Source organism: Actinocrinis sp. (genome assembly GCF_035653575.1).
In the GTDB taxonomy this organism is placed as follows: domain Bacteria; phylum Actinomycetota; class Actinomycetes; order Streptomycetales; family Catenulisporaceae; genus Actinocrinis.
The window spans coordinates 1-54,695 of the sequence record NZ_DASRBQ010000008.1 but is presented as its reverse complement, the minus strand read 5'-3'; the positions used below and the strand labels follow the sequence as shown (position 1 = coordinate 54,695).

The 54,695-nt window shown below is 69.1% G+C and carries 43 protein-coding genes and 1 pseudogene; 19 read left to right on the top strand and 25 right to left on the bottom strand.

Annotation, left to right across the window (positions count from 1 at the left end):
* Positions 1–21 precede the first annotated feature (21 nt).
* The gene (gene fxsT / locus VFA06_RS01410; protein ID WP_324838491.1) at positions 22–4,041 is read left to right on the top strand and encodes an FxSxx-COOH system tetratricopeptide repeat protein; all 4,020 of its coding nucleotides are present in this window, start codon (positions 22–24) and stop codon (positions 4,039–4,041) included.
* 6 nt (positions 4,042–4,047) lie between these two features.
* Here fxsT and VFA06_RS01405 read toward each other — a convergent pair whose 3' ends face one another.
* The 7 genes from VFA06_RS01405 to VFA06_RS01375 all read right to left on the bottom strand — a co-directional run bounded on the left by VFA06_RS01405 (position 4,048) and on the right by VFA06_RS01375 (position 11,814).
* Positions 4,048–5,013 (bottom strand): alpha/beta hydrolase, encoded by a 966-nt coding sequence (locus tag VFA06_RS01405; RefSeq protein ID WP_324838490.1) that lies wholly within the window; start codon positions 5,011–5,013, stop codon positions 4,048–4,050.
* Positions 5,014–5,192: 179 nt separating this feature from the next.
* Entirely contained in the window at positions 5,193–5,678 is a 486-nt protein-coding gene (locus VFA06_RS01400; RefSeq protein ID WP_324838489.1) for a RipA family octameric membrane protein, read from the bottom strand.
* A 119-nt stretch (positions 5,679–5,797) separates the two neighbouring features.
* Entirely contained in the window at positions 5,798–7,249 is a 1,452-nt protein-coding gene (locus tag VFA06_RS01395; protein WP_324838488.1) for a HAMP domain-containing sensor histidine kinase, read from the bottom strand.
* Positions 7,246–8,013, bottom strand: a complete 768-nt coding sequence (locus VFA06_RS01390; RefSeq protein ID WP_324838487.1) for a response regulator transcription factor — start codon at positions 8,011–8,013, stop codon at positions 7,246–7,248. The genes VFA06_RS01395 and VFA06_RS01390 overlap by 4 nt, the downstream gene beginning before the upstream one ends.
* Positions 8,014–8,266: 253 nt before the next feature.
* Entirely contained in the window at positions 8,267–8,962 is a 696-nt protein-coding gene (locus VFA06_RS01385) for an ABC transporter ATP-binding protein (protein WP_324838486.1), read from the bottom strand.
* Between the two features lie 26 nt (positions 8,963–8,988).
* A complete protein-coding gene (locus tag VFA06_RS01380) occupies positions 8,989–10,467 on the bottom strand; it encodes an ABC transporter permease (RefSeq protein ID WP_324838485.1) in 1,479 nt (492 codons plus the stop codon).
* Positions 10,468–10,644: 177 nt separating this feature from the next.
* Positions 10,645–11,814, bottom strand: coding sequence for a hypothetical protein (locus VFA06_RS01375; RefSeq protein WP_324838484.1), 1,170 nt, complete (start codon positions 11,812–11,814; stop codon positions 10,645–10,647).
* A gap of 331 nt (positions 11,815–12,145) precedes the next feature.
* Here VFA06_RS01375 and VFA06_RS01370 point away from each other — a divergent pair, with 331 nt between their 5' ends.
* The 4 genes from VFA06_RS01370 (at position 12,146) to VFA06_RS01355 (ending at position 15,993) form a co-directional block, all read left to right on the top strand.
* On the top strand, positions 12,146–12,502 hold the full coding sequence (locus VFA06_RS01370) for a YciI family protein (protein WP_324838483.1): 357 nt from the start codon (positions 12,146–12,148) through the stop codon (positions 12,500–12,502).
* A 112-nt stretch (positions 12,503–12,614) separates the two neighbouring features.
* Complete coding sequence (locus VFA06_RS01365; protein WP_324838482.1) at positions 12,615–13,868, top strand: RNA polymerase sigma factor; 1,254 nt, start codon at positions 12,615–12,617, stop codon at positions 13,866–13,868.
* A gap of 129 nt (positions 13,869–13,997) precedes the next feature.
* Positions 13,998–15,260 (top strand): molybdopterin-dependent oxidoreductase, encoded by a 1,263-nt coding sequence (locus tag VFA06_RS01360; RefSeq protein ID WP_324838481.1) that lies wholly within the window; start codon positions 13,998–14,000, stop codon positions 15,258–15,260.
* Between the two features lies 1 nt (position 15,261).
* The gene (locus tag VFA06_RS01355) at positions 15,262–15,993 is read left to right on the top strand and encodes a hypothetical protein (protein ID WP_324838479.1); all 732 of its coding nucleotides are present in this window, start codon (positions 15,262–15,264) and stop codon (positions 15,991–15,993) included.
* Here the strand turns inward: VFA06_RS01355 and VFA06_RS01350 are convergent.
* Complete coding sequence (locus tag VFA06_RS01350; protein ID WP_324838478.1) at positions 15,956–16,747, bottom strand: SGNH/GDSL hydrolase family protein; 792 nt, start codon at positions 16,745–16,747, stop codon at positions 15,956–15,958. The genes VFA06_RS01355 and VFA06_RS01350 overlap by 38 nt on opposite strands.
* A gap of 188 nt (positions 16,748–16,935) precedes the next feature.
* Between VFA06_RS01350 and mgrA the strand changes: the two genes are divergently transcribed.
* From mgrA to VFA06_RS01310, 8 genes are all read left to right on the top strand, one after another.
* Positions 16,936–17,964, top strand: a complete 1,029-nt coding sequence (mgrA, locus tag VFA06_RS01345; protein WP_324838477.1) for an L-glyceraldehyde 3-phosphate reductase — start codon at positions 16,936–16,938, stop codon at positions 17,962–17,964.
* Positions 17,965–17,983: 19 nt separating this feature from the next.
* Positions 17,984–18,583: a sulfite oxidase-like oxidoreductase gene (locus tag VFA06_RS01340; RefSeq protein ID WP_324838476.1), complete on the top strand. Its 600-nt coding sequence runs from the start codon at positions 17,984–17,986 to the stop codon at positions 18,581–18,583.
* A complete protein-coding gene (locus VFA06_RS01335) occupies positions 18,553–19,314 on the top strand; it encodes a ferredoxin reductase (protein WP_324838475.1) in 762 nt (253 codons plus the stop codon). The genes VFA06_RS01340 and VFA06_RS01335 overlap by 31 nt, the downstream gene beginning before the upstream one ends.
* Positions 19,315–19,435: 121 nt before the next feature.
* On the top strand, positions 19,436–19,672 hold the full coding sequence (locus tag VFA06_RS01330) for a DUF6510 family protein (RefSeq protein WP_414639797.1): 237 nt from the start codon (positions 19,436–19,438) through the stop codon (positions 19,670–19,672).
* Positions 19,673–19,938: 266 nt separating this feature from the next.
* Positions 19,939–21,108, top strand: a complete 1,170-nt coding sequence (locus tag VFA06_RS01325; RefSeq protein WP_324838472.1) for an alanine--tRNA ligase-related protein — start codon at positions 19,939–19,941, stop codon at positions 21,106–21,108.
* 156 nt (positions 21,109–21,264) lie between these two features.
* A complete protein-coding gene (gene glgA / locus VFA06_RS01320; RefSeq protein ID WP_324838471.1) occupies positions 21,265–22,437 on the top strand; it encodes a glycogen synthase in 1,173 nt (390 codons plus the stop codon).
* A 45-nt stretch (positions 22,438–22,482) separates the two neighbouring features.
* A complete protein-coding gene (gene glgC / locus VFA06_RS01315) occupies positions 22,483–23,700 on the top strand; it encodes a glucose-1-phosphate adenylyltransferase (protein WP_324838470.1) in 1,218 nt (405 codons plus the stop codon).
* Between the two features lie 35 nt (positions 23,701–23,735).
* The gene (locus VFA06_RS01310; RefSeq protein ID WP_349260005.1) at positions 23,736–24,080 is read left to right on the top strand and encodes a class I SAM-dependent methyltransferase; all 345 of its coding nucleotides are present in this window, start codon (positions 23,736–23,738) and stop codon (positions 24,078–24,080) included.
* 93 nt (positions 24,081–24,173) lie between these two features.
* Here VFA06_RS01310 and VFA06_RS01305 read toward each other — a convergent pair whose 3' ends face one another.
* From VFA06_RS01305 to VFA06_RS01290, 4 genes are all read right to left on the bottom strand, one after another.
* The gene (locus tag VFA06_RS01305; RefSeq protein WP_324838469.1) at positions 24,174–24,683 is read right to left on the bottom strand and encodes a hypothetical protein; all 510 of its coding nucleotides are present in this window, start codon (positions 24,681–24,683) and stop codon (positions 24,174–24,176) included.
* A gap of 73 nt (positions 24,684–24,756) precedes the next feature.
* Entirely contained in the window at positions 24,757–25,608 is an 852-nt protein-coding gene (locus VFA06_RS01300; RefSeq protein WP_324838468.1) for an SPFH domain-containing protein, read from the bottom strand.
* Positions 25,609–25,782: 174 nt separating this feature from the next.
* A complete protein-coding gene (locus VFA06_RS01295) occupies positions 25,783–27,024 on the bottom strand; it encodes a chitinase (RefSeq protein ID WP_324838467.1) in 1,242 nt (413 codons plus the stop codon).
* A 385-nt stretch (positions 27,025–27,409) separates the two neighbouring features.
* Positions 27,410–28,648, bottom strand: coding sequence for a S53 family peptidase (locus tag VFA06_RS01290; protein WP_324838466.1), 1,239 nt, complete (start codon positions 28,646–28,648; stop codon positions 27,410–27,412).
* Positions 28,649–29,244: 596 nt separating this feature from the next.
* Here VFA06_RS01290 and VFA06_RS01285 point away from each other — a divergent pair.
* Positions 29,245–31,926, top strand: coding sequence for a glycosyl hydrolase (locus VFA06_RS01285; RefSeq protein ID WP_324838465.1), 2,682 nt, complete (start codon positions 29,245–29,247; stop codon positions 31,924–31,926).
* 90 nt (positions 31,927–32,016) lie between these two features.
* Here VFA06_RS01285 and VFA06_RS01280 read toward each other — a convergent pair whose 3' ends face one another.
* The 5 genes from VFA06_RS01280 to VFA06_RS01260 form a co-directional block, all read right to left on the bottom strand.
* The gene (locus VFA06_RS01280) at positions 32,017–34,086 is read right to left on the bottom strand and encodes a bifunctional polysaccharide deacetylase/glycosyltransferase family 2 protein (RefSeq protein ID WP_324838464.1); all 2,070 of its coding nucleotides are present in this window, start codon (positions 34,084–34,086) and stop codon (positions 32,017–32,019) included.
* Between the two features lie 79 nt (positions 34,087–34,165).
* Positions 34,166–34,636: a hypothetical protein gene (locus tag VFA06_RS01275; RefSeq protein WP_324838463.1), complete on the bottom strand. Its 471-nt coding sequence runs from the start codon at positions 34,634–34,636 to the stop codon at positions 34,166–34,168.
* Positions 34,637–34,873: 237 nt separating this feature from the next.
* Entirely contained in the window at positions 34,874–35,713 is an 840-nt protein-coding gene (locus VFA06_RS01270) for a hypothetical protein (RefSeq protein WP_324838462.1), read from the bottom strand.
* Positions 35,710–36,369, bottom strand: coding sequence for an RNA polymerase sigma factor (locus tag VFA06_RS01265; RefSeq protein WP_324838461.1), 660 nt, complete (start codon positions 36,367–36,369; stop codon positions 35,710–35,712). Before VFA06_RS01265 ends, VFA06_RS01270 begins: the two co-directional genes overlap by 4 nt.
* Positions 36,370–36,693: 324 nt before the next feature.
* Positions 36,694–38,172 carry a phospholipase D-like domain-containing protein gene (locus VFA06_RS01260; RefSeq protein ID WP_324838460.1) on the bottom strand — a complete coding sequence of 493 codons (1,479 nt, stop codon included), beginning with the start codon at positions 38,170–38,172 and terminating at the stop codon, positions 36,694–36,696.
* A gap of 298 nt (positions 38,173–38,470) precedes the next feature.
* Between VFA06_RS01260 and VFA06_RS01255 the strand changes: the two genes are divergently transcribed.
* Positions 38,471–41,845, top strand: coding sequence for a lectin (locus tag VFA06_RS01255; RefSeq protein ID WP_324838459.1), 3,375 nt, complete (start codon positions 38,471–38,473; stop codon positions 41,843–41,845).
* A gap of 99 nt (positions 41,846–41,944) precedes the next feature.
* Here the strand turns inward: VFA06_RS01255 and VFA06_RS01250 are convergent, their stop codons facing one another.
* The 4 genes from VFA06_RS01250 to VFA06_RS01235 form a co-directional block, all read right to left on the bottom strand.
* Positions 41,945–43,357: a HAMP domain-containing sensor histidine kinase gene (locus VFA06_RS01250; RefSeq protein WP_324838458.1), complete on the bottom strand. Its 1,413-nt coding sequence runs from the start codon at positions 43,355–43,357 to the stop codon at positions 41,945–41,947.
* A gap of 7 nt (positions 43,358–43,364) precedes the next feature.
* Positions 43,365–44,036, bottom strand: coding sequence for a response regulator transcription factor (locus VFA06_RS01245; RefSeq protein ID WP_324838457.1), 672 nt, complete (start codon positions 44,034–44,036; stop codon positions 43,365–43,367).
* A 113-nt stretch (positions 44,037–44,149) separates the two neighbouring features.
* Positions 44,150–44,824 carry a hypothetical protein gene (locus tag VFA06_RS01240; RefSeq protein WP_324838456.1) on the bottom strand — a complete coding sequence of 225 codons (675 nt, stop codon included), beginning with the start codon at positions 44,822–44,824 and terminating at the stop codon, positions 44,150–44,152.
* A 174-nt stretch (positions 44,825–44,998) separates the two neighbouring features.
* Positions 44,999–46,876 carry a glycosyl hydrolase family protein gene (locus VFA06_RS01235; RefSeq protein ID WP_324838455.1) on the bottom strand — a complete coding sequence of 626 codons (1,878 nt, stop codon included), beginning with the start codon at positions 46,874–46,876 and terminating at the stop codon, positions 44,999–45,001.
* A gap of 190 nt (positions 46,877–47,066) precedes the next feature.
* Here VFA06_RS01235 and VFA06_RS01230 point away from each other — a divergent pair, with 190 nt between their 5' ends.
* Complete coding sequence (locus VFA06_RS01230; RefSeq protein WP_324838454.1) at positions 47,067–47,747, top strand: class I SAM-dependent methyltransferase; 681 nt, start codon at positions 47,067–47,069, stop codon at positions 47,745–47,747.
* On the opposite strand, the gene VFA06_RS01225 is transcribed toward VFA06_RS01230, so the two are convergent.
* The 3 genes from VFA06_RS01225 to VFA06_RS01215 form a co-directional block, all read right to left on the bottom strand.
* A complete protein-coding gene (locus VFA06_RS01225; RefSeq protein WP_324838453.1) occupies positions 47,724–48,146 on the bottom strand; it encodes a hypothetical protein in 423 nt (140 codons plus the stop codon). The genes VFA06_RS01230 and VFA06_RS01225 overlap by 24 nt on opposite strands.
* A gap of 50 nt (positions 48,147–48,196) precedes the next feature.
* Positions 48,197–49,117, bottom strand: coding sequence for a metallophosphoesterase family protein (locus tag VFA06_RS01220; protein ID WP_349260006.1), 921 nt, complete (start codon positions 49,115–49,117; stop codon positions 48,197–48,199).
* 92 nt (positions 49,118–49,209) lie between these two features.
* Entirely contained in the window at positions 49,210–49,746 is a 537-nt protein-coding gene (locus VFA06_RS01215) for a cupredoxin family copper-binding protein (protein ID WP_324838451.1), read from the bottom strand.
* Positions 49,747–49,894: 148 nt separating this feature from the next.
* On the opposite strand from VFA06_RS01215, the gene VFA06_RS01210 reads away from it, so the two are divergent.
* The 3 genes from VFA06_RS01210 (at position 49,895) to VFA06_RS01200 (ending at position 52,603) form a co-directional block, all read left to right on the top strand.
* Positions 49,895–50,515 carry an RNA polymerase sigma factor gene (locus tag VFA06_RS01210; protein ID WP_324838450.1) on the top strand — a complete coding sequence of 207 codons (621 nt, stop codon included), beginning with the start codon at positions 49,895–49,897 and terminating at the stop codon, positions 50,513–50,515.
* Between the two features lie 8 nt (positions 50,516–50,523).
* Positions 50,524–51,258, top strand: a complete 735-nt coding sequence (locus VFA06_RS01205; RefSeq protein ID WP_324838449.1) for a Rieske (2Fe-2S) protein — start codon at positions 50,524–50,526, stop codon at positions 51,256–51,258.
* A gap of 94 nt (positions 51,259–51,352) precedes the next feature.
* Complete coding sequence (locus VFA06_RS01200; protein ID WP_324838448.1) at positions 51,353–52,603, top strand: ROK family transcriptional regulator; 1,251 nt, start codon at positions 51,353–51,355, stop codon at positions 52,601–52,603.
* A 170-nt stretch (positions 52,604–52,773) separates the two neighbouring features.
* Here the strand turns inward: VFA06_RS01200 and VFA06_RS01195 are convergent.
* Positions 52,774–54,695: pseudogene (locus VFA06_RS01195) on the bottom strand (beta-mannosidase); the annotation flags it as partial.

Below are 54,695 nucleotides of genomic sequence, written 5' to 3'. Positions count from 1 at the left end.
CGTGGGAAACGGAGACGAGCGGTGACGGTTCAGGAGCGAGACCGCCGCGAAGGCAGGATCGTGACCTTCTATTCGTACAAAGGAGGCACGGGGCGCACCATGGCGCTCGCGAACGTTGCGTGGATCCTCGCATCCAACGGACACCGGGTGCTCATGATCGACTGGGATCTCGAGGCGCCTGGCCTGCACCGCTTCTTTCACCCGCTCCTCGACCCGGCCAGGCTTGCCGACCGGGACGGCGTTATCAACATGATTGACGAGTACTGCTTCCATGCCGGGCGCGCATTGGCGAACCCTGAGGAGGCGAAGCCGGAGAGTTGGTGGGCGCGGTACGCCTCCGTCTCGCGCAATGCGATTCCGGTGAACTTCTACTTCGACGGGGGCGGCAGCCTGGACTTCGTCTCCGCTGCCCGCCAGTACCCGGTCTTCTCCGCCAACCTGACCCCGCTGGACTGGGAGAAGTTCTACGACGAACTCTCGGGCAGTCAGTTCCTCGACGAGATGCGCAAGCAGTTGAAGCAGGAATACGACTATGTGCTGCTGGACAGTCGCACCGGGCTGAGCGACTTCGAGACGATTTGCACCAAGGACCTGCCCGACGACCTGGTGATCTGCTTCACGCTCAGTAACCAGAACATCGAAGGCGCCGCAGGACTGGCCGAGCACGTCGAGGAGATGCGCCGAAGCAACTCGCTGCGCACGAACATCCGGATCCTTCCGGTGGTTACGCGGATCGAGGATGCCGAGATAGAGCGCCGGGATGTTGGCCTGGCCGTTGCACGCGCACGTTTCGCGCGATATGTGCGAGAGATCGAGCCGCGCGATCCTGATAGGTACTGGAGCGAGGCGCGCATCCCCTACAAGGCGCTTTATGCGTATGAGGAGCTGCTTGCCGTCTTCGAGGACGACCCCGGTGATCCCGGCTCCGTGCTTGCGGCGTGCAAACGCCTCACGGGTCTGATCACAAACGGCACAGTCACCGGCATGCAGCCGATCAGTGAAGCCGTCAGGGCGCGCCACCGAGAAGCGTATCGGCGGTCGCGGCCTGTACAACCGTCGGACGTCTATATTAGCGGTCTGCCGTCGGACGCGAACTGGGTCGCCTGGCTCGGCTGGTTGCTGCGCGGGCTCGGCTACGAGGTGGCTGCCGAAGAACCGGAGGCGAATGCGGGCAGGCCACTTGAGGCAGAGGTCGCCGATCGGATGCAGGCCGCGGCATTTACGGTTGCCGTGGTGTCAGGCGCCTACCAGGCTTCTTCGGTAGCCCGCGCGGTGTGGAATTACGACTACGGCCGCAGCTCGACCCAATCCGGCCGGCTGATCCCTGTCCGCGTCGACGAGGCTGAGCTGGGCGATCTATTCCGCCAGCGCCATGTCGTGAGCGTGGCGGCCCTGGACGAGACGGCCGCTGTGGCCGCCATACTGCGCGCCTTCAGCTCGCAGCTGACCGTGGAGCAGGCTCTGGCCAAAGCCGCGGATGCCGGCGAGCGCGTCCGGTATCCGCTTTCGAAGCCGGCCGTCTGGCGCGTCCCGAACCGGCTGGCCGCTTTCACCGGCAGGGACGAGGAGCTGGTCAAGCTCCGCCGGCAGCTCGGCACCGGCACGGCCACCGCGGTGTTGCCCCAGGCCCTGTTCGGTTTAGGCGGAGTCGGCAAGACCGCACTCGTGCTCGAGTACGCGCACCGGGCCCAGTACGACTACGACGTGGTCTGGTGGATCCGCGCCGAGCAGCGGAACATCGCGAACGAGGACCTCGCCCACCTCGGCGAGGCGTTAGGGCTACGCTCCGCCGACAACATCAACGCGGCCGCCGAGGCGGCGCGCGAGGCGCTCGCCGCCGGAGTCCCTTCGACGCGCTGGCTGCTGATCTTCGACAACGCCGAAGACCCGAGCACGGTGAAGCCGCTGATTCCACGGCGTGGCACCGGCCACGTCCTGATCACCTCGCGCAACTCCGCGTGGAAGCGCGAGGGTTCGTTCGGCTCGCTCGAAGTTGACGTCTTCTCGCGTGAGGAGAGCGTCGAGCATCTGATGCGGCGCGTCTCCGGTCTGACGGAAGAAGACGCGCGCGCCGTGGCGGAGACGCTCGGCGACCTGCCTCTCGCCATCGAGCTCGCGGCGGCCTGGCTCGACGAGACAGGCATGAGCGTGGAGAGCTATATCGAACGGTTGCGTACCGAGCTGAGCCGCACCCTTGAGGCGGGCCGGGCACCCAACTACGAGGGTTCAGTCGTGGCCACCTGGCGGGTCGCCATCGCCGAGATCCGGCGCAACCTGCCCGCCGCGGCGCGCCTGCTGCAGCTGCTGGCGTACTTCGGACCGGAACCGATCGCCCTTGATCTCGTCTACAGCGACGCGATGATCGAGGCGCTGCTGCCGGTCGAGAGCCGCCTGCGTGATAACAAGATGATGATCGGCCGATATATCCAGGAACTGGGACGCTACGCGCTCGCCAAGGTCTATCGCGGTGATTTGAACGCTCTGCAGGTCCACCGACTCATCCAACAGGTCGTGCGCGAGGAGATCGCAGAAGACGAGGAGATGACCCTGCGCCGCCAGGTCCACGCGATCCTCGCATGGGCACGACCGACGCAAGGCGACGTCGACAATCCTGCGAACTGGGACTGGTACGGGCAGATCTGGCCGCACGTCTTCCCGTCGAACGCGATCGCCGGCAATGGCGAAGTGCGCCAGCTCTACGTCGACCGTGTGCGTTATCTGCGCTTCCGCGGTGAACTAAAGCAGGCGATCGCACTCGCCCGGGAAACGATCGCGACGTGGAATGGGAATCCGTCGATCGGACCAGACGACCCGCGCAATCTGAGCATGGGCTTCGAGCTGGCGGTAGCGCTGCGCTTCAACGGCGAGACCCGCGAGGCGCTCGAGATCGACGAAGACGTCTACCGCCGCCAGTTGGCTCATCCCGATATCGGCGAGGACCACATCGCCACGCTCATGACCGCGGGCGGACTCGCCGGCGACTACCGTGCGCTCGGGCGGTTCCAGGAGGCGCTCGAACTGGACCGGCGGACGTATGACTCCTTCGTGGGGCTGTTCGGCAACGACCATCCGCGCACCCTGGTGGCCGCCAACAACTACGCGGTGTCGCTGCGCGCAGTCGGCCGGTGTTTCGAAGCTCTCGAAGTCGACGAGCGAACGCTCGCCGAGCGATTGCGGGTACTCGGCGAGTCGCACCCGTTCTCGTTCTTCTCCGCCATCAACCTGGCGCGGGACTTGCGTGACTGCGGGGATCGGACCGCGTCGCTGGAGTTGCTCAGACGGACGTACGCTGATTGCCGCAAGGTGCTGGGAGTGGAGAACCCGCTGACTCAGGATGCGGCGAAGGCGCTTGCCATCGGCCTGCGCAAGGCGGGTTCGCGGGAGGAGTCTTCTGCGTTGATCGCGGAGCTCACGACCATGCTGGGCCGGCCGGAGGAAGTGACCGCTGTGCCCAGGCTCAGCTTCGCCCTGAATGTGGCGAGCGACCTGGCAGCGCGTGACCGCACGGTGGAGGCGCTCGCGCTGGCCGAGTCGGTCCGAGACAAGTACGAGGCGGCCCTGTCGGCCGATCACCCGGACACATTGGTCAGCGCGAACAATGTGATGGTCTACTTGCGCAGGCTCGGCCGGTTCGGCGAGGCGAGGGAGCTCGGCGAGGACACGCTACGGCGGTTCAAGGCGGTGCTCGGCGCAGTGCACCTGTTCTCGGCAGCGTGCGCGATCAACGTCGCGAACGTGTTAGCGGACTGCGGGGAACACGCGGCGGCGCAAGCCCTGCTCCAGGAAACCCGACACAACCTCGTAGAACTTCTCGAGGCTGTTCCGAGCGCGTCGGAGCGAGAGCAACATCCCGATCTACTCGCGTGCGACGCGAACCTAGCCGTCACCCTGCATGACCTTGGCCGTCTGGAAGAGGCGCAAGAAAGGCGCGGAAAGTTGCTGGGCACGCTCGCCGCGCTACGCGGTGAGACGCACCCGAACACTGTGGCACTGAGCGAGTGGCGGCGTATCGACAGAGAGCTGGATCCGATGCCGGGCTGAGCGCCGTCAAGATCGCGTTGGCGCTGCCTCGCGTGTCTCGTCTACGAGCCAGCGCAACACGCGGGGCAGCGCTTGGACCGCCCCGAAATGAGCGCTGCCCGGAGCCATCATGGGCGTACAGTTGCGCAGATGCTCCGCCAGCCAGTGGAAGTGGCCCACCGGCGAGAATCGATCCAATTCCCCGTGCCAGAGCAGCACCGGGGTCTCGATGTCCTCCACGTCGAAGCCCCACGGCCGAGTGAACGAGACCACGTCGTCGAACCAGCCCTCTGAGCCGTACGCCGCACTCTCCTCGTCGTCGGCGTCGACGGGAGTCGTCCATTCGTCCCGGGCGCGATGATGGTCATCGGCCGAAGTGAAGGCTCCACGGAAGTTGTCCACCAACATCCGGCTGACGCCTATCTCCATGACGATCCGGCGGTCTGGCACAGACAACTCCGGAGAGAGCGAAGCGATCATCTGGCCGGGATCGCCGCTGATGGCCTTGCCTCGGTCCCAGAACCGGTCACGCAGGCCCCTGAGGTCGCCTCCGCGGGCCTTCGCCTGCTGATACGCCTCGATATTGGACGCGGTCATGCCGTCGAACCAATTCAGGCCTTTGGCGTCGAACGGGGCCAGACTCACCAGCACCGCGGCGCTGGCCACCTTATCCGGCAGCCGCGCGGCGCACGCCAGCGCGTGAGGCCCGCCGCCGGAGCGGCCCACCACGGAGAATTGCCCGATACCGAGCTCTCGCGCGATCGCGTCTACGTCGGCGGCGGCGTGTATCACCTGCCGGTCCGGGTATCGGGTCGAGCCGCCGTATCCAGGGCGATCATAAGCGATCAATCGCAAGCCGAGCAGGTGCAGATCTCTGGTCCGCGGCCGTGGACCCTGCCGGCTTCCTGGCGTGCCGTGCAGCAAGAACACGGGGTAGCCGTCGACCGGTCCCCACCAGTCGACTGCCAGACGCCTTCCGTCAGGCGTCTCCACCAACCGTCCCACCGATTGTGCCTCCAGCCCGGTGGTTCCTTCTAACGTCAGTCCCCTTCGCAGCATGCTGCGTCACGCGGATTCTGTCATCCGCGTGCGGCAGCTTAGTCGAAGAGGTCTGTCGCCGGAGTGGAACGCCACAATGCGCAGGGTTACCCGGAAAAAGACAGATAATCGGCTTACGTAATCACACGGCCGATAAGCACCAATATGTGCAGTACGGCGAAGATCCACGGGATCCGCCGCTCGACTGCGCCGAGTTCGTTGGCGCCCCACCGGTTTGGCCGGCTTGATTCCAGCGCGATCTGCTCATCCCGATAGGGGCTGAGCGGAAGCAGTGACTCCATCCTGATGATCACATCGAACTTTGCCTGACTGACCGCCCGATAGCGGCGCAGCTGCACCCACCAGGCCAACGAGAGCGAAATTCCGGCCAGCGCGATCACCCCGCTCGTCCACCACGGGATGTGCCGCAGATTCGGCGTACCTAGTCCAACCACCGTGACCAGCGCTGTCTGAGTGCTGAGGAAGAACGCGTTCGCCGTGCCACGGCGTGCGGAGATCCGGTCAACCATCTCCACTGCGAGTTTGTAGATCTCAAGCACCGGGATCGAGGTGTGAACATCGTCGGCCGCTTGTGATCCCGTGGCTGGCGACTCCCCCATTTTGTCCTCCCCAGGCCATCGTCGGCGGCCCCTTCAGGAGATACCTTCCGTCGAGGGCTGCGAAACCGGCGGTACCGACGTGGGGGCGGGAGTCCGACATCCGCCGAGTCGGGATTGGCCTATGCTGCGCCCGGATCGCCGGGGAGCCAGAGCCGGGCCACGGTGCCGCCGCCGGGCGCGGGCTGGAGGCTGACCTTGCCGCCAGACTCCTCAGCCACCTGCGAGACGATCGCGAGGCCGAGGCCGGAGCCGGGCAGCGAGCGGGCGCTGTCTGAGCGCCAGAACCGCTCGAAGACGTGGGGCAGGTCGGCGGGGTCGATGCCGGGGCCCTGGTCGACGACGGCGTACTCGCCGCCCTTGAGCCGGACCATGACCGTGCCGCCGGCCGGGGAGAACTTGACCGCGTTGTCCAGCAGGTTGACCACAGCACGGTCCAGGGCCGTCGGGTCGCCTTGGACGTACCAGGGTTCGACCTCGATGTCGAAGTACAGGCCGGGGCCGCGCAGCTTCGCCCGCTCGATTGCCCGCCCGACGCTTTCGTGCAGCGCGACGCGCATCGTGCGGCGCGCGCCGCCCTCTTGGCCGCGGGAAAGCTCGAGCAGGTCCGTCACCAGGCCGGACAGCTCATGGAGCTGCTGGTCGACGCTTGCCAGCATCGTCTCGCGGCGTCCGGGGGGCAGTTCGCGGCCGGTGCGCTCGCTGCGGAGTAAGAGGTCGACGTTGGTGCGCAGCGAGGTGAGCGGCGTGCGCAGTTCGTGGCCCGCGTCGGCGATCAGCTGGTGCTGTCGCACGCGCGAGGTGGCCAGCGCCTTGGTCATCTTGTTGAACGCCGCGCTGAGCCGGTTGATCTCGTCCCTTCCCTCGACCGGCAGTTTGATCGACAGGTCCTCGGTCTTGGCCACGTGCTCGACTGCGCGGGTGAGCCTGCGCACCGGTTTGACCGCGGATCGCGCGACGAGGAGCCCTGCCATGGTCGCCAGCGCGACTCCGCTGACCGCGGCGACCGCGAGCCAGAGGGTGAGCTTGCTGAGGGAGGAGTCGACATCGCTCAGCGTGGCGATGTTGGAGATGGCCACGCCATCACCGTAGGTGTATGTGTAAACTCGTACATGCTCGCCTTTGAGGGAGTAGGTGTCGTAGAACACTCCCTGCAGCTGTGGCGCCTCGAGTGTTCCCGCCGCGATGGCCTTCTGGGTCTCCGAGACGCTCACTGCGAGGTCCCCGGTCGCGCAGGTCTTGCCGCTGGCCAAGACGTATTGCTGGTTGAACGGATTGGCGGGGCCACCGGGTCCGGGGTCCGGATTGCCGCCCGGTGGTAGGCCGGTCGAGTACTGAGATTGCTGGAGGCACTGGTCGTAGGCGGCGACACCAGTGGCCGAGAAGCGTCCCCCGAGCGGGTGTATCTTGCTCACGTTCTGGTTGACCTGGTTGTTCAGCTGCTCGGAGACAAGGAAATAGGAGGCCAGGGCGGCGACGATGATGGCCACCGAAACCGCGACGGCGGAGAGCAGAGCGAAGCGGCCGCGCAGCGAGAGACCGCGCAAGAAGCCGCGCGCGTGCCGGTGGGTCATGGGGTGCCGCCCGGCGCGCCGGAACTGTTGACGGCGGCGGCGGTGCTGTCGGCGCGCAGGACGTAGCCGACACCGCGCACGGTGTGCAGCAGCCGCGATTCGCCGCCGGACTCGGTCTTTCGGCGCAGGTACATCACGTACACGTCGAGCGAGTTAGACGTCGGACCGAAGTCGAAGCCCCAGATCGACGAGAGCAGCTGGTCGCGGGCCAGCACCTGGCGGGGATGCCGCAGGAACATCTCCAGCAGGTTGAACTCGGTGCGAGTCAGCTCGATACTGCGCTCGCCGCGCGTGACCTCTCGCGTCAGCACGTCCATACGCAGGTCCGCGTACGAGAGCACCTCCTCGTCAGCGATCGCCGGCTGCGACGCCTCGGCCAACAGCGCGCCGCGGCGAAGTAACGCACGCAGCCGTGCGTACAGCTCGTCGAGGTCGAAGGGCTTGGCGAGGTAGTCGTCCGCGCCGACATCCAGTCCGGTAACGCGGTCGCCGACGGTGTCACGCGCGGTCAACAGCAGCACAGGCAGCGCGGCATTGAATGAGCGGAGCCGGCGCAGGACGGTGAGCCCGTCCATCCGCGGCATCATCACGTCCAGCACGATCGCGTCCGGGACCTGTTTGGCGATCGCCTCGAGCGCGCCGAGCCCGTCAGCGGCCACGGTGACCTCGTACCCCTCGAACTCCAGGCCCGCGCGTAGTGCCTCGCGCACCGCGGGTTCGTCGTCCACAACCAGGATCCGGCTGTTCGGCTCGTTCGTGGACATGTCTGCTCCAGGGGCTTGTTCCGGTGGGTAGGTTAGGCGCTTTCCGTGGAACTGCGTCTTTGGCGCAGCGCCCGCGTCGTTGTCCCCACCCTCGCAATCTCTCATGAGAAAGCTGTGAGAGAAGGATGTGACGTGGACAAATACCTGGGCGGGGAGGGGACGGGGGAGTGGGCGAGGGGGACGGGGGCGAACGCGAAACGGCCGGGACAGGCTGTGAGAGCCCGTCCCGGCCGAGGCCGCGATCGCCGCCGGGTCAGGAGGTGACGGAAGACGGCGCCTCGCGCTTGATGGTCAGCTTGCCGTTCTTGATCTGGGCCAACCGGGGGACCCGGTTCGCGATCGCCGAGTCGTGGGTGACCATGATCACGGTCAGGTTGCGCTCCCGCCAGAGCTTCTCCAACAGCGCGAAGATCTCGTCGCGGGTGTACTCGTCCAGGTTCCCGGTGGGCTCGTCGGCCATGATCACCTTGGGTTCCTTGACCAGCGCGCGGGCGATGGCGACGCGCTGCTGCTGCCCGCCGGACAGCTCGCCCTGCAGGTGCCCGGCCCGGTCGCCCAGGCCCACCTCGGTCAGGGCGCGGGCGGCGCGCTCCTTGCGCTCGGCCGCGGAGATCTTCAGCGGGACCAGCGCGGTCTCGACGTTTTCCTGGGCGGTGAGGGTCGGGATGAGGTTGAAGGACTGGAAGATGTAGCCGAAGTTCTGCGCGCGCAGCTTGGTCAGCTGCATCTCGTTGAGCTTGGCCATGTCCCGGCCGTCGAAGAGCAGGCTGCCGGACGTGGGGCGGTCGAGCCCGCCGAGCAGTTGGAGCAGGGTGGACTTGCCGTGTCCGGTGGGGCCTTGGATGGCGAGCATGTCGCCGTCCGGGATCAAGACGTTTACGCCGTTGAGGGCGTTGATGGTCTCCTTGCCGCGCTTGTACTGCTTGGTCAGGTCGCTGATTTCATACATTGTCGGGGTCTCTTTCTCGGATGGGGTCAGGCGACCTTGCGCAGGGCGTCGGCCGGGCGCAGCGAGGAGGCGCGCCAGCCGCCGAAGCCGCCGGCGATCAGGCCGCCGAGCACGGCGAGGGCCACCGCGAGCAGCAGCACGTTGAAGGCCACGGGTGCGGAGAGGTGCACGGTGACGGACTGGGACGCGGCCTGACGGAACCCGCCGCCGCCACCGCCCGCGCCGCCGGGTCCGCCGTTCGGCAGGCCGTTGCCGGTCGGGTTGGTGATGCCGCCGGTGGACGCGGTCAGGCTCGGCGCCACCTTGTCGATCGCGAAGGCCGCCGCGAAGCCGAGGCCGATGCCCAGGGCGCCGCCGATCAGGCCGGTGACGATCGCCTCGCCCATCACCTGGCGCACCACCCGGCGCGAGGTCCAGCCCAGCGCCTTGAGGGTGCCGAACTCGCGCACCCGCCGGCCCACCGCCGACATGGTGAACAGCGCGGCGACCGCGAACGCCGCGATCAGCACCGCGATCGAGAGCCACCGGCCCAGGTTGTTGGCGAGGGAGGCGGCCGAGGAGATCGAGCCGGTGACCGACTTGGCCAGGTCGGCCGAGGTGGTCACGGTCGCGGTGGAGTCGGCCTTCTTGATCGCGGCGGCGACCGCGTCGATCTGCGTCGAGTTGCCGGCCTTGACGTAAATCGTCGTCACCGCTCCGGTCTGGCTGGAAAGCGTCTGCGCGATGCCGAGCGGGATGTACACGTTGCTCGACGTCGAGCCGGAGACCAGGCCGACGATCTTGAAGCTCTTGCCGCCGAGGGTGATCGTGCCGCCGAGCTTGAGGCTCTTGGAGGAGGCGTACGACTGGGTGAGCACCGCGACGTACGACTTGGCGTCCGCGGCCGTGAGCATCCGGCCGGAGGCGAGCGTGAGCGTGGAGGTCGGGCCCACCGTCAGGTTCGAGGTGTCCACGCCGGTGACCGAGGTGACGTTGAAGTTGCCGCCGCCCGCGGCCGGTCCGCCGAACGCCGGGCCGCCGTTCGAGCCGCCGCCCCCGCGTTCGCCGTTTCCGCCGGAGTTGGTGCTCGGCTGCTGGGTGACCTGCTGGGTGACCGTGGTGCTGATGTTGAAGTCGTTGAGCGCCAGCGAGCCGACCGCCGTGGACACCCCGGACACGTTCTTGATCTTGGCGAGCGTGGCCGCGGTGATCGCGGTGGTGCCGGGGGAGAGGGTGAGGTTGTCCGAGGTCGTGGTCGACGACTTGGTGCCCGTCGTCGAGCCGGCGTCCGGGCCGCGGAAGCTGAACGAGCGCTGGCTGTTGTTCGCGGCGGCGGCGCTGGTCACGGTCATGTCGGTGCCGACGCCGTAAAGCGAGTGCAGCACGGTCTTCTGCGCCGCGTTGACGCCGGCCGAGGCGGCAGTCACCGTGATCGTCAGGCCGATGCCCAGGGCCAGGCCGAGCGCGATCACGAACGCCTGCCGCCCTCGTCTGCGCAGCTCCCTGGTCAGGTAGGTGAAGAACATCAAGCGTCCTCGAGGCTCGGTGGGTCGAAGCGATGGTCGCGACGACTCTCCGGCCTCCTCTTGACCAGGGGATGAGGCGAGCATGAGAACGGAGTGAGTGATGGGATCGTTATCTTTGCTGGTCAGCGGCAAATAGCGGTCAGGTTGAGTTGACGGCCCCGGGTTGATGGCCCCGGACTACCAGCCGCGCCGTGTCAGCGAGCCGGGGGCTTGTGGCTTCGCGGCCCACTGATGAACCGTGCCGCGATGTACGGCCGCGTAGACGCGGTCACGCAGCACGTTCGCATCGTGGTCGGTCAGCGTGCGCTCCAGATCCCGCAGCACGACGCGAACCAGCACGTTGTCCTGGTCTTCGCGTGCACCCAACCGCTCGCGGGCGGCCACCGGCAGCGCGGCGAGCGGCGTGCGCGAGAGGATCTGCACCGACTCGACCTTCGCGGCGTCAGAGCCGAGGGCGTCGCGGATCCGGTCGCCCAGGTCCTCGGCGGTGTCGCCTTCGTCCACGGCGACGGAAAGGTCGCGGCGGATCGGCGGCATCGCGGAGACGGCACGGTACGGCTCAAGGTCGAGCATCTGCCCGGCGATCCGCGGATCGGTCGCGCGCAGCAGCCGGATGTCCGGCACGCCCTTCACCAGCATCAGCAGCCTGTCGAGTCCCGGGCCGAGGGCGAGACCCGAGTACGAACCGTCGAGCCCGGCGCGGGCGAGGACGTCGGGATGCGCGAGACCGCCCTCGCCAACCTCGATCCATTCGCCGTCGACGAGCACATCCGCCTGCTGGCCGTTGAGCGTATAAGGATGCACACGCGATTCGAGACGATGCTCGGCTCCGGGGAGTAGGGCATTGAGGATCAGCTCGACCATTTCGCGCAGGTCAGCGTCGCCGAGGCGCGGTGTGCGGCGGGTGATACGCCACAGGTCGACCTGGTGCGGCGTGCCCGTGTGCAGCCGGTCGATCGAATCGCGTCGATACACGATGCCAGGGCACACGAGAAGTACGTCGTCGGCGGGGTCGGCGGCCAGCGCGCGTAACGCCGACGGGACGAGTGCGCTTGAGTGGCTACGCAGCATTCGATGTTCGTCGACGTAGCGCGTGTACCGGGCGTCGCGCGTTACGTCGCTCGGGTCGTAGCCGAGGGCGTCGTAGTTGTCGGTGATCGGCACGACGCGGTCGCCGCGACACCAGCGAACCCCACAGCCCCACGCATCGGCGAGGGCGCGTACCGCACGGTCGAGCACGAGCTGGATGGCGTGCGGACCCTCGGCCGGGTCGGACAGGTCACGGATCGTCAGATCGCGCGCGAGTTGGTCCGCGGAGAGCGAGGACTGCGAAAGCAAGGGGTTCATGAGGGGACTTCCTGTCGGGTTGGCGAACGGTCGGGGAAACCCCTGGTCCGTCGGGCCGAACCCGGTGGAAGTCGCTAGCGGCCTAAGGCGGCCGAGACGTGGCGAAGCGCGACCCCTGCGGTTCCCGGACGGGACCAGGGGCCGGTAAATCGGTACGTCACGACTACCGAGGCCACGCATCCAGCATACGGGATCGGGCGAGCCCGGGGCGGCCGAAAAAATCTTGAAGCCGATGTCGAAGTGCGGCCTGTCCCGATCGACGCCTAGATGGAAAGGGCGCCAGGCGCCCGGAACCCGAATGCTGAGCGAACCGGAAACGGAAGGAACCACCATGCGTTACATGTCCCTGATCAAGATCGACCCTGCCGGCGTGCCCGAGGGCGGCCCCAGCGAAGAGCTGATGACCGAGATGGGCAAGCTGATCGAGGAGATGACGAAGGCCGGCGTGCTGCTGGACACCGCGGGCCTGGCGCCGCTTGACGAGTCGACCCGGGTGCAGCTTTCCGGCGGGAAGCTGACCGTGATCGACGGGCCGTTCACCGAGGCCAAGGAATTCGTCGGCGGCTACGCGCTGACGCAGTGCCGGTCGAAGGAGGAGGCGATCGAGTGGGGGAAGCGGTTCCTGGCCATTCACGGCGACCAGTGGGAGATCGCCCTGGAGATCCGCGAGGTGCAGGAGGCGGCGTAGCCTCGGCGCCGCAGCCGGCGTAACCCCGTCCCCGGCTCCGGCCCTGGATCCGTCCGCGGACGCGGCCCCGCGGTGTTTTGCGCGGGCGTCGCCGCGGCGGTGAGATGGGGGCGTGAACCAAACCGACGAGCGGGCCAGGCGTGCGGTCGAAGCCGTGTGGCGCATCGAGGCGCCGCGGCTGATCGCGGGGCTGGCCCGCACCGTCGGCGACCTCGCGCTGGCCGAGGATCTGGCCCAGGACGCGCTGGTCGCGGCGCTTGAGCAGTGGCCCGGCGAGGGCGTGCCGCGCAATCCCGGCGCCTGGCTGATGACCGTCGGCAAGCGCCGGGCCGTCGACCTCATCCGCCGCGATCAGACGTACGCGCGCAAGCTCGAACTGATCGGCGCGGACCTCGGCGCCGACGAGCCGGAGCCGGACGCGATCGAGGACGACCTGCTGCGCCTGGTGTTCACCGCCTGCCATCCGGTGCTCGCCCCGCAGGCGCGCGTGGCGCTGACGCTGCGCCTGCTCGGCGGCCTGAGCACGGCGGACATCGGCAGGGCGTACCTCGTTCCCGAGGCGACGATCGCGCAGCGCATCGTGCGCGCCAAGCGCTTGCTCGCGCAGAAGCAGGTGCCCTTCGAGGTCCCCGCCGGTGCACAACTGGCCGAGCGGCTGACTTCGGTGCTTGAGGTGGTCTACCTCATCTTCAACGAGGGTTATTCGGCTACGGCCGGGGACGACTGGATGCGTCCGGCATTGTGTGAGGAAGCGCTGCGGTTGGCCCGAGTCCTGTCCGGCCTCATGCCGGCCGAGCCGGAAGTACACGGCCTGACCGCGCTGCTGGAGATCCAGTCCTCGCGCGTCGCGGCCCGAACCGGAGCGAAGGGCGGCGTGGTGCTGCTGGCCGACCAGGACCGCGGCCGATGGAACCAACTGCTCATCCGGCGCGGGTTCTCGGCGCTCGCCAAGGCCGACGCCACGGCGAAGGCGCGGCGCCAGGCTCCCGGACCGTACGCGCTGCAAGCCGCGATCGCCGCGTCACACGCTCGTGCGATCACCGCGGCGGAAACGGACTGGGCCACCATCGCCGGGCTCTACGACGCTCTGATCATCGTGCAACCGACTCCGGTCGTCGCGCTCAACCGCGCGGTCGCCGTCGCCATGGCGCGCGGACCGGCCGCCGGACTCGCGCTCGTCGACGAACTGGCCGCTAACGACGTGCTCAAGGACTACCACCTGCTGCCCGCCGTGCGCGCCGATCTGCTCAACCGGCTCGGCCGGTATGACGAGGCCCGTGAAGAGCTCGAACGCGCCGCGCCGCTCGCCCAGAACGGCGCCGAACGCACCCTGCTCCTCGAGCGGGCGGCCGCGCTTCCGAAGTGATCCGGCGCGGGATCACCTGCGGACTATTCCGACCGGCCTGCAACGTCATGGTTCGGTAATGGCGTCGTAAGCGGTCGGTAAGGGCGTTGGTCCTGGTGAAACCGGGTGCGCGCGGGCTTCGATTGAGGCATGGCCAGACTCACGTTCCCGACGCCGCCGGGGTGGCTGCGGCGCGGGCCGCTGCGAGAGGGCGCTTTTCGCAGCTCCCTGCATGACGAGCGCACAGCGGCGCTGATCGGTACCGCGCTTGGCATCGCGTTCACGACCGCTTTCCTCACCGGGCTGATCAGCCATGAGCTGCAACTGCGGCACCCGCCGACCTGGATCCCCGATCGGCCGGTGTGGATCTACCGGTTCACGCAGGGACTTCACGTCGCGTCTGGTCTGGCGGCGATCCCGCTGCTGCTGGCGAAGCTGTGGACGGTGTACCCGCGGTTGTTCGGCTGGCCTCCGCTGTCCTCGATCCGGCACGGCCTGGAGCGGCTGTCGATCCTGGTGCTGGTCGCCGGAGCGATCTTCCAGCTGGTCACGGGCCTGCTGAACGTCATCCAGTGGTACCCGTGGGCGTTCGCATTCGTGCCGACGCACTATCAGGTCGCGTGGATCACGGTTGGGGCGTTGATCGTGCACATCGCCGTCAAGGCGCCGGCTATCGCTCGGGGTTATCGGCGGCCTGCCGCGCAACCGCCGTCCGAGCCGGCAGCCGAGGCGGCTCCGGCGGTAGCCGCCGCCGGCGAGCCGGTCGCTGAACCGTCAGTGGCGGAGTCGACGAAGCCCCGTTTCCTCGCGCCGCGTCCCGGGACCGTCAGCCGCCGCTCACTGCTCATCACGACGAGTGCGGCGGTAGGGGTCGTGACGCTGACCACCGTCGGCCAGTCCGTGACCTGGCTGCGCGGCATCGACCTGCTCGCGCCGCGCGATCCGTCGGTCGGGCCGCAGGGCGTGCCGATCAACCGGACGGCGGCGCAGGCCGGCGTGCAGACTACGGCGCTCGATCCCGGCTGGCAGCTGGAGGTCGACGGTCCGCGTCCGTTCCAGCTGACGCTGGCTCAGCTCGCCCGACTGCCGCAGTACGAGGCCGTGCTGCCGATCGCGTGTGTGGAAGGCTGGTCGGTCAACGGCACCTGGAGCGGAGTGCGGCTGCGCGACCTGCTGGACCGTGCCGGGGCGCCGACGGGGGCCGACATCAGGATCGTCTCCTTCGAGAAGGCTGGCTTCTACGCGACGACCACGATGCCGCGCGAATACGCCCGCGACCCGCTCACCTTGCTGGCGCTGCGACTCGGCGGGCAGCCGCTCAGCGTCGACCACGGATATCCGGCACGGATCATCGCGCCCGGACGCCCCGGCGTGCTGCAAACCAAGTGGGTGCAACGGATCGAGGTGCTCTGAGATGCGTATCAGGCAACGAGGCCTTGTGCCCGGCGCACTCTCGATCAGCCCGCTGCTCGCGGCGCGGGTCGCGCTGGGAGCGTTCGGCGTGTGGGTGGCGAGCATCGGACTCAGGGCGCTGCTACGCGGCCACCCGTTCGCGGCGAACGCACCGGTCGGCCGCTGGCTGATCGGCGGCGTGCTCGCGCATGACGCGATCATCGCGCCGACGGTGTTCGTGCTCGGTGCGGTGACCGTCCGGCTCGCCGGCCCGCGGGTGCGGCAGGCGTTGGCCGCGATCCTGCTGATCGGCGGCTCGGTCCTGATCGTTGGCCTGCCCGACGTGCTGCGCAAGGGCCATAACGCCAACCCGACCGTCACCCCGCTCGACTACACACGCAATCTGATCATCGTGCTGCTGGCGGTGGTCGGAGGCGTTCTACTCACGACAGCCGCGTCCGCGTTGTGGAGGCGGCGGCGAGTGGATGAGGAGGACTCCGAAGTCCAGGACCGCGAGGTTCCGGAGACCGAGGTTCAGGAGCCGGAGATTCAGGAGCCCGAGGTCCAGGGCTCAGAGGCGCCGGAGCCCGAGGTTCAGGACCGCGAGGGTTCGGAGTCCGAGGTTCAGGACCCTGAGGCGCCGGACCCCGAGGTTCAAGAACCCGAGCCACAGCTCTCCCAGTTACAGGACTCCGAGACTGACGACGCGGTGGTGCCTATCGCATCGACGGAGGCTGAGACGGCAGAGGAGTGACCAGGTGCCAGGTCGGGTGCTTCGGCTCGCGGTCGTCGCCGGAGGACCGGCCGCGCAGCCGCCGGTTGATCCACGGCAGGACGTGGTCGCGGTAGTAACGCGCATTGGTCGCCAGCCGCCGCGCGCTCGGTAGCGCAGGCGCCGCGTCGGACGCAGCGGGCACCGAAGAGAAGCCGAGGGCGTGCAGCACGAGGCCGGCGACGCGCTCGTGCCCGTGGCTGTTCAGGTGCAGCCGGTCGACCGTCCAGTAATGCGGACTGCGGATCTCCTGGTCGGCGAAGCAGTTGACCAGGGTGACTCCATGACGAGCGCACACTTCGGCCAGTCCGGCGGTCAGGTACGCCGCGCGGCGGTGGACCATGCGGCCCAGCGGCAGCTGCGCAGTCGGGTCTGCCCCGCTGAGCAGGACCGGCCGCACACCCGCCTCGACGCAGCGCCGGATCGCCTGCTCGGTCATCGCCAGCAGATCGTCGAGCCGCACCCCCGGCCGCAGCATGTCGTTGCCGCCGCCGTTGAGCGTCAGCAGGTCGGCGGCGGGCTCCAGCGCCAGCGCGGCGTCGAGTTGGTCGGTGACGATCGGCCGCAGCAGCCGCCCGCGGATGGCCAGGTTGGCGTATTCCACCGGCTCGCCGCGTTCGGCCAGTGCCGCGCTGAGCCCTAACGCGACCAGATCCGCCCAGCCGCGCAGGCTGCCGTCCGGCCGCAGGTCGCCGACCCCCTCGGTGAAGCTGTCCCCGATCGCCACGAACCGCATGCTCAAACCTCCTGTTTCGAGACGCCAGTATCCACTAGCTGCTGATTGAGCCGTGCCCGTGATCGGTCGCATCCGCAGCTTCTATTGGACAGCCCCGCAACGCCGGGAGAGGGTGGGAGGGCAGGTCGCCGAGGCGTTCGCGCCGCCGCAGGGAAGTGCCGCCCCGGGCGGCCGCAGGAAGGATTGTGATGGGTTACCTCGCCGCTAGTGAGCGTTACGACGCCGCGGTATTCCGGCGGTGCGGCCGGTCCGGGCTGGACCTGCCCGCCATCTCACTCGGGCTGTGGCACAACTTCGGCGACGCCCAGCCGCTCGAGACGCAGCGCGCGATCCTGCGCCGTGCCTTCGACCGAGGGATCACCCACTTCGACCTGGCGAACAACTACGGCCCGCCGTACGGCAGCGCCGAGGCCAACTTCGGCACGCTGTACGCGCAGGACTTCCGGCCGTACCGGGACGAGCTGATCATCTCGACCAAGGCCGGGTACGACATGTGGCCAGGGCCGTACGGTCAGGGCGGCGGCTCGCGCAAGTACCTGCTGGCGAGCCTGGACCAGTCGCTGACCCGGATGGGCCTGGACTACGTCGACATCTTCTACAGCCACCGATTCGACCCGGACACGCCGCTGGAAGAGACCATGGGCGCGCTCGACGCCGCGGTGCGCTCCGGAAAGGCGCTCTACGCGGGCATCTCCTCCTACAGCCCCGAGCGCACCCGGCAGGCCGCGGACATCCTGCGCTCGCTCGGCACCCCGCTGCTGATCCATCAGCCCTCGTATTCGATGCTCAACCGGTGGATCGAGCGCGGGCTGCTGGACACGCTCGGCGATCTGGGCGTCGGCTGCATCGCGTTCTCGCCGCTCGCGCAGGGCATGCTGACGAACAAGTACCTCGGCGGCATCCCAGAGGGCTCGCGCGCCTCCCGCGGCTCGTCGCTGTCCACCGAGCTGCTGAGCGAGGGCAACCTGCAGCACGTGCGCGCCCTCAACGAGATCGCCGCCGAGCGCGGGCAGTCGCTGGCGCAGCTGGCGCTGGCCTGGGCCCTTCGCGACGCCCGGGTGACCTCGGTGCTGATCGGCGCGAGCAGCGTGGCGCAGCTCGACGACAACCTCGGCGCGCTGGACCGGCTGGAGTTCAGCGACGAGGAACTGGACCGCATCGACAAGCACGCGGTTGAATCGGGCATCAACCTCTGGGCGGCTTCCGGAGAGGCATGAGCATGGAGGGCTGAGCAGGATGGCGATCGTCTCCCGCGGGTTCCACGGACGGAAGCGTTCCGACGACGGAAGGCTGCCGCCCGGGCAGTACGAGACGCATGACTTCCCGGTGCTCTCGGCCGGGCCGACCCCGCGGATCAGCCGGGACCGCTGGGAGTTCGCGATCACCACCGAGGCCGGGGTCAGGCACGCCTGGAACTGGGCCCAGCTGACCGCGCTCCCGTCCGAGCGGCCGACCGTGGACCTGCACTGCGTCACCAAGTGGTCGAAGTTCGACACCGAATGGCAGGGCGTCTCGCTGGACCTGCTGCTCGAGGATGTCGAATCGGCCGCCGACTTCGCCCTCGTGCACTCCTACGGCGGCTACACGACCAACCTTCCGCTGGAGGACCTGCTCGACGGCAAGGCCTGGATCGCCTACGGCTATGACGGCGAAGACCTCGCGCCCGAGCACGGCGGCCCGGCCAGGCTGCTGGTACCGCACCTCTACTTGTGGAAATCCGCCAAGTGGGTGCGCGGAATCCAACTGTCGCTTGAGGACGAGCTCGGGTTCTGGGAAAGCGTCGGCTACCACGAGTACGGAGACCCATGGCGCGAGCAGCGGTACCAGGGCGACTAGGGCAGCGCCTGCGATGGCAGGCCGCGACGCTGGTCGAGCGCCGAGAGGAAACGCCCGCGGCGCGCACCCTCGTGCTGTCCGTACCCGGCTGGCCGGGTCACTTACCCGGTCAGCATGTTGACGTGCGCTTGACCGCCGAGGATGGATACAGCACCCAACGCAGCTACTCCATCGCCTCGGCGCCCGAATCCGGCGGCGATCGAGTCGAGCTGACAGTCCAGCAGGTGACGGACGGAGAGGTCTCGCCGTATCTGGCCGAGGAGCTGGCGGTCGGCGACCAGATCGAACTGCGCGGCCCGGTCGGCGGATGGTTCGTATGGCGGCCCGAGCAGACCGAACCGGTGCTCCTGGTGGCCGGCGGTTCCGGGGTGGTCCCGCTGATGGCGATGATCCGCACTCGGCGCAGCGTCGGCAGCCGCGTACCCTTCCGGCTGCTGTATTCCGTGCGCACGCCCGAAGACCGGATGTACCTCGACGAGCTGTGGCACGGCGATCCGGGGCTGGACACAACCTTCCTTTACACGCGCAAGGCGCCGGACGGCTGGCGGCGGCCGCCGGGACGGTTGACCGCCGAAGACGCCGCCGCGGCAGGCTGGCCGGCGGATTTCGCCCCCGCCGTCTACGTGTGCGGCCCCACCGGGTTCGTGGAGCACGCCGCCGACCTGCTCGTGGAACTCGGGCACGATCCCGCGTCGATCCGTACCGAACGCTTCGGTCCGAGCGGAGGCTGACATGGCTGAGTTTGATCAGGCCGCGTTTGATAAGGCTGAGTTTGATAAGGCTGAGTTTGATAAGGCGGCGTCTGACGACAGCGCGCGTCCCGACGACGACGCGTACCAGGACGGCAACGCCCTGGCCGGGCCGCTCTCGGAGATTTTCGCGGTCGACGTGACCGCCGCGGTGGGCCGCTGCTCCGGCTGCGGCAGCACCGGACCGGTGGCGCGGCTTCGGGTCTACGGGCCGGAGCCCGGCCTCGTCGCGCGCTGCCCGGACTGCGAGCAGGTGGTCCTGCGGCTGGTGCGCGGCCCCGACGCGGCCTGGCTCGACCTGCGCGGCGCCGTCAGCCTTCGGATCGCGCTGCCGTCCTGAGCCGAGCGGAAATGAAGGTGCCCGCGGGCCCGCGCGCGGGTTATGGTCGTGGCATGGAGGTCCTCACGTTCAACCGTTCGGCCGCAGCCGCGCGAGCTACCAGCTCGTCGGTTGCCGTCGGCTGACCTGACCTCAGCCTCTCCTACTCCCCGGCGACCGGAATCGGCTCGCCGGTGTGTTTTTCTGCTTTCTGGATCCCTGACCTCGAAGCCGCTGCTCGCACCGTCGCTCCGTTTCGGTTGCCATGAACCGAAGGAGCCACTCCCATGGATTCCGGCCAGACCGTCAACACCTTCATCGACTTCTTCCGCGAACGCGGTCACGGCCTCGTCGGCGAAAGCACCCTCGTGCCCGAGCCCGGCGATCCGGTGCTCTTTACGACCTCCGGCATGCACCCGCTCACGCCTTATCTACTCGGACGCCCTCATCCGCTGGGCCGACGCCTGGTCGGCGTACAACGCTGCCTGCGCACCACAGACCTCGACGAAGTGGGCGACCGCACGCATCTGACCGTATTTCAGATGCTCGGCTCGTGGTCGCTCGGCGACTACGACGGCGTGCAGAGCATCCGCTGGGGTTATGAGCTGCTGCGCGATGGCTATGGCATCGACCCTGGCCGGCTGCACGTCACCGTCTTCGGCGGCGATGGGCAGGTCGGCCCGGACACCGACTACTGGCGAACCTGGAGTGAGCTAGGCGTGCCGGTCGAGCCGACCGTCGAGGACAACTGGTGGTCCAACGGCCCGGTCGGCCCCTGTGGCACGGACACCGAGATCTTCGTGTGGACCGGCGACGGACCGCCGAGCGGTACGCCGACCGTCGATCCTCGATGGGTGGAGGTCTGGAACCACGTCTCGATGCGCTACCGGCGTCACGAGGACGGAAGCCTGGAGCCGCTTCCGCAGACCAGCATCGACACCGGACTGGGGCTGGAGCGGCTGCTCACAATCCTGCAACGCAAGGAGTCGGTGTTCGAATGCGACGTGTTCGAACCCTGGAACACGACGATTCCGCCGCTCTGGACGCTGGACGAGCGATCGTCGCGGCTTGTCATCGACCACTTGCGGTCGAGCGTCGTCGTGATCGGAGACGGCGTGACGCCCTCGAACACCGGCCGTGGCTACGTGCTGCGCCGGCTCATCCGCCGGACGCTGACAACCCTCTGGCGCGACGACCCCTCCCGCACGGTGATGGACCTGCCGCCGGTTCTCGTCGAGGACACGCTCGGACGCTTCGGGCAACCGGGTGACGTCAGACGCGTGTACGACGTGCTGCGCGACGAGGAGCGGCGCTTTTCGGGGCTACTCGAACGCGGCCGCCAAGAGGTCTCCCGCAGGCTGCGCCGCGGCGGTCTGAACGAGGAGGACTACCGCAGCCTGCACGAGACGCACGGCCTGCCACGCGAACTCGTCGACAACCTGCTGACGACGAGATGACGGTCCGCCGCCGTCTCGTCGCGGTCGGTTTTCGGCTTGCCCATCAGGGCCCGGCGTCCCGCGCGTACTTCGCGATCTCGTGCTCGCCTACGCCCTGATACTGGGCTATGTTCTGCACATGAACGTCCGTACTCGGTGACGTGCCAGGAGGCGCTCGTGAAGGTCGGCCTGCTGACCAGGGAGTTTCCGCCCGACGTGTACGGCGGCGCGGGCGTTCACGTCGAGTTCCTGGCCAGGGAACTGCAGGCGCTGGCGGACGTGTCCGTGCACTGCTGGGCGAGTCAGAAGGCGACAGAGCCGCAGCCGGGCGTCCAGCGGCACGCCGCGGCCGAGGCGCTGGCCGGAGCCAACGAGGCGCTGCGCAGCCTGTCGGTCGACCTCGCCATGGCGGCGGCCGTCGCGGATCGTGACCTGGTGCATTCGCACACCTGGTATGCCAATATGGCCGGCCACCTCGCCAAGCTCCTTTATGGCATCCCGCACGTGATGACTGCGCACTCGCTGGAGCCGCTGCGCCCGTGGAAGGCCGAACAACTCGGTGGCGGCTACACGCTCTCCAGCTGGGCCGAGCGCACCGCCATCGAGGCCGCGGACGCGGTGATCGCCGTTTCGAACGGAATGCGCGCGGACATCCTGAGCTGCTATCCCGGGCTGGATCCGCAGCGCGTGCACGTCGTGCACAACGGCATCGACACCGCGCTCTACCGGCCCGATCCCGACAAAGCCGCGCTCGCGAAGCACGGTGTGGACCCCGAGCGGCCGTACGTGCTGTTCGTCGGACGGATCACGCGCCAGAAAGGCGTCCCGCACCTGCTGCGGGCCGCGCGCGCCCTCGATCCGGCAACGCAGCTCGTGCTGTGCGCCGGCGCCCCGGACACGCCCGCGATCGACCAAGAGTTCCGCGAGCTGGTCGACGAGCTGCGGCAGTCCCGCGACGCGGTGCTGTGGATCCCGCAGATGCTGCCGCGCCCCGAGGTGATCCAGCTGCTCAGCCACGCGGCGGTGTTCGCCTGCCCGTCGGTGTACGAGCCGCTGGGCATCGTCAACCTCGAGGCCATGGCCTGCGGCGCACCCGTGGTCGCGTCGGCGGTCGGCGGCATCCCCGAGGTCGTGCAGGACTGGGTCACCGGGCTGCTGGTCCCGTACGACGAGAAGGACCCGGCCGCCTTCGAGGCGGCGCTCGCCGAGGCGCTCAACGGCGTGATCGCGGACCGGGACGTCGCCGCGCGGATGGGCGAGGCGGGACGCGAGCGCGCGGTACGCGAGTTCGGCTGGGACGCCATTGCCCGCAGGACGGTGGCGGTGTACGAGGAAATCCTGGGGAAGTAGTGGTGGACCTGCTGCACTAGCGGCAACGGAGCAAAGGGGCGGCGGATGCGCGGCGGACCTTCGGTGCTGGGAATCGTGCTCGCGGGCGGCGAGGGCAAGCGGCTGATGCCGCTGACCGCCGACCGCGCCAAGCCGGCCGTGCCCTTCGGCGGCACCTACCGGCTGGTGGACTTCGTGCTGTCCAACCTCGTGAACGCGGACATCATGCGCATCTGCGTGCTGACGCAGTACAAGTCGCACTCGCTGAACCGGCACATCACCACCACCTGGCGGATGTCGAACCTGCTGGGCAACTACGTCACGCCCGTGCCCGCGCAGCAGCGGCTCGGCCCGCGCTGGTTCCTCGGCAGCGCCGACGCGATCTACCAGTCGCTCAACCTCGTGCACGACGAGCACCCCGACTACATCGTGGTGTTCGGCGCCGACCACGTGTACCGCATGGACGCGCGCCAGATGCTGCAACAGCACATCGAGGGCGGCGCGGGCGCGACCGTCGCGGGCATCCGAATCCCACGCGTCGAGGCGCCCTCGTTCGGCATCATCACCCCGGCCTCTGACGGCGTGCGAGTCGAGCGCTTCCTGGAGAAGCCGGCCGACCCGCCGGGGCTGCCGGACGACCCGGAGCGCGTGTACGCCTCGATGGGCAACTACGTGTTCACCACGAAGGTGCTGCTCGACGCGCTCGACCGGGACGCGGACGACGACCGCTCGGTGCACGACATGGGCGGCAGCATCCTGCCGATGCTCACCGAGGCCGGCCAGGTCCAGGTCTACGACTTCGACCAGAACCACGTCCCCGGCGAAACCGAACGCGACCACGGCTACTGGCGGGATGTGGGGACCCTCGACGCGTACTACGAGGCGCACACGGACCTGATCTCGATCCACCCGGTCTTCAACCTCTACAACCGGGAGTGGCCGATCTACACCCACACCCTGCAGTTGCCGCCCGCGAAGTTCGTGGCCGGCGGCATCGCGAGCGAGTCGATGGTCGCGCCGGGCTGCATCATCAGCGGGCAGGTCACCCAGTCGGTGCTCTCGCCCGGCGTCATCATCGAGGAAGGCGCGGTGGTGCAGGGCTCGATCCTGCATGACAACGTGCGCATCGGGCGTGGCGCGGTCGTGCGGCGCGCGGTGCTGGACAAGAACATCGTCGTGCCGCCCGGCGCCACGGTCGGCGTCAACCGGGAGCGTGACAAGGAGCTGTATCACGTCTCCGCGAACGGAATCGTCGCGCTGGGGAAGGGACAGCGGGTACTCTGACCGATCGCCGAGCCGGGCTGGACCTCTCGTCAGACATGCTGGCCGCGGCTCAGCGTAAGGCGAACGAGCGCGGTGTAGCGGAATGGCTGCAGGGCGACATGCGGGCCTTCGATCTGGGCGGCGCATTCGACTTCGTATTCATTGCGGCCAATTCCCTGCTGCATCTGCATGAGGCTGAGGAATTGGTCAGCTGCTTCCGGTCGGTCCGAAGACATTTGGCACCCGGAGCACGGTTCGTCTTCGACGTCTTCAACCCGAGCGTGCGCCTACTCGCCGGAGCCGATGGCGTGCGGCGCAGCCAGGAATCGTTGTCGTTCACGGATCCCGAGCGCGGCAGCGTCAGTGTCGATGTGGCTGAGATCTACGATGCGGCTCGTTGAGCGCTTCGGTGACTGGTCCGGTCGGCCATTCGCCGGAGATGCGCCGCTTCAACTCTGCGTCTGCGAATCCGCGTGACAACGTAGGAATATCGGTTACAGCCCACTGAGATAGCCGGTGCGTTCGTCGAGCGTCGCGGTGACCGCGGTGAGTGCGTCGAGAGCTTCCCGGGCCGGTAGGTCGCCGAGCTGTTCCGCAGACACGTCGCCGACCACGGCGGCGGCGTACTCCGCGTGGCTGACCAGGCTCCGGTCCAGTTCGAGCAGCCGGGCCGCGCCGACCGAGCGCAGCTTCTTCCAGGTCTTCTTCGGGTCCGGCGGGAAGGGCGCGTTGCGCACCCGATCCGCGGCCGCGGCGTAGCGATCCGCGCAACGCCGGGCGGCCACGGCCAGCTCGAGCAGCTGCGGTGGCGGGAACGGCTGCTCGCGCGTCGGCGCCGGCACCTGCGTGCGCCGGTATTCCGCCGCCGCCGCGGACAGCGCCTGAGCGGCGCGGGAGAGCAGTTCGGCCGCGCGCGAGCGCACCGCGAGATCGTCCGCGCGCAGCCGCCCGGCCTCGGTGTAGTGGTCGACTCCGACCAGGGGTTCGAACGCTCCGTGGGTCACCGCTGTGCCACCTGTCCAAGGTCCCGGTCGAGCTGTTCCGCGGTCTCCGTCTCGGTCTCCGTCTCTGGCTCGCTCAGCGTTGTCCGGACACGCCGTTGACGAAGCCGACCTGGGTCAGGTCGCCGAGCACCCCGGCGGGCAGCAGCGCGATCTGCATCGGCTGGCCGACCAGCGCGTTGACCGCCGTCGGCAGGCCGCGGTCGGCCAGCTTGAGCGCCAGGTACGCGCGCAGCGCCTCCTGCTCGGTCATGCCGAAGGCGCGCAGCGCCAGCAGCTCGCGCATCCGCTCGTCCCGCGGCGAGATCAGCACATTGACGTCGTTGAGGGTGATGCCGTAGATGGCGAGGAACTCCTGCAGGTGGGTGCGCACCAACTCGCCGATGTCGGTGATCTTCTCGTTGACCTGCTCAAGCGGGGTCAGCTGGACGATCTGGTTGACCGCCTGCTCCACCACCGGTCCTGCGTAGGCGTTGATCGCGTCCGCGGTCAGCACGTGCCCGTCGTGCGGCATGTGCTGCACGAGCTTGACCGCGTCCTCCTCGGTCTCCACGTGGATGTAGTAGTCGACCTCGTAGTTGAGCTCGGCCATCTCCCGGGACAGGGCCGTGCCGCGCGCACGCACCACGCTCTTGGCGCGGTTGACGTAGATGGCCTCGTACTGCCACGGCGACTGGCCGCCGTAGAAAGCCTTCTGGATCGAGCCGAACAGCGGCTTGTCCGGCGTCTCCAGCTGGTGCTGCCCGGTGCCGTACACGCTCAGGATCGCGCCGCGCGACTTGAGCACGCAGTAGTGGTTCGACTCCACGGTGATCAGCGAGCCGTTGAGGATGTTCGGGTCCGGATAGTGGAACAGCAGCACGCCGGGGCCCATCGCCTCGCGGCCGTTCTGGTCGAGCGTGGAAATGACGTTGCGCAGCGTCGGCATGAGCCAGCTCCCCCTCGGTTCCCGGCCGGATGCGTCCGGCTCTCGGGGGGAAGTTAGCGCACCGCGCGCTGCGTCGCAGCGTGTTCGGCTATTCACTGCCCGATCGGGAAGCCGGGTCCACCCCGGGTGGGCCGCGGCCGTGATCGCGGCCCACCCGGGGTTCTCAATCTGTTGTCAGCAGGCGCCGTCCGACTTCCAGATGTTCCACGCGATCGCAGAACCCGGAGTCACACCGGTCGACCAGTAGATCGCCGTGTAGTTGACGCCGTTGTACGAGACGTTGTCGTTCGGCACGTAAGACGTGTTCGCGTTCCACGCCGGGTAGCAGCTGCCGCCGCCGCTGCCACCGGTGGGCGACGGAGACGGGGAGGGGGAGTGCGTCGGGCTCGGGCTCGGCGAGGGGCCGCCACCGCCGCCGTTGCCGCCCCCGCCGAGGAAGATCTTGGTGAAGTCCAGCTTGCTCTGGCTGATCTCGGAGCACGAGGGCAGACCGCTGGCGGAGCCGGAGCAGGGCTGGTCACGGTCGACCGACCAGAACGCCAGCCGGCCCAGGCCGTTGCTGCTGGCCCAGCTGACCAGGGTCTGCGCGTTCGCCTCCGAGAACACCTCGGCCGAGTTGTCGTTCTGGCCGATCATCGGGGTGACCCCGATGTTGGCGTAGGTGTCGCCGGGCCAGTCCGCGCGGGCCTGGTTCAGCGTGTTCTGCGCGGCCTGGATCGCCTCCTGGCCCATGTCGCCGGTGAAGGAGGAGCCGTAGTCCATCGCCATCACGTTGATCACGTCGATGCGGGCGCCGTCCTGCTTGGCCAGGTTGAGGAACGCGACGCCATCGGCGGCCAGTCCGGTCGGCAGCACCGGCAGGGTCGCCGAGACCACCAGGCCGGGGTTCGCGGACTCCAGCCCCTTGATGGCCTGGAAGCGCACGTTGTTGTTCGAGGTGTAGTCCAGGGTCGCGCCCTCGATGTCGAAGTCGATGTGGTTGACCCCGAGGTGGTTGATCACGGCCTGGTAGGCGGCCTGCAGGCTGGAGGCCGTGGTGCAGGTGAGCGCCAGCTCGCTGCCGCCGGCGCCGCCGAAGGACACGATCGGCGTCGCGCCGTCCGCGCGCGCGGTGGCGATCTCCTGGTCCATGGTCGGGTCGCTGGTGACCGGCAGGGTGTCGCCCCAGATCGGGGTGCAGCCGGAGCCGATGACGAACGCGGCCGTGTAGTTGTGCAGTCCGGCCTGGGTCGCCGCGGCGTTGAGCATCGGCTCCTGGTTGTTGGACATGTCGACGTACGGCGCGACCTGCACGACGGCGGCGCTGGCCGGCGAGGCCGCGATCACCGTGGTCAGCACCAGGCCGGTGGTCGCCAGGAGGGCCGCGGATCCGGCGGCGATCCAGCGCGGCTTGCCGCGCGGGGGCAGAGCTTTCATGTCGTCTTCCCTCGGTGTGTTCGTCGTCCGGTGCGGAGCCGACACGGGGCGGGCTGCGTGTCAGGACCGTGCCGCACGACCGGGTGTGGGCCCGGCAGGGGCGTCATCCGAGGGAGGAAGGCGTGCAGTCTTGTGACCCACTCCCTCTCCCTGGGCGTGCCAGGGCCGGGATGGGCGTGCGCCGAACGCCGTTTCGCCAGCTGTACAGCGGTGCCGCGAGCCCTTTCGGCCGCGCGGCGGCACCGAAACCCAAAGTGGACTAGACCACACCGGTCCGTCAAGCGGCCGCTCGATAACGGATCGGCAACGGCCGCTGATCGCGCCGCGGCCGGCTGCGGGCCCCCTGGTCCCGCAACCGGCCGCGTGCGCTCGGAGAGAAGGACTGTCAGCCCGCGAAGGCGGTGAGTCCGTTCGGCGTGCCCCAGCCGGTCGGTCCGTCGTATCCGACCTCTGCGGTGCACAGGTAGGCGGGCGAGCAGGACGCGGTCGAGCCGGAGGTCACGTCGTAGAGCGAGCCGGTGTGGCTGTAGATGTCACCGGCCGGGTAGGTGCTGCTGCCGGGCGTGCCCGCGTCCGCGTACACTGCCGCGATCAGCGGGGAGGCCACGCTGGTGCCGCCATAGACGGTCCAGCCGGTGCCGCCGTAGGTCTGGTACACCGCGACGCCGGTGGCCGGGTCCGCCACCGCGGAGACGTCGGCCACGGTGCGGTTGGCGCACCCGGAGTCCGTCTGCCAGGTCGGCTTCGCGTCGTACTTGGAGCAGCCGGAACCGGCGCCCTCGCTGCTGCTGGTCGACCACACCGACTCGGTCCAGCCGCGGGTGTTCGAGGCCTTGCTCAGCGAGGTGCCGCCGACCGCGGTGACATACTTCGAGGCCGCCGGGTACTCGACGCCGTAGCCGCCGTCGCCGGAGCTGACGGTGATCGCGACGCCCGGGTGGTTGAAGTAGCTCGAGTCGTAGGTCGAGTCGGAGGAGGACTCCGAGCCGCCGTAGCTGTTGGAGACGAATTTCGCGCCAAGGCTGATCGCGGTGTTCACGCTGGTGCCCAGGTCCGTCATGCTCGCGGACTTGGCCTCGACCAGGATGATGTGCGCGTTCGGGGCGATCGCGGAGACCATGTCGAGATCCAGCGAGATCTCCCCGGACCAGCTGGTGCTCTTGCGCGGGTAGCTGGTGCCGCCGGTCTCGCTGACCTTCTTGAAGCAGCCGTTGGCGGTGGTGCAGGCCGGCAGGCCGTACTGGGAGCGGTAGACGCCCATGTCGGATTCGGCGTTGGGGTCGTCGTACGCGTCGACGATCGCGACGGTCTGGCCGGCGCCCCCGCCCGAGGGCAGGTTGTAGGCGCTGTACAAATCGCTCGGTCCGTAGCCGGACGGAGTGGCATTCGGTGTGACGCCCTGGGCGTGTACGTGCTCGATGGTGCTCGTGACGTGCAGGGCGTTGCACGCCATCTGGCCGGGTGTGGTGCTGAGGGCGCAAGCCCGGGTCCACGAAACGGTGGAGTTCGTGGTCTGAGCGTTGGCCTGGGCGGCGAAGGCGAAGCCGGTGCCCGCGAGCGCGGTCGATCCGGCTATGCAGAGAACGGCGCGGGTGGCGCCTTTCCTGCGCTGGGTGATGCGCAACGTACTGCCTCCTATGTGGGTAGCGGGGGCCGTGCGTGACGCCGTTCGACGCGGCCGAGTGGGCGCGCCGAAGCGGCTTGATCAAAGTGGGTTGCCACACACCTCGGTTTGGGGCTGCGGGCGGCGCAGACGCTAGCCCTACGCCTGAACATGAACAAGACAAGTGGCGATTGTTCGCCAATTCGTAACAATGGCAGTCCGCCGGGGACCTGCTCCCCGCCACTGCGACATCCCTGATCGCCGCATGTGATCGGCACGTTCGCGTACCGCGGGATCCGTTCGGGCGAGGCGTGCGTAACGGCGGGGCGCCGCAATTCGCCTCTTGGATACAACCGGCTGCGCAGTCGTCTGTGGTTGAGAAGACAGCGCACCACACGAGCCCGTGCCCGCGCCGAATCCCTTTGTCGGCGCGGAAGGGCGGCTGGGCTGAGCGCGTTCGTGCCACGGACCACGAATCTCGGCCCGCCGTCCAGGGGTCGGATCCTCGCCGCGGCGGGTGGGTCGCTACGGCGAGGATCCGGCTGCGCGGCCGGGGCTCGGGCACCTTCAGCGAAGCGGGCGGCCCATAAGGCTCCGGCCCGCGGACAGGAGAACTCATGGGCCTATCGGCCTGGAGACCTGGCAGGACCCTGCTTGTCTCGTTGTCCCTCGGCACCGTGATCGCGACGGCCTCCTGGGCGTCCTTTCCGACGGGCGCCGAGGCCTCGGGCGGCGGCCGGATCAACACGGCCGGATCGGCGGGCGACGAGTCCGACGACCTGATGAGCGCGCTCAGCGCGTACAACGACCCGCGGCTTTCGCCGGACGGCGCGGTCACCGCGGGCGCGTACACGGCGGCGTGGAACCACGTGACGCAGATGCCGGTCAGCTCCAGCACGTTCGCGGAAGTCACCACCCAGCCGTACAACTCGGACTCGCTGCACTACCGCGACCAGAGCGCCTCGAACTCGGGCGGCGGCGCCGGCTACTCGGCCGGCCGGATCGCCGCCCTCGCAGTGGACCCGACGCACACCGGCGTGCTGTACGCCGGAGGCGCGGACGGTGGTGTGTTCCGCTCGACTGACGACGGCGCGACCTGGACTCCGATCGCTGACCACCTGCCCGCGCTCTCGGTCGGCTCCCTCGCCCTCATGCCGGACGGCTCGCTGTGGCTGGGCACCGGCGAGGCGACCACCGCCTCGGACAACTACGCCGGCTCCGGCATCTACCGGCTGGCGAACCCGGCCACCGGCTCCTTCAGTTCGGCGAACCGAGTCGGCGGCGGCGAGCTCGACGGCTCCTCGATCCACGAGCTGCGGGTCGACGCCCAGGCCGGATACGTCTTCGCGGTGACCTCCCACGGCGTGTACCGCAGGACCCTGACCTCCTCGGCGAGCACCGCGTGGACCGCCGTGCTCGCCCCCTGCGCCGGCATCGGCGTCGCCGGAGTGACCTGCGGCGTGAGCAGCTCGTTCGCGGACATCGCCTCGGATCTGGCGGTGCAGCCCGGCAGCGGCGGTCTGTCGCTGGTGGCCGACGTCGCCTGGCGCAGCGGCGCGGCGTACAACGGCTTCTACTACTCGCACGACGGCGGCAACACCTGGGCCGAGGCCAACCCGACCGGCGCGATCAACCCGAAGGAGATCGGCAACGCCACCTTCGCGTACTCCGCCGACGGCAGCCGCCTGTACGTCGTGATGGAGTCGCCGGCCTTGATCAACAAGGCGAACGCCACGACCGTGCTGGCCGGCGTCTTCGTCTCCCCGTCCGGGAACATCAACGGCCCGTACAACCAGATCGCCACCTCGAGCGTGCTGGCCAACAGCGGCTCGGCGATGAAGCGCACGCTGATCGGCCCGGGATACCAGCCGGGCATCCAGGCCTGGTACGACCAGTCGCTCGCCGTCGATCCCGCTGACCCGAACCACGTCTACCTGGGTTTGGAAGAGCTCTACGAATCCCGCGACGGCGGCGCGAGCTGGCAGGCCGTGGGCCGCTACTGGAACTTCGGCCTGCCCTGCTTCAGCTACACGCCCTCGCAGAACACCTGCGACGGCAACGTGATGCACTCCGACCAGCACGCGCTCGCGTTCAGCGCTTGGCCGGGACACGCGCCTGAGGTCTACGCGGGCAACGACGGCGGAATTTACGCGCGGCCGACGACGCAAACCGCGCCCGGCTGGCGCAACCTCAACACCAGCGGCACGTTGCGCACGCTGCAGTACTACTCGGTCGGCGTCGGCAGCCTCTCCAGCGGCGGCACCGCGGTCTGGGGCGGGCTGCAGGACAACGGAGTCTCGTTCCTGTCTCCCAAGGGATCTACGTACTCGTATACGTACCCGGGCACGACCACGCCGGTGACCGAACAGCTGAACCCGGCCGGTGAGATGTCGGAGCCGTTCGGCGGCGACGGCGGTGACCAACTGGTCAATCCGGCCAACGGCTGCCAGAGCGTCGGCGAATACACCAACCTCGCCATGTCGCTGACCAACAACTGCGGCTACACCGCGAACGACGACGGCACCCCGGCCGCGATCACCAGCATCGCGCCCGGCGACCCGAACGCGCGCTTCATCGCGCCGTTCAGCGCCGACACGAAGGACGCGGGCTACTGGGTCGCAGGAGGCGAATACGTCTGGGCCGACGCCAAGACGTGGGCCAGCACCTCGGGCGCCGACTGGCAGCAGCTCGCCGACTCCGGAGCCGGCCACTCGATCACCGCGATCTCCAGCCAGAGCCACGTGATCTGGGCGGCCTGGTGCGGCGCCTGCAATCCGGGCAGCGGCTTCGGGCGCGGCATCCTGACCAACTACGGCGGCAGCTGGCACCAGCTCGCGCTGCCGGCCGATTTCCCGAACCGGTACATCTCCGGCGTCACCATCGATCCGGCCGACGCGAGCGGCGGGACCGTGTACGTGACCCTGTCCGGCTTCTCAAGGGCCTGGCACGAGGCACCCGGCGCGGGCTACGGCCACATCTGGCGCACCACGGACGGCGGGGCCACCTGGACCGACGTCACCGGCACGTCCGGCGCGGCCGACTCGTTCCCGGACGCACCGGCCAACCGGACGCTGATCGCACCGGACGGATCGCTCGTCGTCGCCACAGACCTCGGTGTGTTCGTCGACCACGTGAAGACGGACGGCCTCGGTCACTGGAAGCGACTCGGCCTGAGCGACATCACCGCCACGGGCAATCTCCCGACCGCGGCGGCGGTGTACCTCGTGGCGAGCCCCGACGGCAAGACGCTGTATGTCGCCACGCACGGCCGCGGCATCTGGTCGACGCCGATGCCGTAACGCAGTCCGCTTATTCGCCGATGCGGAAAAAACGTTGTGCCGGGCGCCCCAGGCGGGGAGTCCGGCACAACGTTTGACCGGGTCAGCCGTTCAGGCCCGCCCGCGTTCGCTGTCGAGCGCGGTAGGCAGGCCGCGGCGCTGCATCCGCTGCCAGCGCAAGCGCGTTCCGAGCAGGGCCGTGACGACCGACTGGATCAACACCAGATACATCAGCTGCCGATAGACGAACTGCTGCAACGGCAACGTCCACAGCGCACCGCGCCGCTCACGATCGAGCGCGAACGCGTACCACGACGCCACCAGCTGCACTGCCAGGAACCCGAGCCACACCGCCGTCATGCGCGCCACGTCCCCGAAGATCAGCCCGTAGCAGGCGAAGACGTCGACCAGCGGGGCCAGCAGCGGCAGCAGGATCTGAAACAGCAGCAGATAGGGGATCCCGCGGCGGCCGAGCCGTCCCGAGCCGCCGGACTGCACCATGCTGCGCCGGTGCTTCCACATCGCCTGCATGGTGCCGTAGGACCAGCGGTAGCGCTGCCGCCACAGTTGGCCGAGGCTGGCCGGGGCCTCGGTCCACGCGATCGCCTTCTCCTCGTAGACCACCCGCCAACCCGCGCGCACCAGCGCCATGGTCAGATCGGTGTCCTCGGCGAGGGTCTGGTCGCTGACCCCGCCGACATCGAGCAGCGCCTCGCGGCGGAAGGCCCCGATCGCGCCCGGTACCGTCGGCATGCACCCGGCCAGATCGTAGAACCGGCGGTCCAGGTTGAATCCGACCACGTATTCGATGTGCTGCCAGCGGCCGAGCAGCCCGGTCCGGTTGCCCACCTTCGCGTTGCCGCTGACCGCGCCGATGTCCGGATCGCTGAAGGGCTGCACGAGATAGTGGATCGCGTCCGGCTGGAAGACCGTGTCGCCGTCGAGCAGCACCAGGATCCGGCCGCGAGCGTGCGCGATCCCGGTGTTGAGCGCGGCCGGCTTTCCGGCGTTGGGCTGCCGGATCAACCGCACGCCCATGCCGCGGAAGCGTTCGACCACGGCCGCGGTGCCGTCGGTCGAGCCGTCGTCGACGACGATGATCTCCATCGGGTACTTGCAGTTGAACAGGGAGAGCAGCGTCGCCTCGATTCCGGCTTCCTCGTTGTAGGCCGGGACGATCACGGACACCGGTTCGTGTACCGGCGGGCCCCAGGGCTTGCGTCGGCGGCGCGCGTGCCGGTGCGCCGTGGCCAGCAGCAGTAGCAGTCGCAGCACACTGAGTCCGCCGGCGGCTAGGATGGTCCAGCCCAGCGCGCTGACCACCACGTCGGATCCGCGCACCGCCCAGATCAGCAGTCGGCCGCGCCACTGTTGCGCCGCCGCGGCCGGCGCGACGGCGGTGGGCGCGCCGATCGCCCCGGTGACGGTGGTGAAGGTGTACCCGCGTCCTTGCAGCATGGGAATCAGGACATTGAGTGCGGCGACGGTCTGCGAGCGGTCGCCGCCCGAGTCGTGCATCATGACCAGCAGCCCGGGGGTTCCGCTCGCGGGCAGCACGTTGGCGACGATCCGTGCCACGCCGGGGCGCTGCCAGTCCTCGCTGTCCCGGTTCGTCAGCACGACCAGGTAGCCGTGCGCGCCCGCGTCCTTGATCGAGGCCCAGTCGGAGTCGTCCAGCGCGTCAGGCTCGGAGGAGTAGGGCGGGCGCAGCAGCGGCGTGGAGACCCCGGCGGCGCCCGCGATCACCGACTGCGTCTGCGAGAACTCGAAGGACCGGCGCCACTCGCTCGCCGAGGCCAGATCCGTATGCGTAAACGTGTGGATGCCGACTTCGTCGCCCGCGGCCACCTCGGCGCGCACCAGCCCGGGGTACTGCGCCACGCGCCCGCCGACGACGAAGAAGGTCCCGGGCACCTGGTAGCGCCGCAGCACCGCAAGAATCTTCGGAGTCCACTGCGGATCCGGCCCGTCGTCGAAGGACAGCGCCACCTGCCCGGCCGGGATCGCATACGAGCGCTGAGCCCCGCCCCTGGTGTCGATGACGGGGCCGCCGTTCGCGATCGCCGACGGTACCTGTTCGGCGCCGCCCGTCGCGTGCGGCCCGCCAGACCCCTCCGCGCCGACCTCGTGGTGGACCAGGCCGTAGGTGAGCAGGATTCCCGCCATCAGCACCAGGGACATCGCGAACAGCAACCAGTGGGCGCGTGGCGGTATGGCACGGGCCGCACGGCGTTTTCCGGCCATCAGCGTCTACCGGCCATCAGCGGCCGTGTCCCGTCGCGCCCGGAGAGGCGGATTTGCCGACCAGGCCGGGCGGTTGGTGCCGGCTGGCCGTCGGGGAGGGCGAGAGCGACGCGGCGGGCGCCGCGGTCGGGGAGGCGGCGGCGCGGGCGGCCGCGGCCGTGGTGCCCGCACCGGGGGCCGCTCCGGTGCCCGCGCGAGTCGCGGCGGCGGAGGCGGTGGCAGCCGATCGCGGGGTCGCGGTCGGCTTGCTCGCGGAGACCGGGCCGTGCTGCCCGCCCGGCAGCGGCAGCAGCGCATTCGGCGGCACCGGGCCGCCGAGGACGCTGATGACCACCAGCACACCGTAGGCAAAGGCACCAATCGACAACGCGACTGCGACGCGGCGGATGACCAGGCGGCGGCGTCCGGTGGAGTCGACGAAGACCGGCGCCTGGGTGGGCCCGGTCCCGGTGGTGCCCGCCCCGTGTCTATGTCCTGTCGCGCCCACCGGCCACCGATCCTCGTCGCCTGTCCGCTGTTGACGGGGCCTGCGGCGCCCAGGAATTGGGGGGTCACGACGCCGCAGGCCCTCAGGAGACGCTGCGCGCGTGGCTGGGGGGAGAGGCACGCGCTGTCGTCTCGACGCGGATAGGCGCCGCGGCCGCGTGTTGTGTTACTCCGCTTGCGAAACGCCTGGACCGCGCGTGGTCCGCGCGATGCTCGAAATCAGTGCTCGACCGAGAAGTCAGTGCTCGGTGCTGTGCGGGTTCGGCGACGGCGAGTGGCTCGCGTGGGAGTTGCCGTGTGTCGCGCTCGCCCCGGGAGTCGCCTTCGAGGAAGGCTCCGTGGACTGTGCGGGCGAGGGTGTGGCGCCCTCGTCTCCGCTGTCCGCGCTGCTGCTCGCCGTCGCGAGCAGGGTGGCGCAGTACTGCTCCACGTGACCAGGCGCACCCGCCGCGGCCACCAGCGCCTCCTGATCCGCCGGGTCGAGTACGGAGCGCCAGTCCTGCGGGTTCGCGGCGACCGTCTGGCACAGCGGCATCAGTTGCGCCGTGGTGGCCGCCTGCCGGCCGCTGCCCGCGCTCGGAGACGGCGAGCCGGAAGGGCTCGGCGTTCCGGACGGAGCCGGGCCGGCGGTTCCGGACGCGGCCGGCGCGGGGATGCCGACGCCGCCGAGATAGTCGTGCGCGATCTGCTGTACCGAGGCAGGAAGCACCCCGGCGGTCGCAGCGGCCACGCCGCTGCCGCCGACCACCATCAACACCGCCGCGCACTTGACCAGAGCCACCCGGGGTGATCGTTGTCTGACCGCGCGTCGCGGCTGGGGCTGCGGCGCCGGGCCGGCCCCGATGCCGGCCCGCCGAAAGGCCATGAGCACCGGTTCCAGCTGCGCCGGATCAAGGGTCGCCTCCGACGCGGGCGCCGCGGCGACCGCGAGCAGCGTGTCCAGGTCGGTCGCGCCGGATCCGCCTTGCCTTCCGTCGATCAGACGGTTCGCCTCGGACCAGCCGATGCGCCGCGCCGGGCCTCGCCCCGACGCCGCGGCCTCGGTCGACCCGTCGTGGTATCCGCCGTTGTCGATCATGGGGTCACCTCGTCGACCCATCCGGTGGGCCGTGCGGCGGCGCCCGGGTCGACGGATCGCCCGTCGGCCTCGGTCGACGCCGCGGCTTCGCTCAGGAAGCCGGACAGGCCGCGCAGCCCGCGCATCGCCGCGATGCGCACCGCACCGGAGCGCTTGCCCAACACTTGCGCCGTCTGTTTCGCGTCGAGACCGATGATCACCCGCAGCATGACGGCTTCGCCCTGGTTCTTCGGCAGCCGGGAGATCAGGCGCAGCGCTTGCTCCGTGGACAGCCGCTCAAGTGCCGCGGCCGCGGTGTCGTCGGGCGCGGCGTGTTCGCGGGCCCCGTCCGTGCCGATGCCGGGCAGCCCGGTCGGCTCCTCGGGACGGCGCCCTGCGCGCCGCAGCTCGTCCAGACCCCGGTGCCGCGCCACCCGGAACAGCCAGACCCGGAATCCGGCCGCATCGCCGCGGAAGTCACGCACGTCGCGTGCCGCGTGCAGCCACGTCTCGGACGCCACGTCCTCGGCGGCCTGGCCGACCAGCACCCGCAGGTAGCGCAGGATCAGCGGGTTGAGCGAGATCCACAGCTCGGCGAAGGCGCGCTCGTCACCGCGCCGCGCCTGGTCCAACGCGGCGTCCAAATCGGCGGCCGGCACTCCACCGACTCCGCTCACGTCACCGTCCGACCACTTGCAGTACACGCGGCGCCGTGCAGGGCCGCCCGAATCCGGCCACACACCATACCGAACACTCACCGGTTTGCGGCCTGCCGGGCGAACATTGCTCGAAATCGCCGGGGCTTCGGCGGGCAGGAGCGTGGAAGCGGGCGCGAAGTAGCGCCCGCTATCGGCTGCCGACCACCGGTTGGGGAACATATGAGAAAAGGGGCGCGAGCCCCCGAAGGCGTTACCGTCGACGCGACGCGGCCGGTCGGGCAGTGATGCCCGACCGGCCGCAGCGGTGCCCGGCCCGAGCGGCCTCGCGGCCGGTCGCGCTGGTCAGCTCACATCCACCGCGGTGTCGTCGATGACGAACGAGGTCTGATACTCGAAGTCCTCGGCGCCGGTGAACTTGAGGGTGACGGTCTGTCCGGCGTACGACGCGAGGCTGAAGCTGTGCTGCGTGTAGCCGGTGTTGTGGTTGAGGTTGGAGTAGGTGGCCAGGGTCCCCAGCACGGTGCCGGAGCTGTTCAGGACCTGGACCTTGAGCGTGTCGTAGGCGGTGGTGGTGCTGGTTTCCGCCGTGTCGATGTGCAGCCAGAAGCTGAAGTTGTAGTTCGAGCAGCCGGTCGGCAGCTTCACCGCCTGCGAGAGCGTGTCGGTGTGGGTGCTGCCGTAGCCGTCGAGCCAGGCGTCGTAGCTGCCGCTGTGCGGCGGTTCGCTGCTGCTGTTGCTGATCACGCTGGAGCCGGTGGACCAGGGCGCGGCGGTGCCGGTCTCGAAGCCGGGGTTGCCCAGCAGCTGCGCCGCCGTGCACCCGCCACCGCCGGTGGTGCCGCTGGAGCCGAAGTCCGCGTTGAACGCCGACTCGATGCCGCTGATCACGCCGGAGTCGCTGACGATCAGCCCGAGTTCGCGGTTGTGGTTGAGCGAGTTGTCGGAGAAGTTCTCAGAGCCCTGGAACACCTTCGCGGTCGAGGTGCCGTAGTCGGCGACGATCGCCTTGGCGTGGATGTAGTAGCCGGTGCTCGAGGTGTAGGTCTTCACCTGGCCGCCGGCCGCGGTGACCTGGTTCAGCTGCGTGGTGTAGGAGTTGCTCTGGTTCTCGGCCACCACGCGGACCGCCACGCCGCGCTGCGCGTCCGCGACCACGGCGTTGACCAGGGCCGTGTCGCCGAACTCCTCCTCCTCGACGTCGAGGCTGCGCTGCGCGCCGTTGACCAGGTTGAGCAGCTGAGTCTGCGAGTCGGTGGGCGACCAGACCAGGTCGGCGCCGTCGGAGGGGGTGATCGAGGTCTTCGCGAAGTCCGCGTTGAAGACCTGCTCGACCGCGCTGACGTCGGCGGGATTGGTGTCGAAGACCCCGTAGTCGCGTGAGGTCGAGTAGTAGGTGGTGTCGAGGTTTCCGGTGCTGATGTACGACTCGGCGCCGTCCACGGTGATGGTCTTCTGGTGCGTGTACACGAACGCCGTCGAGGAGTACTCGACGGAGACGCCACCGGATTGCAGGGCGCTGAAGGCGGCGCTGTTGACCGAGGTCTGCTTGCCGTCCAGGATCACCCGGACCTTGACGCCGGCCTTCTGCTTGTTGACCAGATCGGTGGTCACCGTGGTATCGCGCAGCTCGTACATGGTGACATCGATGCTGGACGTGGCGGAGTTGATGAAGTTGTAGATCGCGGATTCTCCCTGGTCGGGCAGGACGAGCAGGGAGTAGGTGCCGGCAGCGTGGGCTGCTTGCGGCACGGCCGCGGCGGCGGCCGCCGTGATCGCCGTGGCGACCGCGAGTGTGACGCGACGCCCGATGGCGCGTTGCATTCATGCCTCCTGGTGGGTGGCAGGGGGTTGGCGCATTCGCGTTGGAGCGTTTCCAAGCGATGCAGAATGCTCATGACACCGCGGGGTTACCCGTCTGTCCGGTCAGTGAACGGCTCGGCGGCAATCGCAGGGGTAATCCCTGCATCCGCAGGAACCTGCTCAGAGCGCTGATCTTGGCGCGTTGATCTTACGCGGCGCGTACGGCACTTTCCGGCGCCCCTCTTGACACGGCGGATCTTTCGCAGTGTGCTGCATCCACCCGCTCCATGACAACGTTGTCAGAGCAGAAGGACTCATCATGCGCCAACCCACGGTTCCACCTGCCCACGTCCGTATCCGCAGAACGCTGACCAGCCTGGCCGTCATCGGCGCGACGGCCCTGGCCGGATCGGTCGCACCCGCCGCCGCGGCCACCCACGCCGCCGCGGCGCTGGTGAGCGATCCGGCGGCCCTGGTCAACAACTTCATCGGCACCGCCAACAATGCGAACGACTTCCCCGGCGCGGACTCGCCGTTCGGCATGGTCCAATGGTCGCCGGACACCCCGTCGCGCGCAGACGGCGGCGGCTACACCTACAGCGACTCCTCGATCACCGGGTTCAGCCTCACCCACCTGTCAGGACCCGGATGCAGCGGCGAAGGCGACGTGCCCGTGCTGCCGACCGTCGGCTCGATCAACACCTCGGCGACCGACAGCTTCTCGCACTCGAACGAGTCGGCCAGCCCCGGCTACTACTCGGTGACCACGAGCAACAGGGTCAAGACCGAGCTGACCACGACGACGCGCACCGGCATGGCCCGGTTCACCTTCCCGGCCACCACCCAGGCGAACCTGATCTTCAAGCTGACCGGCAGCGCCAACGGCGACACCAACACCCAGTTCAACACCGTCAGCAGCACCGAGGTCTCCGGCCAGGTCACCTCGGGCCACTTCTGCGGCGCGAGCGTCACGTACACCGTGTACTTCGACATGGTCTTCGACCGCTCCTTCAGCACCAACGGGACGGCCGCGGCCCCGGCGACGCTCAGCAGCCCGACCACCAAGACCGCATCGCCCAATACGGCCGAGAGCGTCAACCACCCGGCGCTGCACGGCACGGTGCCCTCGAACGCCGCGAAATCAAGCACCGCGAAGTCGAAGGCCCTGAAATCAAACGCGGTGACGCCGCAAGCCAGCGCCAACAACGGTTACGTCACCTTCGACACCACGAGCAACCAGGTCGTGCAGGCCAAGGTCGGCATCTCCTTCGTGTCCATCGCCAACGCCAAGGCGAACATCGCCGCGGAGAACCCGAACTTCAACTTCTCCGCGACCCAGTCCGCCGCGCACACCGCCTGGGACGCGCTGCTCGGCCGCATCGCCATAGCCGGCGGCACCTCGGCACAGCAGACGGTGTTCTACACCTCGCTCTACCACGCGCTGCTGCACCCGAACGTGATCAGTGACTCGAACGGCCAGTACCTCGGCGTCAACGGGGCCGTGCACACTGTCGGCTCCGGGCATTCCGCCGAGTACTCCAACTTCTCCGGCTGGGACATCTACCGGGCACAGGCACAGCTGTCAGCGTTCGTCGATCCCTCTGCGGCCTCTGATATAGCCCAGTCGATGGTCGACGACTACGCGGCCGGCGGCATGTTCCCGAAGTGGATGAACAACAACGGCGAGACGTACGTCATGGTCGGCGACCCGGCCGACCCGATCATCGCGGACTACTACGCCTTCGGTGCGCGCAACTTCGACACCGCGTCCGCGCTGCACGACATGGTGACCGAGGCGGAGAGCACCGACAACATCAGGCCTGGGAACAACTACCTGGCGAACCTCGGCTATCTGCCCTCGAATGGTTCATACGGGTGCTGCAACTTCTACGGCCCGGCCTCGACCACGCTGGAGTACAACAGCGCCGACTTCGCGATCTCGGCCTTCGCCGGAGCGCTGGGCGACAGTGCCGACCAGACCGCGCTGGCGAACCGCGCGCAGGACTGGCGCAACCTGTACAACCCGGCCAGCGGCTTCATCCAGCCGCGCGACGCCAACGGCCAGTTCACCGGCTCGTTCAGCGCCACCAGCGGCAACAACTTCGTCGAGGGCGACTCCTGGCAGTACACGCCGATGGTCCCGTTCAACCTGGCCGGGCTCATCGCGGCCAAGGGCGGCGCCGCGGCGATGAACTCGTTCCTGAACACCGACCTGTCCGCGCTGACCGGCGGCAACGGCTACTCGGACCTGAGCAATGAGCCTAGCCTCGACATCCCCTGGGAGTACGACTACACCGGCCAGCCGTACAACACCCAGAAGATCGTGCGGCAGGTGCAGGACCAGATCTGGACCGACGCCCCTGGCGGTCTGGCCGGCAACGACGACCTCGGCACGATGAGCGCCTGGTACGTCTGGTCCGCGATCGGCATGTACCCGGAGACCCCGGGCACCGCCGACCTGGCGCTCGGCTCCCCGCTGTTCACTCAGGTCGTCATCACGCTGCCGTCCGGCAACACCCTGACGATCAACGCGCCGGCCGCTGCCGACAACGCGCCCTACGTGCAGTCCGCGACGTGGAACGGCTCGGCGTGGAATAACGCTTACCTGCCCACCTCGGCGATCACTTCGGGCGGCACGTTCGCGTACACGCTCGGCACCTCCGCGAACACCGGCTGGGCGTCCGGCGCGAGTTCGGCACCGCCCTCGTACGGCGGCGCCGGCGCGCAGTACACGGACGTCGGCGTCTCCAACGATTCGGCGCCGACCGGCGCCGACTTCGACGGGTCCGGGTACTCGTACTCGGCGACGGCGCTCTCCGGGGCCGGGGTGAATCCGGGCTCGACGATCACGGCCGCGGGTTCCACCTTCACCTGGCCGAACGTCGCGCCGGCGGCGCTCTACAGCGCGAAGCCGGACAACTATGAGGCGGTCGGCCAGACCATCCCGGCCTCCGGCTCGGGCTCCATCGCCTTCCTCGGCTCGGCGACCAACGGTCCGTCGAGCGGGACGGCAACCGTCACCTACACCGACGGCAGCACGCAGGCGGTGTCGCTCAGCTTCTCCGACTGGACGCTCAACGGCGGCAGCGCGTCGGTGCAGTCGGGCAACACGGTCGCGGTGACCACCTCGTACCGCAACAGCCAGAGCGGAACGGCCGACCAGGTGAAGTCGTACGTGTTCGCCACGACGCCGGTATCGCTCGCCTCCGGCAAGACGGTCGCGAGCGTGACCCTGCCGAGCTCCGCCAACCAAGGCGCGCTGCACGTGTTCAGCATCGCGTTCGGCGGCTCCGGCGGTACCACCGCGCCGACCGGTCCCATCGTGTCAGGGGTCTCCTCCGGCCTCTGCGTGGACGACTCCAACAGCAGCACGACCAACGGCAGCCACGTCCAGATCTGGACGTGCAACGGCACCGGCGCACAGAACTGGACCATCGAGTCGGACGGCACCATCCAAGTCCTCGGCGGCTGCATGGACGTCAACGGCGCCGGGACCACAGCGGGCACGGTCGTGCAGTACTGGCAGTGCAACGGCACCGTCGCGCAGCAGTGGCAGGCCCGCTCGGACGGCTCGCTGTACAACCCGAACTCGGGGATGTGCCTGGACGATCCGAACTCCTCCACGACCACGGGCACGCAGTTGCAGATCTGGACCTGCAACGGCACCAACGCCCAGAAGTGGACGATTCCCTAAGAGGGAGGGCGGATAAGCGTGGCCGGCGCGGGGTTCGGGACCCGCGCCGGCCACTCACGTCCGGGCATCGGGGATCGTCGAGCGCTTTCGAACGATCCTCTAGCGCGCGGCCGGGATGATGAAGCGGAACTCGGTGCCGGGTCCGGGATCACGCGAATAAGCGCCGACCTCGCCGCCGTGAGCGTCGGCGATCTGGCGGACGATCGAGAGGCCGAGGCCGGAGCCCGGCTTCGCGCGAGCCTCGGTGGACCGATAGAAGCGGTCGAAGATGTGCGGCAGGTCGGCTTCGGGGATGCCGGGTCCTTCGTCCGCCACGGAGAACCACGCGCGATCGGGAGCGGCGCCGTCAGGGGACGGCGACGTTCCTACCACGACGCGGACGGTGGCGTCGGACGGGCTCCATTTGACAGCGTTGTCGAGCAGGTTGCCCAGGGCGCGCTCGATCGCGTCCGGATCGGCGGTGATCAGGCAGGGCGCGAGGTCTGTCGCGAATTTCAGCCCGGGTGCGCGCTTGGCCGCGCGGGCGACGAGCTCGGCGGCGATCAGGTCGAGCCGCAGATCCTCGTAGTGGGCCTCGGCCTCGCCGTAGCGGGCGAGGTCCACGAGGTCGTTGATCAGCGCTTTGAGTTCACCGCTCTGCTCACGGGCGGCGGCGAGCAGCTGCGCGGCCTGCGGATCGGCCAAGCCGCCCGGTTCGGCCAGTAGCTCAAGGTTCGTGGTGAGGCTGGTCAGCGGGGTGCGCAGCTCGTGGGAGGCGTCGGCGACCAGCCGGCGCTGCTGCTGGATCGAGCCGTCAAGGGCCGACATCATCGCGGTGAAGGAACGGCCCAGCCGGCCGATCTCGTCCTGGCCGCTGACGTCCACGCGCGTGGAGAGGTCCTGGGTACGCGCGACATGCTCGACTGTGTCGGTCAGGGCGCCGACCGGTCGCAGGACCCTGCCGGCGAGTAGCCGGGTCGCGAAGGCCGCGGCGAGGGCTCCGCCGAGCACGAGCCCGATGAGCAGGTCACGCAGGCGCGACAAGGGCGCCAGCGCGTCACTCTGCGGCTTCGCGACCCGCAGCAGCATGCCCGCCCTCGCGCTGTAGACCGAGGTGTAGAGCCGGTAATCAGTGCCCTGGTACTTGATGGTGGTGAAGTAGGCGGGTGCGTCGCCGAGCGCGAGTTTGGTGTCCGCGTCGCTGACAGGCACGAAGGGCGTGGGCGTGCCTGCGGCCTGGGTTCCGTCGACGAACTGGATCAGCACGTCGCCGACTTTGAGCGGCGCCGCGGAGGCGAGCGTGCCTCCTGAGCTGCCTAGCTGCTCCTTGAGTTGCTGCGCGAACTTCGGCGAGGTGGTCGCGGTGCTGATCAGCGAGGTGTCGAGCTGGTCGTGCAAGTCGCGGTCGGCGGCCGGGTACAGCACCAGCGCGGCGGCCAGCAGCGCCACGAACACCGCCAGGCCGCCGGCGAGGGTGACGCGGGCGCGCAGGCTCCGCGGCGGAAGCAGGGGCAGGCGGGGACGCTGGCGCATTCGTCGGTCACGGCTCCTCGCGTAGCACGTAGCCGAGGCCGCGCACGGTTTGGATCAACCGTGCCTCGCCTCCGGCCTCCAGCTTCGTGCGCAGATAGCTGATATAGACCCAGAGCGCGTTGGAGCCTGGGCCGAAGTCGTAGCCCCAGACCGCCTGGAAGATCGCGGTGCGGCTGAGCACCCGGCGCGGATTGCGCAGAAACAGCTCCAGCAGCGCGTATTCGGTACGGGTGAGCGAGAGCAGCCGGTCGCCGCGCCGGGCCCGGCACTCGGCCAGATCGAGTTCGAGGTCTGCGAAGGCGAGCACCTCGCGGGCCTGCCCGCTGCGGCGCAGCAGGGCCCGGAGGCGGGCGCGCAGCTCGTCCAGGGCGAAGGGCTTGACGAGGTAGTCGTCCGCGCCGGCGTCGAGCCCGGCCACCCGGTCGGCGACCAGGTCGCGGGCGGTGAGCATGAGGATCGGGGTCTCATCGCCGCGCTCGCGCAGGATCCGGCACACTTCCAGGCCGTTCGGCTCGGGCATGAGCACGTCGAGGACGATCGCCTGGTAGCGGTCGGCGGCGGTGTGACGCAGCGCGCCCGCGCCGTCCGTGGCCTCGGCCACTTGGTAACCGTCGCGGCGCAGCGCGTGGGCGAGCGCCCGGCGCACCGCCTCGTCGTCATCGACCACCAACACCTGCATGGCGTCATTGTGGCCCCGGTCGGCGCGACCGCGTACCGGTCGGGCGGAGCGCTGCGCTCGACCGGTACGCGTCTCGGACATGTGGGTCACCTCTCGGTGTCCGGGTCCCGATATTAGGAGTTGGGTGACGCGGTGGATGTCGGCATCGATGCGCGCAGGTCCTGCTTGAGCGTCATCAGGTCCTGGCTGAGCTGATCGGTCGTGATGTGCAGGCTCGCGGCGATGGCGCGGAACCGCGGGTCGTTCGGGTCGATGCCCTGGCCACGCGGACTGTCCTGAATGTGCTTGAGCTGGTCGAACACCTGGGCAGCGCGCGCCTGACTGACGTGCAGGATGCCGGCGAGGGCGCTAACGATCCGCGGGTCGGACGGCCCCGGGGACTTCACGCCGGGGTTGCCTGGGCCGTTGGTGCCGAACACGTCGGTGAGCACGGCGGCGGCCTCGTGGGTGCTCACGCCCAGATCGTGCGCGACGACGGCGACGACGCGGGCGTCCGTCGGCCCGGCGCCGAGCTGTCCCATGGTCTGCTTGGCGTCGGTGATCGCGGCGATGAGGCGCTGCGGATCGACGTGCAGGCTCGCGGCGAGCTGGGTGAGCCAGTCCGCCGGCTTGCCGGGCGTGCCCGATCCGGTGGGCGAGGGCTTGGCGACCGGGCCGCTGGACGAGGCGGACGGCGACGGGCTCGATCCCGAGGTCGCGGCGGCCGCGCCAGCCGCACCGGTGATCAGCGCGACGGCGGTACTCGCGGCGATCATGCGCCATCGGGAGTGCATCAGACGGGTGTGCATGAGATCGGGCTCCTTGGGTGAACGAGTGCGGGAGACGACTCCGATCGCGTCGTCTCCCGCCAGTTCACTCGCGCGGCCTTCAAGCTCCCGTCGGCGAACCTTAGAGTCAGCTCAGAGCAGCGTCAGCCCGTAGACCTCGTCGGCTCACTGAGCTTGTCAGCGCTCAGAGCTGCGTCAGCCCTCTGCCCAGTTCTCGCTGGGACTGCCGTTGCAGGTGTAGATGTCGGCGGTCGCGCCGTCGGCGGTGGAGGCGCCGAGGACACTTAGGCACTTACCGGACTGCGCGCCGACGATCGTGCCGCCGCTGTGCACCGTCCACTGCTGGTTGGCGCCACCGTTGCAGCTCGCGATGTCGACGGGGGCGCGGTCGGCCGTGGAGCTGCCCGCGACTTCGAGGCACTTGCCGGAAAGGCCGCCGACGATCGTGCCGTTCGTACCGAGGGTCCAGTTCTGACTCGCGCTGCCGTCGCACGTGGAGATATCCGCGGCAGAGCCGTCCGCCGTCGCACCGCCGGTCACGCTCAGGCACTTGCCGGAAAGGCCGCCGACCAGCGTGGTGCTCGTTCCTCCGCCGCCGCTCTGACCGCTGAGGGTGATGAGCGCGGCGCTGCCGGCCGGGACCGAGACCGTCAGGGTGCTGCCGTTCACGGAGACGGGGGTCGCGGTCGGCGCGGGCAGAGTGCCGTTCGACTGGACGGTCTGGCCGCCGAGGGTGATGCCGGTTTTTGCGGTCAGGGCGCTCGCGGTGAGGTTGACGCGGCTACCGGAGGTGAAGGTCGCGCCGAGATCGAGCTGGAGCGTTGTCGCGCCGGTGGTCGCGGGGTCGGTCACGTTGTCGAGCACCACGGTCATGGTGCCGTCGGCGTGCTTGACCGCGTAGGCGCGCACGGTGGCCCAGGCCGGGTCGGTCACATTGAGGAAGCTGCCGGTGCCGATCTCGTGCACTGCCGCGAGACCGTAATACTCGGGCTGCGCGGCGAGGGTACCGGTGTTCGCGTCGGCGGCAGTCGGGGCGCACAGCGGCGTGTAGTACATGAACAGCGGCTTGCCGGTGTCGCACTGCAGGACCGTGCCGTGCATGTAGTCCCCTGATACTCCTTCCCGCGCGAAGTCGAGCTGTTCGTCGATCTCCCACAGCGCGGAGGCGTAGACGTCGCTGACGCCCGGCATGCCTTCGCAGACCACGGAGTTGCCCTCGTCGAACACGGCCGGGAGGTTCAGCTTCTTCGCCTGGCTGACCGCGCCGTCGGCCGCCGCGGTCTCGTTGTTGCGCACGGTGGTGCCGAGCAGCTGTGCGATCGTCGGATTGCTCGTGCTGCTGCAATCGCTCAGCGGGTAGTAGTGGCTGGTCAGCTCGATGACGTTGGGATGTGAGAGCCTGCTTTCGGCGTTGACGAAGGCGGTCTGGAACGTGCCGGTGGGCGAGCCGGCCGCGTCCGAGCCCTCGATCCGGACGCCGGGTACGGCCTTGGTGATCGTCGAGACGTAGGCCTGGAAGTCGGTGAAGTACTGCGCGGTGTTGCCTTTGTACTGGGAGTACAGGTCCGGCTCGTTGCCGATCTCGACGGCCTGCAGGGAGGAGCCGAGCGCGGCGGCGGCGTGGGCGGCTTCGTCGGCGGCCCGGGCCGGGTCGTAGTGCTTCATGTTGACGCCGAGGATCACCTTCCAGCCGCTGGCCTTCGCGAGGGTGTTCAGCGCGGTCAGGTCGGCGGGGGTGATGGTGGCGATGGACCAGGAGGGCGCGGTCTCGCCGGTCGAGGTCCAGAAGGTCTGGTCGACGGTGTTGCCGCCGATCCGCAGCACCGAGGAACCCAGGGTCTTGAGATAGCTGGCGAGGTTCCCGGAGGTGAACGCGGGCAGCGCGAGATCGGAGGCCTCGTAGGAGAGGCCGAGCGAGCCGGCGGTGAGCGCGGTGCCGGTCGTGGTCTGGGCGATGGTGACCACGGCGGGGGCCGCGGCGTACGCCGTGGGCATGGGGACCACGGCGGCCGCCGCGACGAACGACGCTGCGAGCAGACCGACCGTGCGGTGGTGCACTTGCCGTCTGGGCATGGCGAAACCTCGACCCTGGCAGCAGATTCACGAATGTGAATTCTGATTAGGCTGGTGAACGCGGTCACGATATGAGGCTTCGCAGGGGGCGTCAATGGGGTGAGCGGCCCGCGCGGCGGGCAAGTGTCGGGAGTGCGCCAAACTCTCGGCGACCGCCGATTGTCGGTGGCCGCGAGTACGGTCCTCGACCGTGATCGAACCGGACTTCGTGCGCACCACGCGCGCCTTCTATGACACCGTCGCAACGGACTACGCCAAGCGATTTCGCGATCCGTTCGCGACCAGGCCGCTGGAGCGCGCGTTCCTCAACGCCTTCGCCGAGTTGGTACGCGCGCAAGGCGGTCCGGTCGCCGATATCGGCTGCGGTCCCGGCGACACGAGCGGACTGCTGCACACGCTCGGCGTACCGGTGTTCGGAATCGATCTTTCCTCGGAGATGATCGCGCTGGCCCGGGGCACGTATCCGGCCCTGCGGTTCGATCAGGGTTCGATGTTGTCTCTCGAGATCGAAGACGCTTCGCTGGGCGGCCTGGTCGCCTGGTACTCGACCATCCACACCCCGGACGAGCGGTTGCCGGACGTCTTCGCCGAGTTCAACCGAGTGCTGACTCCCGGCGGCCACGCGCTGCTCGCCTTCCAGGCCGACGCCGAGCCGCGGCACGTGACCTCGGCGGACTTCGGCATGAGCGGCGAGCCGGTCGGGCTGACCTTCCTGCGCCGCTCCCCGCAGCTCGTCATTGAGCTGCTGGAGCGGGCCGGATTGAGTCTGCGGGCGCAGATGGTGCGCGAGCGGGAGGGCACGGAAACGGCCCGGCAAGCGTTCCTGCTCGCCCATAAGGAGCCGCGGTCAGCTGCCGAGGACACCGCGTAGCAGTGTACTGAGGCCGCCGTGTCGCCGAAGCAGACGGGTGATGACCAGCGCGAGAATCAGCACGGTGGCCACCTCCGCCAGAACACTGATGAGCGCCTGGGGCGCCGGCTGGAACCCGTGCTCCGTGAATCCGAACACGCCGACGGTGCGCGAGGCCGCGAATCCGCCGAGCGCGCCGAGGGCCGCGCCGGCCGCCGCCACGTGGATCAGCGCGGGCGCGGGCAGGAGCGAGGCCGCCAGCAGCAGCGTGGCGAGCGCGAACGAGGCCGCCGCCTGGATCAGGAACATCACGCCGATGGCGTGAATGAACCGGTAACCGTCAAGGTAGAGCTGCGCGTGGATGTAACCGCTGATCGTGAGCGTGACAGCCGCGGCTGTCTGCAAGATGCGTGTCGGCACGTCGGCTGCTGCGCGCGGCACGGATCGGATCGGGTCTGCCCTCACGTCGGTCATGCGAGCCTCTGATCGGTGATCGCCAGGCTCGTGTCGCCCTGTCGGTACTTGACCGTGCGGATCCCTAGCGCGTCCTGTAGCTTCCCGGCGGGCAGGACTTGCGGAGTAGGCGCGGGAGCCTTACCCGGCTTCGGCAGCGGGTAGGCGGTCGTGGTCGCCGAATGGAAGGTCACATTGCCTTCCACGCGCGTGAACAGCTGGTGCACATGCCCGTTGAGCGCCGTGACTGAGGCGAAGCGCCGCAGAAGGTTGAGAACCTGGAGCGCGTCGTCGGTGCTCCAGCCCCACTTCGGATACATGGCGAACAGCGGGATGTGGCTGAAGAGCACGATGGGCGTGTCCGAGGAAAGACCGGCGACGTCCTTGCGTACGAAGTCGATCTGGTCTTGCCCGAGGTGGCCCAGCTTCTCCAAGCTCAGGGTGTTGACGAGCGCGATGAAGTGCACGCCGTGCGTGTCGAAGCTGTACCAGCCGTCGCCGACCGTGTCGGCGCCGAAAGCCTGTCGATAGGCGCGGCCTTGATCATCGACCGAGTCGTGCTCTCCGGGAACGGTGAACACGCGCTCGGTGCGCATGCCGCTCATCATCTGCTTGACCTGGTCGAACTGCGCAGGTGTGGACAGGTGCGTCAGATCGCCGGTGTGCATCACGAAGTGCGGCCGGAAACCAAGGGTGTTGATCTGGTAGATCGCGCGGTCGAAGGACCCTGTCACGTCGGTGTTGGCTGGACCGGCGAAGCCGATGTGGCTGTCGGAGACCTGAACGAACCGCAGCGCGTTGGCGTCGGCGGCGCTGGCGGCCGCGGCGGCACTGTCCCGGTCGTGGGCGATGTGGCTGATCACCTCGCCGCCGCTGACGCTGAGCACGACCGCCGCGCCGAACCAGCCGGCGTGCCTGGCGAGTTGGCGGCGAGTCATGCCCGCCGGCCCAGGGGCGGACGCCGGGTCGGGAGCGGACGCGGCCGGTTCGGCGGAGCCGCTGGGCTCCGCGGAGCCGCTGGGCTCGGCGGTCATGGCGTCACCGTCACTGTCGCGGTCATGAACGGGTGGATGGTGCACAGGTAGCTGTACGTGCCGGGCTTGGTGAAGGTGTACGAGTACGACTGGCCGGTGCTCAGCGCGGTGGAGTTCAGCGGACCGCTGTTGTGCTGGCTGGTGACCGTGTGCGCGTCCGAGTCCTGATTCGTCCAGGTCACCTTGGTGCCGGCCTTGACGGTGATCGCGGCGGGGGCGAACGCGAAGTTCTTGATCGTGACCGTGTTTGCCGCCACCGGCGCGCCGCCCGCGGCCGGGGCCTGGCCGGCGCCCGCGCTCATCGTCATGCCCGGCATGCCCGCCATCGCGGAATCGGTGGGCGCCGGGACGGCCCCGGTGCTCGTGGAGCCCGGCTGGCCGGCCAGCGCCGTCTGGCCGCCACCCGGGCTGAGGGCCGTGGCCGAGCCGGACGCGGCCGCCGGGTGTGACGGGCTTGAGCAGGCGGCCAGCGTGAGCGCGGCAGCCACGAGCAGCGCGCCCAGGAGCGGTTTGCGATGCAGATGAGTGTTCACGCAAAGGGGATACGGGGCCGGGTTACAGCGCAGGTCAGCGCGATGTAACCCGCTTCCGTATCTCTACTTGGACGCAGAAGAGGATCGGTGCGGAAAGGAACAGGCGGGCGTGAACGGCGCTCTAGCATGAATCGTGATCGGACGCCGCATGGCTCAGTCGCTGAGGCTAGGCGTGCGCGCGGCCTGGCCTGACGAGGCGCCGACGAGGCTTCCGGGCGCTGTCTACCCGGACTGGGACGCGATCTACGCCGACAACGTCGGGCGCATCTACCGGCTGATGTTCGCGAAGGTCGGCAACCGTCCCGACGCCGAGGACCTCACCTCACAGGTGTTCCTGACCGCGTTCGGACCGCTGCGCACCACAGCGGGGGTAGGGCAGGTGCGGGCGTACCTGACCGCGACCGCGCGCACGGTGCTGGCCGAGCACTGGCGGCGCACGCTCGGACATCAAGTCACCGAGATCGACCTGGAAACCACCGACCTCGAGGACTACACGGGCTCCGCCCCGGCCGACGAGACCGCGAACGGTCCGGCCCAGGAGCGCGCGGCGCGTATTCTGCGTGCTCTGCCCGAACGGCAGCGGCAGATCCTGGTGCTGCGGTTCCTGCGCGGCTACTCGATCCGGCAGGCCGCCACCGAGCTCGGCGTCTCGATCGCGAACGCGAAGGTGTTGCAGCATCGAGCCCTGCGGGCGGCCGCGGGCCTCGACAAAGAACAAAAGGACAGAGAACAAAAGGACAGAGAGCAGAAGGAAGGGGAGGCGTCATGAGGCACCCGGTGGACCGCTACGTTAACCGGCTGCTGCGCCGGCGCCGCCCCAAGCCGTTCGCCCCGACCCAGGACGAATTGGCCGTGATGCGCACCGCGATCGACCTGATGGGCGCGGCCCCGGACGCGCACGGCCCGCGTCCGGCATTCGTCGAGCAGCTACGTGACCGGCTCGCCGAGCAGGAGCGCGCCGAGCAGGGGACGGAGGCCGCCGCGCCGGCCTGGCGCACTCCGGCACGGCGCCGGTTTCTCACGGCCGGTGCGCTGACCGCGGCCGGAGCGGCGGCCGGGGTCGGCGCGGATCGGATGGTGGTGATCGCGAGCGGCGCGGATCAGAACGGCCGGCCCGGGCAGCCGGGACCGCAGCAGCAGCCGGCCCCGGGCGAACTGACGCCTACCGTGGGCGTCTGGCGTGACGTCGCCGCGTCCACCGATCTGGCCGAGGGTGAGGTGCGGCCCTTCGATTTGGGCGCGGTCACCGGCTTCCTTCGCCGGGCGTCGGGGCGGGTGCAGGCCGTCTCAGGGATCTGCACCCACCAGGGCTGCCGGCTCGATCTCGCCGCCGCGCGCGACAAGCTCTCCTGCCCCTGTCACGGCGCGACCTTCACCGTCGCCGGAGTGAACCTCACCCATCCCCGCCAGTCCAGCGGCCCGCTGCCCGCGCTCCCCCGGCTGCCGGTGCGCGAGCAGGGCGGCGTGATCCAGGTCTACGCCCCCGCGTCGAGCCCTTCCGACCAGGGCTGATCCGCCATCGCGGCGCACCATCTACCGGCCGCACTCCAGCTAGGCTCGTGTCCAGCGCATCCGGAGACGAACACAGCCGGCGAGAGGAGCAGCGGTGGCCGAAGAGTCGGCGTGGAATCGGACCGTTCTGCGCGTGAACAACGAGCGGCTGCTGCTCGGCAGGCTGCGTGCCGACGGGGCCACCTCACGAGCCGAGCTCGCCCGCATCACCGGCCTGTCCAAGCCCACGGTCTCGACCGCGCTCGGCCGGCTTGAGCGAGCCGGCCTGGTGCGTGAGGTGGGGAAGGTGGCCAACGCGGGCCGGGGCCGCTCGCCGGTGCTCTACGAGGCCGATCCGACGGCCGGGTACGCGATGGGCATCGACATCGGGCGCAGCTGGATCCGCGCAGCGGTGACCGACCTCGACGGCGTGGTGCTCGGCCGCGGCGAGGAACGCAACCAGGCGGATGACGCGGACTCGCTGGTCGCCACCGCCGCAGCGCTGGCCAGGCGGGTCGCCGCGCAGGCGGGCCTGGAGTGGTCCAGTGTGCTGCACACGGTGGTCGGCAGCCCGGGCGTGACGGACAGCGCGACGCATTCGGTCCGCTACGCCGAGAATCTGCCCGGGTGGGGACGGCAGGGCGCGACCGACCTGCTGCAGCGCGAGCTGGGAACCGGCCTCGAGGTGGTCAACGACGCGAACCTCGCCGCGCTCGGTGAGTATTCGGTGGGTGCGGGGCAAGGTTGCGAGCTGTTCGTGTACTTGCTCGTCGGGACCGGCATCGGCGCGGGGATCGTGGCCGGCGGAAAGCTGTTTCTCGGTGCGCACGGAGCCGCCGGTGAGGTCGGCTACCTGCCGTGGGGCACGGACGGCACGGACGGCACGTACGGCGCGGCCGACGCGGCCGGCGGCGCGAACGGGACCGATGGCGGCGCGGGTAGCTCCGCAGGCGACGCCCCGACGCGCGGGATGCTCGAAGACGCGGCGGCCGGCGAGGCGGTTCTCGCGCTGGCGCGGGCGAGCGGGCTGACGGAAGTCGGCTCCGCGAAGGAGGTCTTCGACGCGGCACGCGCCGGGGACGAGCGCGCACTGGCGGTCGTCGGCCTTGAGGCCGAGCGGCTGGCGCACGCGGTCGCCGCGGTGGCCGCGGTGATCGACCCGGCGCTGGTGGTGCTCGGCGGCGGCATCGGCGACAACGCGGATCTGCTGCTGGAGCCGCTGCGCGCGGCGCTGCACCGGATCACCCCGCTGCGTCCGGGCCTGGTGCCTTCGCAGCTCGGCGGGGACGCGGTGCTGCGCGGAGCGATCGCCACCGCGGTGACCGCGGCGCGGGAACGGGCGTTCGAGGTCTGGAACGCCGGCTAGGCCCTGTGTGAAATGTGGCGCCGTGTCGAAAGTGGTCATGGGCGACCGGCGCAGAGACGGGCGGGGCGGTAGGCCGCGAGTGCCTACCGCCCCGCCCTCACCTCCCGGCTCCACCCACTAGAACCGGCTCAGAGGAGGATTCGCAGAACCCTGTTTCGAATCCTATAGGGTCAGGACACCGGGATGTCCAGCTTCGGCACGTTCCAGCCTGAGACGCTGATCACAGGTGAAGATCCGTTTAAGTCCACAGAGCTGTAACTCGCGGTCAGGGTCTCGGACTCGCCAGGCCAGAGCGTGATGTCGTTGCCGCTCCAGATCGAGGTCTGCAACTCGTTGTCCCCGGACAGCTCCGCGCCTGACGCGGTACCCCGGCGCACATCAGCGCGCAGGAAGAACGCGACCGTGGGTTTGTTCGAGTTGTTGGTGATCGTCACGGTGACCTGCCGGTCGGAGCCGGCCGGGCCCGGCACGGCCGAGGAGGTCGCGGTCGCGGTGATCGAGGCCTGCGCCAGGTTCTGCAGAGCCTTGAGGTTCGCGTACTGCGACATGGTGGCCTGTGGGTTGCCGATGGTCTTGGACCAGTTGACCGCGTCCGGCGTGGTCGACTCCCAGTAGACATTGCGGTCCACGACCGCGCCGCCGCGCCGGACCAGCAGCTCGACGAAGAAGACGGTGCCCGAGGCGGTGGGCACACTCGGCTTGAGCACGGAGTTCTTCACCTGCTGGGAGGCCAGCGTCAGGCTGCCGGAGGTCTGGTCGTCGAGCAGCGCGCCAGCGGTGTTGTAGACCTTGGCTTCGACGGTGACGCCCGTCTGGCTCGTGCCGCTGAGGTTGTCCAGCGTGACGGTGCCCTTGTCGAGCGCGTAGATCGCGTGCAGCGACCGGTTGGCGGTCTGGGCACCGAAGTACGCGCCGGCCTGGTCGTAGTCGTTGTTGTAGAGCGACCAGAGCAGCGTTGGCCAGCCCTTGTTCAGCTGCCAGTAGATCGTGCCCGTGGACGGCGCGATGGAGTTGGTGGAGTGGTCGATGAAGGCCTCGAACTGCGCGCGCGTGTCCTCGTAGTTCTGCACCTGCGCCTCTTCGACGTACTGGTCCAGGCCGGACCAGGCGCCGTAGCGATCGGTGATCGCGGTGTCGAGGTTGTAGAGGGTGCCGAAGGCGTAGCCGGTGTGCTTGGTGCCCTCGTAGTTGTCGTGGTACTGGTTGGCGCTCGGCTTCTGCCAGAGGGCTGACTTGTCGGAGGACGACAGGAAGCGGTTGATCGAGTCGAGGGTCGGGACGGTGTTGCCCGAGCTCTGCTCGCTGTCGTAGCCCCAGGAGCCGCCGGCGTTGGTCAGCGTCGAGTCGCCGCTGTCGTAGTGGCTGGTGTCGTACCAGTAGTTCGGCGGGACCCAGTCGTACGGGCCCTCCTTCTCTCCGGAGGTGCCGAGCTGCGGGCTGCTGTTGTACTCGGCGGAGGAGATGAAGGGGCCTGAGTAGTCGGCCGCGGTGAAGCCCTTGAGCGCCAGCGACTCCTGGTTGGCGGTCGGCGCGTTGTCGCTCCACTGGAAGCTGAACACGGAGGGGTGGTTGCGCAGGCTCTCGCCAACAGTCTGTGCGGTGAGCTGGTAGTTCGCGTTCTGAGCGCTGGTGTAGCTGGTGGACTCCCAGAAGTCGCAGCACTGATATCCGGCGTTGACCAGGATGCCGGCGGCGTCCATCTGGCGGTACCAGTCGTCCGGCATCAGGTGCCCTTCGAGCCGGATCGTGTTGACGCCCATGGCCTTGAGCAGGCCGATCTGCCGCGCGGTGTCGGCCGGGTCGTAGCGCAGGAACAGGTCGGGGTCCCAGCCGCCGCCGCGGATCACGATCGGCACGTTGTCGACCTTGAAGGCGCGCACGCCGTCCGGCGCGGCGGTCGAGGCGCCGGTGAGGTACGAGGTGACGGTGCGGATGCCGAAGGTCTCAGTGGTCGAGTTCAGCGACGTCGAGCCCTGCGACACCGAGGTCGTGAGGGTGTAGAGCGGCTGCGCGCCGAGCTGGTACGGCCACCAGATCCGCGGGTTGGCGAGGGTCAGGCTCGAATAGGCAGCGGGCGCGAAGGTCACCGTCT

Bases quoted from the DNA above. Each gene is read 5' to 3' on its own strand.
- VFA06_RS01270 (WP_324838462.1), bottom strand. From the start codon at position 35,713: ATGATCGACAACGGCGGATACCACGACGGGTCGACCGAGGCCGCGGCG.
- glgC (WP_324838470.1), top strand. From the start codon at position 22,483: ATGCGCGGCGGACCTTCGGTGCTGGGAATCGTGCTCGCGGGCGGCGAG.
- VFA06_RS01250 (WP_324838458.1), bottom strand. From the start codon at position 43,357: ATGCGCCAGCGTCCCCGCCTGCCCCTGCTTCCGCCGCGGAGCCTGCGC.
- VFA06_RS01240 (WP_324838456.1), bottom strand. From the start codon at position 44,824: ATGCACACCCGTCTGATGCACTCCCGATGGCGCATGATCGCCGCGAGT.
- VFA06_RS01400 (WP_324838489.1), bottom strand. From the start codon at position 5,678: ATGGGGGAGTCGCCAGCCACGGGATCACAAGCGGCCGACGATGTTCAC.
- VFA06_RS01300 (WP_324838468.1), bottom strand. From the start codon at position 25,608: ATGCCGACGCTGCGCAACGTCATTTCCACGCTCGACCAGAACGGCCGC.
- VFA06_RS01260 (WP_324838460.1), bottom strand. From the start codon at position 38,172: ATGCAACGCGCCATCGGGCGTCGCGTCACACTCGCGGTCGCCACGGCG.
- mgrA (WP_324838477.1), top strand. From the start codon at position 16,936: ATGGGTTACCTCGCCGCTAGTGAGCGTTACGACGCCGCGGTATTCCGG.
- VFA06_RS01370 (WP_324838483.1), top strand. From the start codon at position 12,146: ATGCGTTACATGTCCCTGATCAAGATCGACCCTGCCGGCGTGCCCGAG.
- VFA06_RS01220 (WP_349260006.1), bottom strand. From the start codon at position 49,117: ATGACTCGCCGCCAACTCGCCAGGCACGCCGGCTGGTTCGGCGCGGCG.
- VFA06_RS01285 (WP_324838465.1), top strand. From the start codon at position 29,245: ATGGGCCTATCGGCCTGGAGACCTGGCAGGACCCTGCTTGTCTCGTTG.
- VFA06_RS01385 (WP_324838486.1), bottom strand. From the start codon at position 8,962: ATGTATGAAATCAGCGACCTGACCAAGCAGTACAAGCGCGGCAAGGAG.
- VFA06_RS01340 (WP_324838476.1), top strand. From the start codon at position 17,984: ATGGCGATCGTCTCCCGCGGGTTCCACGGACGGAAGCGTTCCGACGAC.
- VFA06_RS01210 (WP_324838450.1), top strand. From the start codon at position 49,895: ATGGCTCAGTCGCTGAGGCTAGGCGTGCGCGCGGCCTGGCCTGACGAG.
- VFA06_RS01390 (WP_324838487.1), bottom strand. From the start codon at position 8,013: ATGTCCACGAACGAGCCGAACAGCCGGATCCTGGTTGTGGACGACGAA.
- VFA06_RS01335 (WP_324838475.1), top strand. From the start codon at position 18,553: ATGGCGCGAGCAGCGGTACCAGGGCGACTAGGGCAGCGCCTGCGATGG.
- VFA06_RS01235 (WP_324838455.1), bottom strand. From the start codon at position 46,876: ATGCCCAGACGGCAAGTGCACCACCGCACGGTCGGTCTGCTCGCAGCG.
- VFA06_RS01325 (WP_324838472.1), top strand. From the start codon at position 19,939: ATGGATTCCGGCCAGACCGTCAACACCTTCATCGACTTCTTCCGCGAA.
- VFA06_RS01375 (WP_324838484.1), bottom strand. From the start codon at position 11,814: ATGAACCCCTTGCTTTCGCAGTCCTCGCTCTCCGCGGACCAACTCGCG.
- VFA06_RS01295 (WP_324838467.1), bottom strand. From the start codon at position 27,024: ATGAAAGCTCTGCCCCCGCGCGGCAAGCCGCGCTGGATCGCCGCCGGA.
- VFA06_RS01245 (WP_324838457.1), bottom strand. From the start codon at position 44,036: ATGCAGGTGTTGGTGGTCGATGACGACGAGGCGGTGCGCCGGGCGCTC.
- VFA06_RS01380 (WP_324838485.1), bottom strand. From the start codon at position 10,467: ATGTTCTTCACCTACCTGACCAGGGAGCTGCGCAGACGAGGGCGGCAG.
- VFA06_RS01350 (WP_324838478.1), bottom strand. From the start codon at position 16,747: ATGCGGTTCGTGGCGATCGGGGACAGCTTCACCGAGGGGGTCGGCGAC.
- VFA06_RS01280 (WP_324838464.1), bottom strand. From the start codon at position 34,086: ATGTCCCTGGTGCTGATGGCGGGAATCCTGCTCACCTACGGCCTGGTC.
- VFA06_RS01395 (WP_324838488.1), bottom strand. From the start codon at position 7,249: ATGACCCACCGGCACGCGCGCGGCTTCTTGCGCGGTCTCTCGCTGCGC.
- VFA06_RS01360 (WP_324838481.1), top strand. From the start codon at position 13,998: ATGGCCAGACTCACGTTCCCGACGCCGCCGGGGTGGCTGCGGCGCGGG.
- VFA06_RS01355 (WP_324838479.1), top strand. From the start codon at position 15,262: ATGCGTATCAGGCAACGAGGCCTTGTGCCCGGCGCACTCTCGATCAGC.
- VFA06_RS01255 (WP_324838459.1), top strand. From the start codon at position 38,471: ATGCGCCAACCCACGGTTCCACCTGCCCACGTCCGTATCCGCAGAACG.
- VFA06_RS01310 (WP_349260005.1), top strand. From the start codon at position 23,736: ATGCTGGCCGCGGCTCAGCGTAAGGCGAACGAGCGCGGTGTAGCGGAA.